Annotated in this window: 57 protein-coding genes, 1 tRNA gene and 2 pseudogenes (1 of these 60 cut by a window edge); 23 read left to right on the top strand and 37 right to left on the bottom strand. The window is 63.8% G+C overall.

Going from position 1 to position 55,345, the window contains the following annotated elements; translation table 11 throughout:
* The 8 genes in view from FN835_RS07585 to FN835_RS07550 are tightly spaced (at most 59 nt apart) and all read right to left on the bottom strand, a layout consistent with a single transcriptional unit that may run on beyond the window.
* On the bottom strand, positions 1-426 hold the 5' portion of the coding sequence (locus FN835_RS07585) for an LpxI family protein (RefSeq protein ID WP_142662615.1). The gene continues 372 nt to the left of window position 1, outside the view; the window shows 426 of its 798 coding nt (coding positions 1-426); its start codon is at positions 424-426; the stop codon falls past the left edge of the window.
* The gene (gene lpxA / locus FN835_RS07580) at positions 423-1,208 is read right to left on the bottom strand and encodes an acyl-ACP--UDP-N-acetylglucosamine O-acyltransferase (protein WP_142662614.1); all 786 of its coding nucleotides are present in this window, start codon (positions 1,206-1,208) and stop codon (positions 423-425) included. Before lpxA ends, FN835_RS07585 begins: the two co-directional genes overlap by 4 nt.
* The gene (gene fabZ, locus FN835_RS07575) at positions 1,201-1,680 is read right to left on the bottom strand and encodes a 3-hydroxyacyl-ACP dehydratase FabZ (RefSeq protein WP_246098669.1); all 480 of its coding nucleotides are present in this window, start codon (positions 1,678-1,680) and stop codon (positions 1,201-1,203) included. The genes lpxA and fabZ overlap by 8 nt, the downstream gene beginning before the upstream one ends.
* Positions 1,681-1,739: 59 nt before the next feature.
* The gene (locus FN835_RS07570) at positions 1,740-3,839 is read right to left on the bottom strand and encodes a hypothetical protein (RefSeq protein WP_142662612.1); all 2,100 of its coding nucleotides are present in this window, start codon (positions 3,837-3,839) and stop codon (positions 1,740-1,742) included.
* Positions 3,836-4,675: a DUF4159 domain-containing protein gene (locus FN835_RS21840; protein WP_342778591.1), complete on the bottom strand. Its 840-nt coding sequence runs from the start codon at positions 4,673-4,675 to the stop codon at positions 3,836-3,838. The genes FN835_RS07570 and FN835_RS21840 overlap by 4 nt, the downstream gene beginning before the upstream one ends.
* Complete coding sequence (locus FN835_RS07560) at positions 4,672-6,597, bottom strand: BatA domain-containing protein (protein WP_142662610.1); 1,926 nt, start codon at positions 6,595-6,597, stop codon at positions 4,672-4,674. The genes FN835_RS21840 and FN835_RS07560 overlap by 4 nt, the downstream gene beginning before the upstream one ends.
* Positions 6,597-7,481 (bottom strand): DUF58 domain-containing protein, encoded by an 885-nt coding sequence (locus tag FN835_RS07555; RefSeq protein WP_142662609.1) that lies wholly within the window; start codon positions 7,479-7,481, stop codon positions 6,597-6,599. The genes FN835_RS07560 and FN835_RS07555 overlap by 1 nt, the downstream gene beginning before the upstream one ends.
* Complete coding sequence (locus FN835_RS07550) at positions 7,478-8,479, bottom strand: AAA family ATPase (protein ID WP_142662608.1); 1,002 nt, start codon at positions 8,477-8,479, stop codon at positions 7,478-7,480. The genes FN835_RS07555 and FN835_RS07550 overlap by 4 nt, the downstream gene beginning before the upstream one ends.
* Positions 8,480-8,541: 62 nt before the next feature.
* Between FN835_RS07550 and FN835_RS07545 the strand changes: the two genes are divergently transcribed.
* Together FN835_RS07545 and FN835_RS07540 are read left to right on the top strand one after the other, a co-directional pair.
* Positions 8,542-9,087 carry a DUF1285 domain-containing protein gene (locus FN835_RS07545; RefSeq protein ID WP_142662607.1) on the top strand — a complete coding sequence of 182 codons (546 nt, stop codon included), beginning with the start codon at positions 8,542-8,544 and terminating at the stop codon, positions 9,085-9,087.
* A gap of 1 nt (position 9,088) precedes the next feature.
* The gene (locus FN835_RS07540; RefSeq protein ID WP_142662606.1) at positions 9,089-9,844 is read left to right on the top strand and encodes a hydroxypyruvate isomerase family protein; all 756 of its coding nucleotides are present in this window, start codon (positions 9,089-9,091) and stop codon (positions 9,842-9,844) included.
* On the opposite strand, the gene FN835_RS07535 is transcribed toward FN835_RS07540, so the two are convergent.
* The 4 genes from FN835_RS07535 to FN835_RS07520 are packed head-to-tail and all read right to left on the bottom strand — an operon-like array spanning position 9,841 to position 14,070.
* The gene (locus FN835_RS07535) at positions 9,841-12,177 is read right to left on the bottom strand and encodes an aldehyde dehydrogenase family protein (protein WP_142662605.1); all 2,337 of its coding nucleotides are present in this window, start codon (positions 12,175-12,177) and stop codon (positions 9,841-9,843) included. The two genes, FN835_RS07540 and FN835_RS07535, sit on opposite strands and share 4 nt — an antisense overlap.
* A 3-nt stretch (positions 12,178-12,180) precedes the next feature.
* Positions 12,181-13,140 (bottom strand): deoxyribose-phosphate aldolase, encoded by a 960-nt coding sequence (gene deoC / locus FN835_RS07530; RefSeq protein WP_142662604.1) that lies wholly within the window; start codon positions 13,138-13,140, stop codon positions 12,181-12,183.
* Between the two features lie 10 nt (positions 13,141-13,150).
* Positions 13,151-13,777: a DUF1523 family protein gene (locus tag FN835_RS07525; RefSeq protein WP_142662603.1), complete on the bottom strand. Its 627-nt coding sequence runs from the start codon at positions 13,775-13,777 to the stop codon at positions 13,151-13,153.
* Positions 13,778-13,788: 11 nt separating this feature from the next.
* A complete protein-coding gene (locus FN835_RS07520) occupies positions 13,789-14,070 on the bottom strand; it encodes a hypothetical protein (RefSeq protein ID WP_142662602.1) in 282 nt (93 codons plus the stop codon).
* Between the two features lie 149 nt (positions 14,071-14,219).
* Here FN835_RS07520 and FN835_RS07515 point away from each other — a divergent pair, with 149 nt between their 5' ends.
* From FN835_RS07515 to FN835_RS07500, 4 genes are all read left to right on the top strand, one after another.
* Positions 14,220-14,513 (top strand): FtsB family cell division protein, encoded by a 294-nt coding sequence (locus FN835_RS07515; RefSeq protein ID WP_142662601.1) that lies wholly within the window; start codon positions 14,220-14,222, stop codon positions 14,511-14,513.
* 148 nt (positions 14,514-14,661) lie between these two features.
* Positions 14,662-15,693 carry a pyruvate dehydrogenase (acetyl-transferring) E1 component subunit alpha gene (gene pdhA, locus FN835_RS07510; RefSeq protein ID WP_142662600.1) on the top strand — a complete coding sequence of 344 codons (1,032 nt, stop codon included), beginning with the start codon at positions 14,662-14,664 and terminating at the stop codon, positions 15,691-15,693.
* Between the two features lie 14 nt (positions 15,694-15,707).
* Entirely contained in the window at positions 15,708-17,078 is a 1,371-nt protein-coding gene (locus tag FN835_RS07505) for a pyruvate dehydrogenase complex E1 component subunit beta (RefSeq protein WP_142662599.1), read from the top strand.
* Positions 17,079-17,090: 12 nt separating this feature from the next.
* Complete coding sequence (locus FN835_RS07500; protein WP_142662598.1) at positions 17,091-18,380, top strand: pyruvate dehydrogenase complex dihydrolipoamide acetyltransferase; 1,290 nt, start codon at positions 17,091-17,093, stop codon at positions 18,378-18,380.
* Positions 18,381-18,679: 299 nt separating this feature from the next.
* Here the strand turns inward: FN835_RS07500 and FN835_RS07495 are convergent, their stop codons facing one another.
* Entirely contained in the window at positions 18,680-19,459 is a 780-nt protein-coding gene (locus tag FN835_RS07495) for a division plane positioning ATPase MipZ (RefSeq protein WP_142662597.1), read from the bottom strand.
* A gap of 280 nt (positions 19,460-19,739) precedes the next feature.
* On the opposite strand from FN835_RS07495, the gene FN835_RS07490 reads away from it, so the two are divergent.
* A complete protein-coding gene (locus tag FN835_RS07490) occupies positions 19,740-19,988 on the top strand; it encodes a hypothetical protein (RefSeq protein ID WP_142662596.1) in 249 nt (82 codons plus the stop codon).
* Entirely contained in the window at positions 19,985-20,206 is a 222-nt protein-coding gene (locus tag FN835_RS07485; protein WP_142662595.1) for a hypothetical protein, read from the top strand. Before FN835_RS07490 ends, FN835_RS07485 begins: the two co-directional genes overlap by 4 nt.
* Positions 20,207-20,372: 166 nt before the next feature.
* Here the strand turns inward: FN835_RS07485 and rpmE are convergent, their stop codons facing one another.
* From rpmE to FN835_RS07435, 10 genes and pseudogenes are all read right to left on the bottom strand, one after another.
* Positions 20,373-20,594, bottom strand: coding sequence for a 50S ribosomal protein L31 (rpmE, locus tag FN835_RS07480; protein WP_142662594.1), 222 nt, complete (start codon positions 20,592-20,594; stop codon positions 20,373-20,375).
* Positions 20,595-20,605: 11 nt separating this feature from the next.
* Positions 20,606-20,986 (bottom strand): 50S ribosomal protein L19, encoded by a 381-nt coding sequence (gene rplS, locus FN835_RS07475; protein WP_142662593.1) that lies wholly within the window; start codon positions 20,984-20,986, stop codon positions 20,606-20,608.
* A gap of 92 nt (positions 20,987-21,078) precedes the next feature.
* A pseudogene (gene trmD / locus FN835_RS07470) lies at positions 21,079-21,888 on the bottom strand (tRNA (guanosine(37)-N1)-methyltransferase TrmD); the annotation flags it as partial.
* Positions 21,885-22,214, bottom strand: coding sequence for a hypothetical protein (locus FN835_RS07465; RefSeq protein ID WP_142662591.1), 330 nt, complete (start codon positions 22,212-22,214; stop codon positions 21,885-21,887). The gene FN835_RS07465 and the pseudogene trmD, both read right to left, overlap by 4 nt.
* Positions 22,211-22,717 (bottom strand): ribosome maturation factor RimM, encoded by a 507-nt coding sequence (gene rimM / locus FN835_RS07460; RefSeq protein ID WP_142662590.1) that lies wholly within the window; start codon positions 22,715-22,717, stop codon positions 22,211-22,213. The genes FN835_RS07465 and rimM overlap by 4 nt, the downstream gene beginning before the upstream one ends.
* A 6-nt stretch (positions 22,718-22,723) precedes the next feature.
* Positions 22,724-23,098: a 30S ribosomal protein S16 gene (rpsP, locus tag FN835_RS07455; RefSeq protein ID WP_142662589.1), complete on the bottom strand. Its 375-nt coding sequence runs from the start codon at positions 23,096-23,098 to the stop codon at positions 22,724-22,726.
* 46 nt (positions 23,099-23,144) lie between these two features.
* Complete coding sequence (locus FN835_RS07450) at positions 23,145-23,441, bottom strand: chorismate mutase (RefSeq protein WP_142662588.1); 297 nt, start codon at positions 23,439-23,441, stop codon at positions 23,145-23,147.
* A 66-nt stretch (positions 23,442-23,507) separates the two neighbouring features.
* Entirely contained in the window at positions 23,508-24,047 is a 540-nt protein-coding gene (locus tag FN835_RS07445) for a GNAT family N-acetyltransferase (RefSeq protein WP_425467462.1), read from the bottom strand.
* 4 nt (positions 24,048-24,051) lie between these two features.
* A complete protein-coding gene (gene ffh, locus FN835_RS07440) occupies positions 24,052-25,548 on the bottom strand; it encodes a signal recognition particle protein (protein WP_142662587.1) in 1,497 nt (498 codons plus the stop codon).
* A 205-nt stretch (positions 25,549-25,753) separates the two neighbouring features.
* A complete protein-coding gene (locus FN835_RS07435; protein ID WP_142662586.1) occupies positions 25,754-26,341 on the bottom strand; it encodes an FMN-dependent NADH-azoreductase in 588 nt (195 codons plus the stop codon).
* Positions 26,342-26,500: 159 nt separating this feature from the next.
* Between FN835_RS07435 and FN835_RS07430 the strand changes: the two genes are divergently transcribed.
* Positions 26,501-27,073, top strand: coding sequence for a peroxidase-related enzyme (locus FN835_RS07430; RefSeq protein WP_142662585.1), 573 nt, complete (start codon positions 26,501-26,503; stop codon positions 27,071-27,073).
* Positions 27,070-27,981: a DMT family transporter gene (locus tag FN835_RS07425; RefSeq protein WP_142662584.1), complete on the top strand. Its 912-nt coding sequence runs from the start codon at positions 27,070-27,072 to the stop codon at positions 27,979-27,981. Before FN835_RS07430 ends, FN835_RS07425 begins: the two co-directional genes overlap by 4 nt.
* A gap of 105 nt (positions 27,982-28,086) precedes the next feature.
* Here the strand turns inward: FN835_RS07425 and FN835_RS07420 are convergent, their stop codons facing one another.
* The 4 genes from FN835_RS07420 to FN835_RS07405 all read right to left on the bottom strand — a co-directional run bounded on the left by FN835_RS07420 (position 28,087) and on the right by FN835_RS07405 (position 32,636).
* Complete coding sequence (locus FN835_RS07420) at positions 28,087-30,054, bottom strand: protein meaA (protein WP_142662583.1); 1,968 nt, start codon at positions 30,052-30,054, stop codon at positions 28,087-28,089.
* Positions 30,055-30,195: 141 nt separating this feature from the next.
* The gene (locus tag FN835_RS07415) at positions 30,196-31,164 is read right to left on the bottom strand and encodes a 5-oxoprolinase subunit C family protein (protein WP_142662582.1); all 969 of its coding nucleotides are present in this window, start codon (positions 31,162-31,164) and stop codon (positions 30,196-30,198) included.
* Positions 31,161-31,856: a 5-oxoprolinase subunit B family protein gene (locus tag FN835_RS07410; RefSeq protein WP_221930401.1), complete on the bottom strand. Its 696-nt coding sequence runs from the start codon at positions 31,854-31,856 to the stop codon at positions 31,161-31,163. The genes FN835_RS07415 and FN835_RS07410 overlap by 4 nt, the downstream gene beginning before the upstream one ends.
* An 18-nt stretch (positions 31,857-31,874) precedes the next feature.
* Entirely contained in the window at positions 31,875-32,636 is a 762-nt protein-coding gene (locus FN835_RS07405; protein WP_142662581.1) for a LamB/YcsF family protein, read from the bottom strand.
* A gap of 345 nt (positions 32,637-32,981) precedes the next feature.
* Here FN835_RS07405 and FN835_RS07400 point away from each other — a divergent pair, with 345 nt between their 5' ends.
* Positions 32,982-33,875, top strand: a complete 894-nt coding sequence (locus tag FN835_RS07400) for an alpha/beta hydrolase (protein WP_185958610.1) — start codon at positions 32,982-32,984, stop codon at positions 33,873-33,875.
* A 153-nt stretch (positions 33,876-34,028) separates the two neighbouring features.
* Entirely contained in the window at positions 34,029-35,318 is a 1,290-nt protein-coding gene (gene ccrA, locus FN835_RS07395; protein WP_142662579.1) for a crotonyl-CoA carboxylase/reductase, read from the top strand.
* Here the strand turns inward: ccrA and FN835_RS07390 are convergent.
* Positions 35,315-35,521, bottom strand: a complete 207-nt coding sequence (locus FN835_RS07390; RefSeq protein WP_142662578.1) for a hypothetical protein — start codon at positions 35,519-35,521, stop codon at positions 35,315-35,317. The genes ccrA and FN835_RS07390 overlap by 4 nt on opposite strands.
* Before the next feature lie 155 nt (positions 35,522-35,676).
* Here FN835_RS07390 and FN835_RS07385 point away from each other — a divergent pair, with 155 nt between their 5' ends.
* Positions 35,677-36,294: a sulfotransferase family protein gene (locus FN835_RS07385; RefSeq protein ID WP_142662577.1), complete on the top strand. Its 618-nt coding sequence runs from the start codon at positions 35,677-35,679 to the stop codon at positions 36,292-36,294.
* Here the strand turns inward: FN835_RS07385 and FN835_RS07380 are convergent.
* Positions 36,291-36,740: a type II toxin-antitoxin system RatA family toxin gene (locus FN835_RS07380; RefSeq protein ID WP_142662576.1), complete on the bottom strand. Its 450-nt coding sequence runs from the start codon at positions 36,738-36,740 to the stop codon at positions 36,291-36,293. The genes FN835_RS07385 and FN835_RS07380 overlap by 4 nt on opposite strands.
* Before the next feature lie 58 nt (positions 36,741-36,798).
* Here FN835_RS07380 and FN835_RS07375 point away from each other — a divergent pair, with 58 nt between their 5' ends.
* Together FN835_RS07375 and trbK are read left to right on the top strand one after the other, a co-directional pair.
* On the top strand, positions 36,799-36,987 hold the full coding sequence (locus FN835_RS07375; RefSeq protein WP_142662575.1) for a hypothetical protein: 189 nt from the start codon (positions 36,799-36,801) through the stop codon (positions 36,985-36,987).
* 73 nt (positions 36,988-37,060) lie between these two features.
* Positions 37,061-37,423 (top strand): entry exclusion lipoprotein TrbK, encoded by a 363-nt coding sequence (gene trbK / locus FN835_RS07370; RefSeq protein ID WP_185958609.1) that lies wholly within the window; start codon positions 37,061-37,063, stop codon positions 37,421-37,423.
* A 24-nt stretch (positions 37,424-37,447) separates the two neighbouring features.
* Here trbK and ypfJ read toward each other — a convergent pair whose 3' ends face one another.
* On the bottom strand, positions 37,448-38,296 hold the full coding sequence (gene ypfJ / locus FN835_RS07365; protein ID WP_142662573.1) for a KPN_02809 family neutral zinc metallopeptidase: 849 nt from the start codon (positions 38,294-38,296) through the stop codon (positions 37,448-37,450).
* 144 nt (positions 38,297-38,440) lie between these two features.
* Here ypfJ and FN835_RS07360 point away from each other — a divergent pair, with 144 nt between their 5' ends.
* The 4 genes from FN835_RS07360 (at position 38,441) to FN835_RS07345 (ending at position 43,551) form a co-directional block, all read left to right on the top strand.
* The gene (locus FN835_RS07360; protein ID WP_142662572.1) at positions 38,441-39,037 is read left to right on the top strand and encodes a DedA family protein; all 597 of its coding nucleotides are present in this window, start codon (positions 38,441-38,443) and stop codon (positions 39,035-39,037) included.
* A 54-nt stretch (positions 39,038-39,091) separates the two neighbouring features.
* On the top strand, positions 39,092-39,586 hold the full coding sequence (locus FN835_RS07355; protein ID WP_142662571.1) for a disulfide bond formation protein B: 495 nt from the start codon (positions 39,092-39,094) through the stop codon (positions 39,584-39,586).
* A gap of 92 nt (positions 39,587-39,678) precedes the next feature.
* On the top strand, positions 39,679-42,426 hold the full coding sequence (gene gyrA, locus FN835_RS07350) for a DNA gyrase subunit A (protein WP_185958608.1): 2,748 nt from the start codon (positions 39,679-39,681) through the stop codon (positions 42,424-42,426).
* Positions 42,427-42,477: 51 nt separating this feature from the next.
* Positions 42,478-43,551, top strand: coding sequence for an AI-2E family transporter (locus FN835_RS07345; protein WP_142662570.1), 1,074 nt, complete (start codon positions 42,478-42,480; stop codon positions 43,549-43,551).
* Here the strand turns inward: FN835_RS07345 and FN835_RS07340 are convergent.
* From FN835_RS07340 to FN835_RS07325, 4 genes are all read right to left on the bottom strand, one after another.
* Complete coding sequence (locus FN835_RS07340) at positions 43,548-43,910, bottom strand: glyoxalase superfamily protein (protein WP_142662569.1); 363 nt, start codon at positions 43,908-43,910, stop codon at positions 43,548-43,550. The two genes, FN835_RS07345 and FN835_RS07340, sit on opposite strands and share 4 nt — an antisense overlap.
* Positions 43,907-46,381: a DUF3772 domain-containing protein gene (locus FN835_RS07335; protein WP_142662568.1), complete on the bottom strand. Its 2,475-nt coding sequence runs from the start codon at positions 46,379-46,381 to the stop codon at positions 43,907-43,909. Before FN835_RS07335 ends, FN835_RS07340 begins: the two co-directional genes overlap by 4 nt.
* Positions 46,382-46,385: 4 nt before the next feature.
* Positions 46,386-47,417 carry a cysteine synthase A gene (locus tag FN835_RS07330; protein WP_142662567.1) on the bottom strand — a complete coding sequence of 344 codons (1,032 nt, stop codon included), beginning with the start codon at positions 47,415-47,417 and terminating at the stop codon, positions 46,386-46,388.
* 85 nt (positions 47,418-47,502) lie between these two features.
* Positions 47,503-48,570, bottom strand: coding sequence for an NUDIX domain-containing protein (locus tag FN835_RS07325; protein WP_142662566.1), 1,068 nt, complete (start codon positions 48,568-48,570; stop codon positions 47,503-47,505).
* A gap of 164 nt (positions 48,571-48,734) precedes the next feature.
* Here FN835_RS07325 and FN835_RS07320 point away from each other — a divergent pair.
* A tRNA-Ser gene (locus FN835_RS07320) sits at positions 48,735-48,824 on the top strand.
* Positions 48,825-48,980: 156 nt separating this feature from the next.
* Positions 48,981-49,703 (top strand): GntR family transcriptional regulator, encoded by a 723-nt coding sequence (locus FN835_RS07315; protein WP_221930400.1) that lies wholly within the window; start codon positions 48,981-48,983, stop codon positions 49,701-49,703.
* Between the two features lie 7 nt (positions 49,704-49,710).
* Here the strand turns inward: FN835_RS07315 and FN835_RS07310 are convergent, their stop codons facing one another.
* Together FN835_RS07310 and FN835_RS07305 are read right to left on the bottom strand one after the other, a co-directional pair.
* Entirely contained in the window at positions 49,711-50,454 is a 744-nt protein-coding gene (locus tag FN835_RS07310) for an SDR family oxidoreductase (protein WP_142662565.1), read from the bottom strand.
* 79 nt (positions 50,455-50,533) lie between these two features.
* Positions 50,534-51,244 carry a prephenate dehydrogenase gene (locus FN835_RS07305; RefSeq protein WP_142662564.1) on the bottom strand — a complete coding sequence of 237 codons (711 nt, stop codon included), beginning with the start codon at positions 51,242-51,244 and terminating at the stop codon, positions 50,534-50,536.
* Positions 51,245-51,503: 259 nt separating this feature from the next.
* Here FN835_RS07305 and tam point away from each other — a divergent pair, with 259 nt between their 5' ends.
* Complete coding sequence (tam, locus tag FN835_RS07300) at positions 51,504-52,274, top strand: trans-aconitate 2-methyltransferase (protein ID WP_142662563.1); 771 nt, start codon at positions 51,504-51,506, stop codon at positions 52,272-52,274.
* A gap of 61 nt (positions 52,275-52,335) precedes the next feature.
* Here tam and FN835_RS07295 read toward each other — a convergent pair whose 3' ends face one another.
* The gene (locus FN835_RS07295; RefSeq protein ID WP_142662562.1) at positions 52,336-53,481 is read right to left on the bottom strand and encodes a helix-turn-helix transcriptional regulator; all 1,146 of its coding nucleotides are present in this window, start codon (positions 53,479-53,481) and stop codon (positions 52,336-52,338) included.
* Between the two features lie 488 nt (positions 53,482-53,969).
* Here FN835_RS07295 and FN835_RS07290 point away from each other — a divergent pair.
* A pseudogene (locus FN835_RS07290) lies at positions 53,970-55,130 on the top strand (IS3 family transposase).
* Positions 55,131-55,345 lie beyond the last annotated feature (215 nt).

Below are 55,345 nucleotides of genomic sequence, written 5' to 3'. Positions count from 1 at the left end.
ATCCTTCTTGTCGCGGGCCGAGGGTTCTCCGGCCAGGACGCCTTCGCCGGGGACCAGATCGGGCAGCACCTGATCGACGGACAGGACCGACAGGCCCGCCTCCTCGAACACGTCCAGAACGGCGCGCAGGGCGGCATCGTCGCCCGACTGCATCCCCATCAGGATGCGCGGCACGATGGCCATGGTGCGCTGGTCGAAAAGGTCGGGCTCGATCCGCGGACGGCGGATCGCCCCGGCAAAGACGACCTGCGTCACGCCCTGATCGGTCAGTTCATCCAGAAACGGCACAAGGCGTTCCAGCCGAAAGGGCTGCGCGGGAACCTGCGGGTTCAGATTGTGCAGCGCATAGACAAGCGGTTCGTCCAGTGCTGCAGCGATGGCGGGGGCCAAAAGCCCCTCGCCCGCGATCAATGCGATACGGCTCATGAATGGGGTGCCAGAAAGCTGCGGTCCGAGGGACCAAGGATGAAGTCCAGAACCTCGCGCACCATGTCGGGATGTTCGGCACCGGCCATTTCGCGGGCGGTTTCGCGGAAGCTGCCTTCGCCCAGCTTGTGAAGCATGTCGCGCAGCGCGTGGATTTCGTCGCGCGACGCGCCGCGGCGGCGCAGGCCCACCACGTTCAGCCCGTCCAGCTGCCCCCGAGGGCCATGCACCATGCCAAAGGGAATCACGTCAGCCGTCACCATGGTCAGCGCGCCGATCATGGCACCGCGTCCGATGCGGACGAACTGATGCACGCCGACCAGACCGCCGATGGTCACGTCATCTTCGACCACGCAATGTCCGGCCAATGCGGCATGGTTCACGACGGTGACGCGGTTGCCCACCTGACAATCATGCGCGACATGGCTGCCCGCAAGGAACAGACCGTCATCGCCGATCCGGGTGATGCCGCCGCCGCCTTCGGTTCCGGGGTTCATCGTCACATGTTCGCGGATGCGGTTGCGCGCGCCGATGATCAGCCGGGTCTTTTCACCCTTGAACTTGCGATCCTGCGGCACCTCGCCGATCGAGGAAAACGGGAAGATCTGGGTTTCGTCCCCGATTTCGGTATCGCCCGCAATGACGACATGGGATTTAAGCACGACGCCCCGGCCCAGCTTCACATCCGGGCCGATGACGCAGAACGGCCCGATCTCGCAGCCCTCGCCGATCTTCGCGGCGGGGTCCACGACGGCCGAGGGGTGGATGATCGGATCAGCCATTTTCACCACGATTCAGCATGGCCATCACCTCGGCTTCGGCGGCAATTTCGCCGTTGACGATGGCGCGGCCTTCGAATTTCCAGACTTTTCCGCCGCCGCGCAGGGTCTTCATGTGCAGTTCCAGCACATCGCCCGGCACGACCTTGCGGCGAAAGCGGCATTTGTCGATGGCCATGAAATAGGTGCCCATCCCCTTGCCCGCCAGATCAAGGCTGGCCCCGACCAGAACGGCGGCGGACTGCGCCATCGCTTCGATGATCAGGACACCCGGCATGACGGGCTCCTGCGGAAAGTGCCCTTCGAAATGCGGTTCGTTCGAAGTGACGTTCTTGATGCCCACGCAGCTTTCCATCGGCACGATGTCGCGCACCTTGTCCACCAACAGGAAAGGATAGCGATGCGGCAGAATACGCTTGATCGTCGCAAGATCGACCTCGGTCGGCGGGATGTAACTGGTCTCGTCGGCGGCCATGCGCGGTCCTTTGGATAGTGTTTCCATTTGCCTAGCAACGAGGGGCGGGCTTGGCAAGTTCACGCACGCCGCCGCCATCCCCGCCCTTCGGCCAGCCAACCGGCCAAAGCCAGCCCCGCAACCAGCGCCAGCCATGCCCAGCCGGGCAATATCGGGCGATGCGTCACCCCCGAGGTCGAGGCCGCATCGCGCGGCGTGATGCCGATCCAGTCGCCGCCAACCCCCTGCCCATGCGCCTGCCGCCCTTCGCGGACGGTGCGGATCGCGGGGACACCATCGGACAGGTTCACGACACCGCCCTGCGTCGCCTGCGTCAGCGCGGCCAGCTTGGTGCCAGTGGCCACCGTTTCCTCGAATTCGCGCGGGGCAGCGGGACCAAGCGCCATGACGCGGGTGATGTCGCCATCCGTCATGCGGTAAAGCCCCGGTCCCGGCGCGGTCCAATTGGCGGTGAAGCGTCCCGGTTCGGCTTGGGACAGCTCCACCTGTTCCTCGGATCCGTCGGGCCGGGTGATGCGGATGGGCTTGGTCTCCTCGGCCATGGTGCGGCGCGTGATGGTGACGCTTTCGCCCGACACATCGGCGGTCAGCGCCTCTTCCTCAAGGTCCGGTTCCTGCATCGACCAATGTGCGATGCGGCGCAGCAATTCCAGCTGCGGCCCGCCGCCTTCGAAGCCGCGCCCCCACAGCCAGACCTGATCCGAGGTCAGCATCGCCACCCGCCCTTCGCCCACGCGGTCCAGCAGCAGCAGCGGCTGATCGTCGGCCCCGGTCATCACCACCTGCGCGCGCGGCGAGGGGATGACCTGCGACATGCGCAACCAGCGGCCCCAGTGATCGTCACGCCCTTCGACCGGCGCGCCGGTCAGGCCGGCGGTCACGGGATGGCGCTGCCCCGCCTCGGTCAGTTCGGGTAGGAAAGGCTGGTTATAGACGCGACCCGTCGGACGCGCGGGCAGAATGGTTCCCAAAGGCGACAGGTTCAGGCTTTCGACCGTCGACATCTCGGGTCCGGCCGAGACCAGAACCGCGCCGCCCGCTTCGACATAGCGGCGGATATTATCGTAATATTGCGGCATCAGGATGCCGCGCACCTTGTAACGGTCAAAGATGATCAGGTCGAAATCGCGGATCCGCTCCATGAACAGTTCCTGCGTCGGGAACGCGATCAGCGACATCTCATCGACGGGGACCGCATCCATCTTGTCCGGTGGCCGCAGGATCGTGAAATGCACCAGGTCTATATTCGCGTCAGATTTCAGCAGGTTGCGCCAGGTGCGTTCGCCCGCATGGGGTTCGCCCGACACCAGCAACACGCGCAGGCGGTCGCGCACGCCCTGTATCTGGATCGCGGCTGCATTGTTGCGGGTCGTCAGTTCTGGCGTCGGCGCGTCGGGGGTGTCGAACCCGATCGAGACGACGTTCTGGCCCGCATGTTTGGGCACGACCGGCAGATCCAAAGGCACGCCGGGCGGCAGGTCCAGACTGCGCGCCGCCTCTCCGTCAAGGGAAATCTGCAGGCGGGCGGGGGTCTGCGCCACCTGCGGCGGCACGGCGCCCTGATCCTCGATGCGGACGCGGATGGTCACGGGCTTGTCGATCAGGCCATAGGCCGGTGCTTCCTCGACCACCAGCCGGCGGTCCCAGTCGGTGGGCTGGCCGGTCAGCAGGACATGGACCGGCGCAGGGGCGGTCTTGGGCAGTTGCGGCAGGTCATGCGCCAGACCGTCGGTCAGCGCGATGACGCCCGCCACGCGCGTCTGCGGTTCGGCGGCCAGCGCTTTGGTCAGCGCGGTCCCGATCAACGAGCCGTCGGGATCGTCGCCCACGGTAACGCGCCGCACCTCGGTATCGGGCAAGGCGGTCAGTTGCTGCGTCAGCCCGTCGATGGCGGCATCGGTCTGCGCGCCGCGCCCCGGCAGCGACTGGCTGGCGCTGCGGTCGTCCAGCAGGATCACGATATCCGAGAGCTTGTTGCGGATACCCGATTCCAGTGCCGGACCCGCCAGCGCCAGTGCCAAGGCCAGACCGGCCAGCCCGCGCAGGCTCCAGCCGCGCAGACCGCGCCACAGCGACCAGACCGCGATCAGCAGGGCCAGGACGGCGGCGACCGCGATCAGCGGCCAAGGCAGCATGGGATCAAAGCTAAGCCCGGTCATCGGATCGCCTCCTCGTCCCGCAGGCGTTCCAGCAGGGCGGGGACATGGACCTGATCCGACTTATAATTGCCGGTCAGCACATACATGATCAGATTGACGCCGAAACGATAGGCCATCTCGCGCTGCCTTTCGCCATCCAGACCCGATCCGACGCTGAACATCGGCAGGCCGTTTTCGTCGATGGCCCATGCCTCGGCCCATGAATTGCCGCCGATGATGACCGGGGACACGCCATCATTCAGGCTGCGGAACGGCACGCCCTCGGCGGCTTCGGCCCCGGCGGGCGGGGCTTCGGCCCAGACCTCGCGCCCCTGATAGCGGCCCGGAAAATCGTCCAGCAGGTAATAGCTGCGGGTCAGCACATGGTCGGACGGGATCGGGGCCAGTGGCGGCACGTCCAGAGGCGCAGCCAGCCGTTGCAGCGCAGCAGCGCCGTCCGGCCCGCCCAGACCTGCAATATCGCCATCGCGCGTATCGAACAGGATCACCCCGCCCGAGCGCAGGAAGTGGTTCAGCCGCACGTAGGCCTGCGGCCCCGGCGAAGGCTGACTGTCCGTCACCGGCCAATAAAGAAATGTCAGCAACGACAGGTCGTCCTGATCCAGATCAATCCCGATGGGCTGGCCGGGTTCGACCGTGGTGCGGTCGATCAAGGTCTGGGACACGCCGCGCAAACCCGCCTGCGATGCGCGGTCCACCTCGGCATCGCCGGTCACGACATAGGCCAGCGCCACGTCATCCGCCGCCTGTATCAGCCGCGGATCGGGGTCTTGCGCACGCGCGGCCACGGCCCAAAGCAGCAGGGTCAGGATCGCGATCACCCTTGTGCCAATCATGCCAAGGCCCTTCCCGAGCGTCCGCGTGCCAGCCATGCGCTGCCAAGTGCGTCCAGCGCGAACAGCAGCGCCGCCAGCGCGATCAGCCAGCCGCGCAGGTCGATGCCCGGCGCCTGCGTCGCATTTTCGATCGTGGCGCCGGGCCATTCGGCCAGCGTCATCTGCCCGCCTGCGTTCAGCGCCGCGACCCGTTCGCCCGCGCGGTAAAGCCCGGCGGGCGCACCCGGCGCGGGGCCGCGCGCGAATTCGGTGGCGGCGACGGGCACGGGGTTTTGCGGCTGGGTCGCGCGGCCATAGCCGTCCAGCACCAGTTCCGGTGTCCAAAAGGTTTCCTCGGTCGCCTCGGCCTCGGGTGCCTCGCCACTGGCGCGGGCGGTGGCGACCAGCCGGTCCAGCATCTGCACGAACAGACCCGACAGTGCGAGGTTCGACCATTCCGCATTGGCCGTGGTGTGAAACAGCACCAACTGCCCCTGCCCCAGCGGCGCGCGCGTGACAAGCGGCGTGCCGTCGGTCAGCTGCGCCAGCGTCCGCCCCGCCAGTTCCGGCGAGGGTTCGGCCAGAAGCTGCGCCCGCACAGTGGCGTCCTGCGGGATCGACAGGCCCGCAAACGGCCCCTCGGGCGCAAACGGGGTGATGCCCCGCGGATCGCCCCAGCTAAGCGCGCCGCCGATGTCGCGCCCGCCCGCGCGCAGCCGCACGGGCAGCAGCGGTTCTTCGGCCAGACGTTCGGACGCGGCCATGCGCGGACCGGCAAAGCGGATCAGCAGCCCGCCCTGATCGACCCATTGCAGCAGCGCCTCGCTTTCGGACACGCCGATCTGGTCGGCCAGCACGATCACATCGGGCGAGGCTTGCAGCACATCGCCCAAGCCACCCTCGATCAGGTCGGTCGAGGGTGCAAGCGCACGGCGCAGGTAATGCGTGGGCGACAGCAGGCGCTGGCCCTCGGTCGCGCCGCCATCGCCGATCAGCGCGACCTTGCGGCGGCGCAGCCCGTCATCGGCCAGAACGACCGCGCCCGCAGCAGCCTGACCTTCGATCTCGAACCGGGTGATGCGGTTGCGCAGCTCCGAGGGCAGGTCGATGGGAATGTCACGGCTGGTCACGCCCCCCTGCGTCACGGGCTCGTCCGGGGTCAGCCGCGCCAGTTCACGCGGCGCGCCCTGCGGGTCCAGCCCCATCGCCAGAACGGCAGGCGGGATCGCGCCGGATGTCGAACGCAAGCGCAGCGAAGGCTGATCCCCGCGCACCAGTTCCAGCGACAGCCCCACGCCTTGGGGTGGTGCGACCGTCACTGTGCCACGCGACGACAGCGCGGACAGCAGCGCCGCGCGGCCCGGATGGTCCAGACCATCGCTGAGCCACAGGGTCGAAAGGGATGCCGGCGCCTCGGCCAGGGTGTCGTCAAGGTCCTGCGGATAGCGGGTTTCCCAGGCGGCGGGATGGGTCGCGCGCAGCTCGGCCGCCAATTCGCCTGCGGGCTGAAAGGCCAGCGGCCCCGCCGCCTGACCGTCGGCCACCAGCAGCGCGGCAGGCTGGCCCTGCCCCGATGCCGCATCCAGCGCGCGCAGCACCCGCGCCTGACGCTGCGGCCAGTCGGGCGCGGCAGACCAGCCGCCATCCATCACGATCAGCAACGGCCCCTGCCCCGCCTGTTCCGGCGCGGGTTTCCAGACCGGCCCGGCAAAGCCAAGGATCAGCGCCGCAATCGCCAGAACGCGCAGCAAAAGCAGCCACCACGGCGTATGCTGCGCCACCGGCTGCGGATCGCGCAGCCCCAGCAGCAGGCGCGTGCCGGGAAACTGCACCAGCTTGGGCGAAGGCGGCATGGCGCGCAGGATCAGCCAGATCACCGGCAAGGCGGCCAGTGCGGCCAGCAGCCACGGCGTCAGGAACCCGATGGGACCAAGGACCAGCATCAGCCCTCCAGAACCGACCAAAGCCACATCAACGCCTGCGATGGCGCGGCGGCGGTGTCATGCGTGCCGAAATGCCAGCCTGCGGTCATGCAGGCGCGCGACAGCATCGTGCGGCGTTCCGCCAATCGCGCCAGATAGGCCGCGCGCAGCCCCCCGGCATCGCGGGTGTCATGCGACAGCGCCCCGCTGACGGACCGGAACAGCACGGCCCCACCATAGGGAAAGCCTTCCTCATCCGGGTCCAGCAGTTGCAGCATCGCGCCCTGCACGCCCATGCCAGCGGCACGGTGCAGATAGGCCAGAACCGGTGCCGGATCGCCCAGATAATCGTCGATCAGCACGATGCGCTGGCCGGGACGCAGGGCCTCGGCGGGCGGCGCATCTTCGTCGCTGCCAAGCGCCTGCCGCGTCACCAACCCCGAGGCGATGCGGTCGGCCTGCACCCGGCCCATCCGCGCAGGTTGCCCCGCCAGGCCCACCCGCTCACCGCCCGCCAGAAGAGCGAGCGACAGGGACAGCGCCAGCAGATCGGCGCGGTCGCGCTTGGCGGGGCGGTCGGGACCGCCGGTGAAGTCCATGCCCGCCGCCGCAGAAACCCAGATCGCGGCGGATTGTGCGACCTGCGCTTCGCGGTCACGCACGAACTGGCCGTCGGACCGGGCCGAACGGCGCCAGTCGATGCTGCGCGCCGTGTCGCCTTGGGTTGCGGGGCGGTATTGCCAGAAATCCTCGCCCGCGCCCGCGCGGCGCTGGCCATGCGCGCCAGCGGTCAGGCTGGCGGCCAGACGTTCGGCCGACAGCATCAGCGCGGGCAGACCCGCCGTCGCCGCCTCGGCCCCTGCCTTGAGCTGGCCCGCGCGAAGCTGGTCGGGCTGCCCCTTCACGCGGCGGCCCGCATCCGGTCGCCCAGCAGGCGGGCGATCACGCCCTCGACCGTGTCGCCGCGGGCGCGGGCGGCAAAGCTCAGCGCCATGCGGTGGCGCAGGACGGGCGCGGCCATGGCTTCGACATCGTCCAGCGTCGGCGCATAGCGACCGTTCAGCGCCGCCCGCGCCCGCGCCACCAGCGTCAGCGCCTGCGCCGCGCGCGGCCCCGGACCCCAGACCAGCGTTTCCGCGATCCATCCCGGCGCCTCAGGCGCGCCGGGCCGGGCCGAGCGGACCAGATCAAGAATGGCGTTCAGCACCGCGTCCCCCACCGGCATCCGGCGGATCAGCGCCTGCGCGGCGATCAGGCCAGCCGCGTCAAAGACCGGATGCGCCGCGCCCTGTTCGACCCCGGTGGTCGCAAGCAGGATGGCGCGTTCCGTGTCGCGGTCGGGATAATCCACGTCGATCTGCAAAAGAAAACGGTCCAGCTGCGCCTCGGGCAGCGGATAGGTTCCTTCCTGTTCGATCGGGTTCTGCGTCGCCAGCACGTGAAAGGGACGCCCCAGCGCGCGATGTTCGCCGCCGATCGTCACTTCGGCCTCCTGCATGGCCTGCAGCAGCGCCGATTGGGTGCGCGGGCTGGCGCGGTTGATTTCATCGGCCATCAGCAATTGCGTGAAGACCGGACCGGGAATGAAGCGAAAGGCCCGTGTGCCATCGGCCAGCACGTCCAGCACCTCGGACCCCAGAATGTCGGCAGGCATCAGGTCGGGCGTGAACTGCACCCGCGCGCTTCCAAGCCCAAGCACGGTCGAAAGCGTATCGACCAGCATGGTCTTGCCAAGTCCGGGCTGACCGACCAAAAGCGCGTGACCACCCGAAAGGATTGCAGAAAGAACCTGTTCGACAACGGCATGTTGACCGACGAAACGCTGTTCCACACTGGCGCGGGCATCGGCCAGCCGTGCAGTCAACGATTGTATCTCGGTCACAAGTTTATTTTCCTCGGCCATGACAACGCCTCTTTTCTGATCTAGGACAGCATAGGATGACCATGGACAAGGCTCCACTGGTAATGGTTGGAAAGACTGACAATGCTGTGAGCGATGCGGCCGGACTGGTGGCCGCAGCCGAACGTGCCTCGAAAAAGGGCCCGGCGCCGGTGCATTTGTGGAACCCGCCCTTTTGCGGGGATCTGGACATGGAAATCCGGGCGGACGGGACGTGGTTCTATCAGGGCACGCCCATCGGCAGGCATCGCATGGTGCAGCTTTTCGCCTCGATCCTGAAGCGTGAAGGGGACGCTTATTTTCTGGTCACCCCGGTCGAAAAGGTCGGCATCCGCGTCGTGGACGCCCCCTTTGTCGCCGTCGATGCCGATATTGGCCGCGACATCACCTTTACCACCAATGTCGGCGACAGCGTGACGGCTGGCCCCGACCATACCATCGAGATGCGCGGCACAGCAGACGAGCCGCGCCCTTATATCCATGTGCGGCGTGGCCTTTGGGCGCTGATCGACCGCAAGACCTTCTATCGACTGGCCGACGCGGCTACGCCCGGAACCGATGGGCGTATGGAATTGCATTCGGGCGGGACCGTTTTTCCGCTGGAGCACTGACATGGCGCGATTCGCTGCCAACCTGACATATCTATTCACCGAACTGCCGATGCCCCAACGCTTTGCGGCAGCAAAGCGCGCGGGCTTTTCTGGGGTCGAGATCCTGTTTCCCTATGACCTGCCGGTCAAGGAGCTGACCAAGGCCGCACAAGGGGCCGGACTGGAATTCGTGCTGATGAACGCGCCGCCACCGAACTGGGCGGGCGGGCCGCGGGGCTTTGCCGCCCAACCCGGCAACGAGGCGCGATTTCGCAGCGATTTCGACCGGGCCATCCGCGTCGCGACCGCCCTTGGCGTGCGCCATGTCCATATCATGGCAGGCAAGGCCGACGGCCCCGAGGCGCGACGGACCTTTATCCAGAACCTGAAATGGGCCGCTGCCCGCGCACCCAAGACCAGTCTGGTGATCGAGCCGATCAATACGCAGGACCTGCCCGGCTATTTTCTGGACAGCTTCGATCTGGCCGCCGAAATTCTGGCCGAGGTGGGCGCGCCCAATCTGGGCCTGCAATTCGACGCCTATCAGGCGCAGATGATCCATGGCGATGCGCTTGGCTGCTGGCAGCGGTTTGCGGCGCTGACGCGGCATGTGCAGATCGCGGGATTTCCGGGCAGGCACGAACCCGGCGCGGGCGATATCGACCTGACCAAGCTTTCGCGCGCCTTGGACGATGCGGGTTATCGCGGCTGGGTGGGGGCGGAATACACCCCCCTCACCTCGACCGAGGCCGGGCTGCGCTGGCTGAAGTCGGCCTAATAGGCCGAGCTTCCCGTGCCTGCGGGCAATGCGCCGTAAGGCAGCCAGATCGTCTTGGCCCGCGTGGCGCGGCGCAGGAAATCGCGGCCTTGTGCATCGGGCGCGGCCCAGTCACGCGGCTCGGGCGACCAGACGGGGATCAGCGTTTCGCTGGCGGCGCGTTCGGTCGCGGCCAATGCTTCGCCCTGCGCGACATGCCAGACCGCGTTCACGCCATCATGGCTGGCCAATGCCTGCGCAAGCCCGTCGCGCGGGCCGGTCACGATATTGACCACGCCCCCCGGCACGTCCGAAGTCGCCAGCACCTGCGCCAAGGTCAGCGCAGCCATCGGCTTGTCCTGCGACGGCACCGCGACGACCGTATTGCCCATGGCGATCGCAGGCAGCACCAGCGACATGAAGCCCGCAAAGGGGCTGCCATTGGGCGCGATCACACCCATGACGCCATGCGGATCGTGCTGCACATGCGTCAGATGCCCCGGCTTCGCCGCCACCGTCGCGCCGTCGAACTTGTCGGCAAATCCCGCGTAGTAGAAACAGCGCCGGATCGCCGCCTCGATCTGTTCGACCGAAGCGAAACCCGCAAATTCCGACCGCCGCAGCGCCAGATTCTCGGCCAGAAAATACAGCACCTGCGCGCGGCCGTGCCCGCCAAGCCCCTGCCATTTACCCAAGGCCCCCGCCGCGGCCTCGACCGCGTTGCGGATGTCCTTTTTGCCGCCCAGCGGGATCAGTTCGTCCTGCGCGGCATAGCTTGCGCCGCCGTCCGGGCGTTTCTGCGCACCGCCGATATACAGCTTTACCGTGCGGTCGATGTTTTTATCTTCGTGCGCCGCGCCGTCGGGGCTGGCCGCGATGGCTGCGGGCAGCGGATCGCGCAGCGGCTTGGGGATCGGCGGGGAGTGATAATCCAGCATCCCCTCGCGCCCGCCTTCGCGGCCATAGCCGCTGTCACGGACACCGCCAAAGGGGGCCGCCGCAGCGAAGATATTGGCGCAGTTCACCCAGACCACGCCCGCCTTGATCTTTGCCGCCAGATCTGTCGCGACCGTGGCGCTTTCCGACCAGACCGAGGCAGCAAGGCCGTAAGCCGTGTTATTCGCCAGATCGACCGCCTCATCCGGGGTGCGGAACGTCGAAAGCGTGGCGATGGGGCCAAAGATTTCCTCGCGCATACCGGGATTGGCGGGGGCGATGTTCTTCAGATAGCCGGGCGCGATAAAGCAGCCGTCCTGCGCCTGCCCACCGACCAGTTCGGCCCCTGCCCCAGTCGCGCGGGACAGGATGCCAAGGATACGGTCCTTTTGCACCGGATCGACGATGGCGCCTATATCGGTGGACTTGTCCAGGGGCGCACCGACGCGCAGCCTGTCCATACGGGCACGCAGCAGCGATTCGAACCGCGCCGCCACGCTTTCGGCCACCAGAATGCGCGAGCCTGCGCAACAGACCTGCCCCTGATTGAACCAGATCGAATCCACCACGCCTTCGACGGCGGCATCCAGATCGGCATCGTCCATGACGACAAAGGGCGACTTGCCGCCCAATTCCAGCGTCAGCTTTTTGCCAGACCCCGCGACGGCGCGCGCGATCCCGCGCCCCACCTCGGTCGAGCCGGTGAAGGCGATCTTGTCCACCGGCGACGCCACCAGCGCGGCCCCCGTTTCGCCGTCGCCCGTCACGATGTTGATCACGCCCGCAGGCAGGCCGACATGGGCGCATATCTCGGCAAAGGCCAAGGCCGTCAGCGGGGTGTATTCGGCAGGTTTCAGCACCACCGTATTGCCGGCAGCCAGCGCGGGCGCGACCTTCCATGCCAGCATCAGCAGCGGGAAATTCCACGGGATGATCTGGCCGCAGACGCCCAGCGGCGCGTGGCCCGGAAATTCGGTCTCGGCGATCTCGGCCCAGCCTGCGTGGTGATAGAAATGGCGCACGACCAGCGGCACGTCGATGTCGCGGCTTTCGCGGATCGGCTTGCCATTATCCAGCGTCTCCAGCACCGCCAGGAAGCGTTCGCGTTTCTGGATGGTGCGGGCGATGGCATACAGAAACCGTGCCCGGTCATGGCCCGGCATCGCGCCCCAGCCCCGCTGCGCCCGACGCGCGGCACGCACGGCCTTGGCCACATCGCGGGCCGAGCCTTGGCTGACCTGCGCCAAGACCTCGCCGGTCGAGGGATCGCGGGTGGCAAAAGTCTGATCCGGCCGGGTGAAACGTCCGGCGATGAAATGCCCGAATGTGCGGCCCGCCAGCCAGTCGCGCACGGCGCTGCTGTCCTCGGGCGCGGGTCCGTATTCCATGCTTTCCATGATGTCGCTAACCTTCGGCATGTCTTACCCCGCAGCCAGGCGATGGGCGGCTGCATAGCGGCCGGTGACGTGATGCGAGATCTGGCGTTCGATATCGCCCAGCAGGGACGATGCGCCGATGCGGAACAGATCGGGGGACAGCCAGTCGCGGCCCAGTTCCTCGGCCATCAGCACCTGCCAGTTCAGCGCGTCCTTGGCGGTGCGCAATCCGCCCGCAGGCTTGAAGCCGACGATGAAGCCGGTCTGGTCGCGATAGTCGCGGATCGCGCGCAGCATCACCAGCGACACGGGCAGCGTGGCATTCACGGGCTCTTTGCCGGTCGAGGTCTTGATGAAATCCGAGCCCGCCTGCATCGCCACATGGCTGGCGCGGGCGACGTTGGTCAAGGTCTTAAGCTCTCCGGTGGCAAGGATCGACTTCATCAGCACCCTGCCGCACGCCTCGCGCATGGCGCAAAGTTCGTCGTAAAGCGCCGACCATTCGCCGCGCAGGACATGGGCGCGGGAAATCACGATGTCGATCTCATCCGCCCCCTGATCCAGCGCATAGCGGATCTCGGCCAGTCGCAGGTCCAGCGGCATCAGCCCGGCGGGAAAGCCCGTGGCGACAGATGCGACGGGCACATCGGTCCCGCGCAAGGCGTGCTTGGCGGCGGCAACCATGGTGGGATAGACGCAGACCGCGCCCGTGGTCAGGCCTTCGACCCCCAACGCATCCAGCAGCGCAGGCTCGATCGGTTGGCGGGCCTTGGCGCATAGCCGGGCCACGCGGTCAGGCGTGTCGTCGCCCGAAAGCGTGGTCAGGTCGATGCAGCGCACGGCGTTCAACAGCCACGCCGCCTGCCATTCCTTTTTCAGGCTCCGGCGGGCCGGCAGGCTTGCGGCACGACGTTCGGCTGCGGGCGTGTTCACCGCGATGCGGTCGAACCATTCCAGATGCAGCGCCGTGCCGGGATTGCGGCGTTTTGAGTCGTGATCCTTCATGCGTCCTCCCTTAGCGTCCGCGCATTCCGCGCCACCAGCGGCTTAGCCTGCCCCGCGCGGCGTCCCCCTCGGCGTCGATGCGGTCCCATGCGGGGTCAAGGCTGCGTTCGCGGAACTGGTTCCACATACGCCAGATCAGCATCAGCAGCGCGCCCAGGATCAGCAGGATGACGATGGCACCCCAGTTGAACGGGCGCACATCCGGCCCCGAGACGGGCTTGATCGAAATGGCGTTGGGATAGACGGACAGCCAGTTTACCCGCCAGCCATAGGACGTAATGCTGACCCATTCCGGCGTGGCCGAGGTCGAACGCAGATCCGCCGCCTGCGCCTGCAGATCGGCGCTGTCATATTTGAAATAAGGCGGCCAGATCCAGCCGGTATCCTCGTTGCGATAGACATAGGGTTTGCCGTTCGTGCGCACCGCGTTGATGAACTGCACATCGCGCCGCCCGGTGGAATTCTGCACCGTGCCGGTATCGTCCGCCGCATAGAAGATGGCGTTGCGCCCGATTTCGATCTGGCGGTTGAACGCCTCGGTGATCCGCACCGTCTGCTTGGAGGGCAGCGCGTAATCCAGAAACATGAAGACGGTGATGCCGAACAGCACACCCACAGCAGTCAGGAACCAGCGCATTACCGCCCCTTCTAGTTATAATTCACCAAGACGATGATCACGACGATGGCGACCACCGGCAGCACCAGCACAAGCGCAGCAAGCCTTGCCCGCAGCGATTTGCGGAACCCGACCATCGAACGCCGCACGAATTCCCGCCGTTCCGGGCTGTCGCCCGCGCGGTCGGGATGGCGGCTGTCCCATTCCTTCTCAAGCTCCTCGCGTCTTGTGCTGCGCAGATAGATGCCCAGCAGGACGTAAAAGATCAACTCGATCACGATCACCATCGCGATCAGTCGCATGAAGGCCATCATGTCGCTTGTCTTTCCGCATATCGGACCACCCTGCGCATGGAACGGGGTGGGCGGGAAACTGTCAATCGCCCATCGGGCAAGCATGGGGGGATTCCCCTGCGCCGCCCCCTGTGGCATGATCCCCCAAAATAACGGGAGAGCAGCCCGAAATGTCCGAACGACTGTCGATCAGCGCATTGGCCTTTTTCATCATCATGGCCCTGCTGGGGGCCTATTTCGCCTTTGCCGCCGTGCAGGGGCCGTCGGGCGTCCTGCGCCGCGAACAGCTTAAGGCCGATACGCGCGAACTGACCGCGCAACGCGACAAGCTGCAATCCGAAGTGGACCGGATGCGCAACCTGACCAAGCGGCTGTCGGACGACTTTCTGGACATAGACCTGCTTGACGAACGCGCCCGCGACGTGCTGGGCTATCTGCGTTCGGACGAGATTATCATCCACTGAAATACAGCTTCGCGACCTTCTGACGGCAGCGTTGCGTCCTGCTGCCCATTTCGCGTGGCTGTTGCAGATCGCAGGTTTACTTTCCCCAAAGACCCGTCCTAGAAGTAGTTTAACGCTGAACTATTCCTGCGCCCGAGGAGGAGGCCCCATGGTCAGAAAGCCCGCAGCCAAGGAAAGCACGTCCAATGTCTCCAAGGACGAGCTTCTGAAGTATTACCGCGACATGCTCTTGATCCGTCGATTCGAAGAAAAGGCCGGCCAGCTTTATGGCATGGGCCTGATCGGCGGTTTCTGCCACCTGTATATCGGACAGGAAGCTGTCGTCGTCGGCCTTGAGGCCACGGCGAAAGAAGGCGACAAGCGCATCACGTCGTATCGCGACCACGGCCACATGCTGGCCTGCGGCATGTCCGCCAATGGCGTGATGGCCGAACTGACCGGCCGCGAAGGCGGCTATTCCAAAGGCAAGGGCGGGAGCATGCACATGTTCTCGCGCGAGAAGCACTTTTATGGCGGGCACGGCATCGTGGCAGCCCAGGTGCCGCTGGGTGCGGGTCTGGCCTTCGCCGACAAATATCTGGGCAATGACAACGTCACCTTTACCTATTTCGGCGACGGCGCCTCGAACCAGGGCCAGGTCTATGAGACCTATAACATGGCCGAACTCTGGAGCCTGCCGGTCGTTTTCGTGATCGAAAACAACCAGTATGCCATGGGCACCTCGGTCAAGCGTTCCACGAAATCGACCACCTTCTTTGGTCGCGGCGAAGCGTTTGGCATTCCGGGCGAACAGGTTGACGGCATGGACGTTCTGGCCGTCAAGGCAGCGGGCGAAAAGGCCGTGGCGCATTGCCGCGCGGGCAAAGGCCCCTACATTCTTGAAGTGATGACCTATCGCTATCGCGGCCACTCGATGTCGGACCCGGCGAAATACCGCACCCGCGAAGAAGTGCAGAAGATGCGCGACGAACGCGACCCGATCGAGAACGTCCGCGAGCTGCTGCTGACCGGCAGCCACGCGACAGAAGATGACCTGAAGGCCATCGACAAGGAAATCAAGGATATCGTCAACGAATCCGCCGAATTCGCCAAGGAAAGCCCCGAGCCCGCCTTGGAAGAACTGTGGACCGATATCTATGCAGACGAGCTGCCGCAAGGCTCGGCACCTGAGAACGCCTGAGGGGGAGCGCACATATGGCAACCGAAATCCTGATGCCCGCCCTGTCTCCGACGATGGAGGAAGGCACGCTGGCCAAATGGCTGAAAAAGGAAGGTGACGCGGTCAAGGCCGGCGACATCATCGCCGAGATCGAGACCGACAAGGCCACGATGGAATTCGAGGCCGTGGATGAAGGCATCCTTGGCAAGATCCTCGTGTCCGAAGGGTCGCAGGGCGTGAAGGTCAACACCCCGATCGCCGTGCTGGTCGAAGAAGGCGAAAGCGCCGACGACGTGGCCGCGCCTGCGCCGAAAGCCGAAGCCGCGCCCGCCGAAGCCAAGGCCGAGCCTGCCCCGGCCAAAGCCGCCGAACCCGTCCGCGCGCCGCAGCCGGATGTGTCGCCCGACTGGCCCGAAGGCACCAAGATGAAGACCATGACCGTGCGGGAAGCCCTTCGCGAGGCCATGTCCGAAGAAATGGAACGCGACGAAACCGTGTTTCTGATGGGCGAGGAAGTCGGCGAATACCAGGGCGCCTACAAGATCAGCCAGGGCCTGCTGGACAAGTTCGGTCCCAAGCGCGTCGTCGATACACCCATCAGCGAAATCGGCTTTGCCGGGATCGGCACCGGCGCGGCGCTGGCAGGTCTGCGTCCGATCGTCGAATTCATGACCTTCAACTTCGCCATGCAGGCGATGGACCACATCATCAACTCGGCTGCCAAGACGCTTTACATGTCGGGTGGTCAGATGGGTGCGCCGATGGTGTTCCGTGGCCCGAACGGTGCCGCCGCCCGCGTGGGCGCGCAGCACAGCCAGGATTACGCGGCATGGTATGCAGCGATCCCCGGCCTGAAAGTCGTGATGCCCTATTCCGCAGCCGACGCAAAAGGCCTGCTGAAAACCGCCATCCGCGATGCGAACCCCGTGATCTTCCTTGAGAATGAGATCATGTATGGTCGCAGCTTCGAAGTGCCGGACCTGCCCGATTTCACCATCCCCTTCGGCAAGGCCCGCATCGCGCGCCCCGGCAAGGACGTGACTATCGTCAGCTTCGGCATCGGCATGAGCCACGCGCTGGAAGCCGCCGACAAGCTGGCCGAGGAAGGCATCGACGCCGAAGTCATCGACCTGCGCACCCTGCGTCCGCTGGATTATGACAGCATCATCGCTTCGGTGCAAAAGACCAACCGTCTGGTCACGGTCGAAGAAGGCTTCCCGGTGGGTTCGATCGGCAACCACATCTCGGCCTATGTCATGGAACACGCGTTCGACTACCTCGACGCGCCGGTGATCAACTGCACCGGCAAGGACGTGCCCATGCCCTATGCCGCGAACCTTGAAAAGCACGCGCTGATCACCCCGGCAGAAGTCGTCGCGGCGGTCAAAAAAGTCACCTATCGCTAAGGGGTTATCAAGATGCCGACAGAAATCCTGATGCCCGCCCTCTCCCCCACGATGGAGGAAGGCACGCTGGCCAAATGGCTGGTCAAAGAGGGTGATGAAGTCAAATCCGGCGACATCATCGCCGAGATCGAAACCGACAAGGCCACGATGGAATTCGAGGCCGTGGACGAAGGCAAGATCGGCAAGATCCTTGTCGCCGAAGGCACGGCAGGCGTGAAGGTGAACACTGCCATCGCCGTCCTGCTGGAAGATGGCGAAAGCGCCGACGACATCGGAGCCGCGAAAGCGGCCCCGAAGGCCGAAGCGAAAGCCGAAGCCGCGCCCGAGGTCAAAGCCGAAGCGCCAAAGGCTGCGCCTGTAAAGGCCGCCGATGGCAACCGCGTCTTCGCCTCGCCCCTTGCCCGTCGCATCGCGGCGGAAAAGGGCATCGACCTTGCCGGCGTGACGGGTTCCGGCCCCCGCGGTCGCATCGTCAAGGCAGACGTGGAAAGCGCGAAACCCGGCGCGGCCAAACCCGCAGCCGCGGCGGATGCCCCCAAAGCCGCCGCTCCGACAGCCGCAGCGCCCCCGGCTGGTCCTTCGGCGGATGCGATCAAAAAGATCTATGCCGATCGCGAGACGACCGAAGTGGCCCTGGACGGCATGCGCCGCACCATTGCCGCCCGCCTGTCCGAAGCCAAGCAGACCATCCCGCATTTCTACCTGCGCCGCTCGGCCAAGCTGGATGCGCTGATGGCCTTCCGCGCCGACCTGAACAAGCAGCTGGAAGCCCGTGGCGTCAAGCTGTCGGTCAATGACTTTATCATCAAGGCCTGCGCGCTGGCACTGCAAGAAGTGCCGGACGCCAATGCCGTCTGGGCAGGCGACCGCATCCTGAAGCTGAAGCCCTCGGATGTGGCGGTGGCCGTCGCGATCGAAGGCGGTCTGTTCACCCCGGTCCTGAAAGACGCGCAGCAGAAAACGCTGTCGGCCCTTTCGGCCGAGATGAAGGACCTGGCGACCCGCGCCAAGTCGAAGAAGCTGGCCCCGCATGAATATCAGGGCGGCAGCTTCGCCATCTCGAACCTCGGCATGTTCGGGATCGAGAACTTTGACGCGGTCATCAACCCGCCGCATGGTGCGATCCTTGCCGTCGGCGCGGGCATCCCCACCGCCGTCGTCGAAAAGGGCGAAGTGGTCATTCGCAACGTCATGTCCATGACGCTGTCGGTCGATCACCGGGTCATCGACGGCGCACTGGGTGCGCAGCTTCTCGAAAAAATCGTCGCACATCTGGAAAACCCGATGGGCATGCTGGCCTGATCCGCCACGACGCAAAACCAGAAAGGGGGCCTCTCGCGGCCCCCTTTTTCATTTCTCGGTTCCTTAATACCCCGAGGTCCGGGGCAGCGCCCCGGTCCGGCGCTATTCGCCCGGCGCGGCGGGGCCAAATAGCCCCCCAACGCCTCACGCCCACCGCCACGGATCAACATGAATAGCCATGTATGCACGGCGAACAGCCCATGCCCGCCTCCATGTTGGTGGTGCTCATTGCAGCGGGATGGGCGCATATGGGGAACAATTCGACCAGCAAAATCGCATTTGAGTGGCGATCCCAACAATCAGAAAGCGACGCTGACCCCCGGCAGGCGCAGCTCTGCGATCAGGTCGCGCAATTCCTGCCGCGCCGCGATGTTCGAGATGCTCAGTTGCTCTGTCCCGATATCCTTCAGATCCAGAAGCGTCAGCCCGCGCGGAAAAAGCTCGCGAAAGATGACCCGCTCGGAAAAGCCGGGGGCCACGCGGAACCCGATGCGCTTGGAAAGGGTGGACAACGCACCGCCCACCTTGCGCTTGTTGTGCATGGCCTGCGTGCCCAGACGGTTGCGCAGCACCAGCCAGTCGATTGGACCGGCCCCCGCCTCTCCGCGCAACTGGCGCGCGCCCCAGACCATCTCGGCGTAGATCGACGGACCAAGCACCTTTCCATCAGGCGACATCCGCGCAAGCAGGTCAAAGTCGATGAAGCTGTCGTTCATTGGCGTAATCAGCGTATCGGCCAGACTATGTGCCATCTGGCTTAGCCGGGTATGCGATCCGGGACAGTCCAGCAGGATGAAGTCGCAGCTCGCCTCCAGTTCTTCGACCGCGCGGGAAAGGGGATCGATGCCGTCGCTTTCGGGCGCAAGCACGCCCAGCAGGGGGGTTGGCAGATCCAGCCCTTCACGCTGCACGAAATGCGCGCGGTTTTCCAGATAGCGGCCAAAGCTGCGCTGGCGCACATCCAGATCCAACGCCCCTACCCGATGCCCCATCCGCGCCAGCGCCGTCGCCACATGCATTGAGGTTGTCGATTTGCCCGATCCACCCTTTTCGTTTCCGACGACAATGATATGCGCCACGAATCCCCCCGAGCAGCGGCCATTCCGAAGGCCCGAGGATAGGCCGGAGGATTCGCGATGAAAAGCGTGACCCTGCGATGATTCGGCGCGAGTGCGGCTTTCCGGGAACAACCGCGCTGTAAATTGCTGCACTGCACGAATCTCGTCAGTTCACTGAATTTGCTACAATTTTATATCACGATCATTCCGCTAGAGTTTTTCTTGCAAAAGACGATCAACTATGTCGATATATAGGTGTCAGCATAGGCTGACAGGTCATCAACTTGGAAAGGAGCCAAAGATGTCCATGCTGAACCATCTGTCGGCTTTCGCTGATCGAGCCATCCGCGCTGCCGTGCCCGCACAGGCGCGTTATGCGGTATCGCTGATCGATCGGCGCACCGGCAAGCCGCACATGATTTCGGGCATTCCGCTGGTGCTGATGACCTGCGAACCCATCACTGCCGCGCAGGATCTGATGCGCAACCGCGATCCACGACTGTGGAATACCTTCATCGAACGCACCGATGCCAAAGGAGCCAGCCAATGATCCGCTTTCCCTTCCTCGTCGCGTCGCAGGAACCTGCGCCCTCGCGCTATGCCACCATTGCCCTGTCGCGCTATCAAAGCGCCCAGGGACCGGTTCTGCGCACGCTGCGCGACGGTCGTGTCGTGATCGATACCGGTCGTGGCGCAATGACCGGACGCCCGCTGGGCTCTGCCCGCGAACCCTTCCCGATCTGGGCGCCCATCTTTGTCGGCATGTGAACCCGCAACGGGCCGATAGGATCCGGCCCCGTCCCGGCCCCTTATCCGCCGGGCCGCCTTCTCTCTCTCGTGGCATTGCGCCAGCCCACCGGCGCATTGTCAGGCCCGGAAAAGAAGAAACGCCGCCCTTTTCGGGGCGGCGTTTCCATTTGCGCTGCAGTCGGGCTTAGAAGCCCAGACCGGCGTATTTGTTCTTGAACTTCGACACACGACCACCAGCGTCCATCAGCTTGGCCGAACCGCCGGTCCATGCCGGGTGCACCGTCGGGTCGATGTCCAGCGACATCACGTCGCCTTCTTTGCCCCAGGTCGAGCGCACCGGATAGGTGGTGCCGTCGGTCATCTTGACGGTGATGAAGTGGTAGTCGGGATGCGTATCTGCTTTCATGGCGCGTCTCCTCAGGCCTTGGCTTCGGCTTTGGGCTTGTAGTTGGTGACTTCGGCGATGCGCGCCGATTTACCGCGACGATCGCGCAGGTAATACAGCTTGGCACGGCGAACGCGGCCACGACGCACGACGGTGATCGAATCGACATTGGTCGAATACAGCGGGAACACACGTTCCACGCCCTCGCCGAACGAAATCTTGCGCACGGTGAAGGACGCGCCGATGCCGCCGCCCTTGCGCGAGATGACGACGCCTTCATACATCTGCACGCGGGTGCGCGTGCCTTCGGTCACTTTGTAACCGACGCGGACGGTGTCACCGGACTTGAAATCCGGGATGTCCTTGCCGAGCGAGGCGATTTGCTCGGCTTCCAGTTGGGCGATCAGGTTCATCGCTTGGTTTCCTTTTGTTGCTCGCGGTAGTTCCGCGATTGGTCTGATGCGCCCGAGAGCTGTCGGTCCTTAGCCGGGTCCATAAGGGGTCAGCGTTTCCGCCGTTCCTCATATGCCCGCCACAGATCGGGGCGGCGTTCCTTGGTCAGCCTTTCGGCCATGTCGCGCCGCCAACTGGCAATAGCCGCGTGATTGCCGGACATAATCACGTCCGGGATCGCGCGGCCTTCCCAAAGGGCGGGCTTCGTATACTGCGGATGTTCAAGAAGACCGTCGGAAAAGGATTCCTCGGCCAGCGAATCCTGATTCCCCAGCACGCGCGGTATAAGGCGAACCGTCGCGTCGATCAAGACCTGAGCTGCAAGCTCTCCGCCCGTCAATACGTAATCGCCAATGCTGATTTCTTCGACGTTATGCGCGTCCAGCACGCGCTGGTCCACGCCTTCAAACCGACCGCAGATCAGCGTCATCCCCGGACCCAAGGCCAGTTCGCGGGCGCGAGCCTGCGTGAACGGCTTGCCGCGCGGCGACAGATAGATGATTGGAAGCGCCGCGCCCGCCTCGCGCAGCGCCGCATCCATGACATCTGCGCGGATCACCATGCCCGCACCACCGCCCGCAGGCGTGTCATCGACGTTGCGGTGCTTGCCGATGCCAAAGGGGCGCAGATCGGTGGTGCGCAGGTTCCAAAGCCCTTCGGCCAGCGCCCGGCCCGTCAGCGACAGGCCAAGGATGCCGGGAAACGCTTCGGGAAACAGCGTCACGATCTGGGCGGTCCATGCGCCCCGCACCTGCGGCTCGGCCATCAGGTCGCGCGGCTGCATGCTGGCGCGGATCGACAACCGGCCATGCGATTTCGTGCCTATAGCTTTCTGGCCGTGTGATTTGGGATGATCGCTCATGCCTTGCGCGCGCGCAGCAAGTTGGCGGCGGCAGCGACCAATGCGCCGGTAATCGCCGTGCCCACGGGTGCGGCGGCGGGCATGGTCACGGGATCAAGCTGACCACCCAGCCACCACGCGCCCATGCACAGCGCGCCGCAGATCAGGATCGCCTGCGCCATCAGGCGCGGGCTGGGCGACAGGCCCCGCCCTGCCAGCAACGGGATCGAGCCTGCCAGCATCACCGGCGCAAAGACATAGGCGTTCGGATTGTCGCTGCCGGTCATGCCCTGCATGAACGGACCGGCCAGCATCATCAGAAATCCCAGCGCAAACAGGACGATCATTCGGCTTCCTCCTCGGGCGGGTCGGCGATGATGCGTCCGGCGGACAGATCGACCGTAGGCACAAAGGCGCGGGTAAAGGGCAGCAGCAGCGTCTGTTTGCGCCCCTGCCCGAAAATTTCCAGAATATCGCCCGCGCCGTGGTCATATACTGCGCGGACCTTGCCGATCAGCACCCCGCCCGCGTCATAGACATCAAGGCCGATCAGATCGGTGTGATAGAATTCGTCATCCGGCAAGGCAGGCAGCTTGTCGCGATCCGCCCAAAGCGTCACGCCTTTCAGCGCCTCGGCATCCTCGCGCGTCTCGACGCCCGAAAGCCGGGCACCAAGGCCGCCCGTCACCGGCCGCGTCAGGCGGACGGTGAACGAGCGTTTGCCATCCTCGGACCAAAGCGGACCGTAGGACGCGATGTCATCGGGCGTCGAGGTAAAGCTTTTCAGCCGCACCTCGCCCCGGACGCCAAAGGCGCCTGCAATCGCGCCGACACAGATCCGCTCGGCCATCGGGGATTATTCCGAAGCAGCTTCTTCGGCGGGCGCGTTGGCAGCGGCTTCACGCGCAGCACGCTTCTCGGCACGCTCTTTCGCGGCTTTGCCCGGCTCGCCTTTTTTCAGGTTCTTGCGCTCGGTCTTGGCGGTGACGCCAGCGGCTTCCAGAAAACGGGCGACGCGGTCGGTCGGCTGGGCGCCTTGGCTCAGCCAGTATTGCACGCGCTCGATGTCCATTTTGATGCGGTCTTCCGAATCTTTGGCCAGCAGCGGGTTGTAGGTGCCCAGTTTTTCCAGGAAGCGGCCATCGCGCGGCATACGCGAATCCGACGCGACGATTGCGTAATGCGGACGTTTCTTGGAGCCACCACGGGCCAGACGGATCTTCATTGCCATTGTTTTCTCCTTATGAATGGCGGGGTTAGATGGGGGTCAGCCCCATCTAGGATTGGAACGTCTCGTGATGTCGGATAACTTCGGCAATCACGAAATTCAGGAATTTGCGCGCGAATTCCGGGTCCAGATCGGCCTCGCGCGCGAGGCGTTCCAGCCGCTCGATCTGCTGCGCCTCACGGGCGGGATCGGACGGAGGAAGGTCGTGTTCGGCCTTGAGACGGCCGACAGATTGGGTGTGCTTGAACCGCTCGGCCAGCGTATAGACCAGGATCGCGTCCAGACGGTCGATGCTGGCACGATGTTCTTTCAACAGGGCTGTGGCGCGGGCGGCAAAGTCAGTCATTCATATCTCCGGGCTGGGTATGCGGGGCGCATACCGGGCGAACACAGGGAATGCACAGGGCGTCACTCATGCCGAGACCTCCTCGGCGGGGTGGCGATAGACAAGGCAGGCATGGCCCAGCACCTCGCCCTCACGCTCGACCTTTGCGCCCAGCCGTTCGGCCAAGGCGCGTGAGCGGGTGTTTTCGGGCACGATCAGCGAAATCACGGGATGCAGGCGGAACAGTTCGCGCGCCGCCTTGCGGGCAGCCAGCGCCGCCTCATGGGCGATGCCCTGCCCTTCAAAACCGTTGAACACATGCCAGCCCAGTTCCGGTTCCGGCCAGCCGTCATGGTTCAGGATACCGACGCGGCCCGCAGGCTGGCGCGTCGCCTTGACCTCGATCATCCACATCCCATAGCCGCGGACGACCCAATGCCCGATGCTGGAGGTCAGCCGGTTCCATGCGTCAAAGCGCGAACAGGGACCGCCCACGAAATGCGCCCGGTCCGAGGCGTAGAAATCCACCATCGCCTCCAGATCGCCCAGACGCGGCGCGCGCAGGATCAGGCGATCGGTCTCGATCACCGGCACCGGGGCCGTCATCATGGAGGTCTGGACGCTCATGGCCTTACTTCTTCCCGAACAGGCCTGACAGGCCACCGGGCAGGTTCAACCCGCCAAGCTGGCCGCCCAGCCCCTTGGGGTCTTGCAGCATCTTGGTGGCCTCGGCCATTTTCGCCGGATCGACATCACCCATGTCGGGCAGCCCGCCACCCTTGCCGGTCATGGCGCGCATGGCTTGCTTCAACATGCCGCCCTTGCCCATCTTGCCCAGCTTCTTCATCGTGTCAGCCATCTGCTTTTGCATCTTCAGCAGGCGGTTCAGCTCGGCCACATCCATGCCCGCGCCTGCCGCGATGCGCTTTTTGCGGCTGGCTTGCAGCATGTCGGGATTGGCGCGTTCCTTCTTGGTCATCGAGTTAATCAGCGCGACCTGACGGCGCAGCACACTGTCGTCGAAACCCGCGGCCTCGGCCTGTTTGGCCATTTTGCCCATGCCGGGCATCATGCCCATGATGGACTGCATCCCGCCCATCTTCTGCATCTGTTCAAGCTGGTTCTTCAGGTCGTTCATGTTGAACAGACCTTTCTGGAAACGCTTCATCATGCGTTCGGCCTGTTCGACCTCCAGCACTTCCTGCGCCTTTTCCACAAGGGCTACGATATCGCCCATGCCCAGAATGCGGCCCGCGATGCGATGCGCGTCGAACACCTCGATCGCATCCATCTTTTCGCCCAGACCGACAAAGCGGATCGGCTTGCCGGTCACGGCCCGCATCGACAGCGCCGCACCGCCGCGCCCGTCGCCATCCATCCGCGTCAACACCACGCCCGAGACGCCGACCTTGGCGTCAAACTCGGTCGCGACGTTCACTGCGTCCTGACCCGTCAGACCATCGACGACCAGCAGCGTTTCGCGGGGATTGGCCACGTCGCGGACGGCCTGCACTTCGTCCATCAGCACCTGGTCAATATGCAGACGACCGGCAGTATCCAGCATATAGACATCATAGCCGCCAAGGCTGGCCTGCTGTTTCGCACGCCTCGCGATCTGCACGGCGTTTTCGCCCGGCACGATGGGCAGGGTATCCACGCCGATCTGCGTGCCCAGAATTGCCAGCTGCTCCATGGCCGCCGGACGGTTGGTGTCCAGCGATGCCATCAGCACGCGCTTCTTTTCGCGGTCCTTCAGACGTTTCGCCAGTTTCGCGGTGGTCGTGGTCTTCCCCGAGCCCTGCAGGCCGACCATCAGGATCGGCGCGGGCGGGTTGTCGATGCGCAGGGCGTCGGGCTCCCCCTCGCCTTGCAGGACCTTGATCAGCTCGTCATGCACGATCTTGACGACCTGCTGACCGGGCGTGACGGATTTCGTCACCGCAGCGCCTGTCGCCTTGCCGGTCACGGCCTTGACGAAACTGCGCGCCACCGGCAGCGACACGTCCGCCTCCAACAGGGCCACGCGGACTTCGCGCATCGCGGCGGTGACGTCATCCTCGGACAACGCGCCCTGCTTGGTCAGCCGGTCGAATACGCCGCCAAGACGGTCGGACAGATTTTCAAACATCGGCGGGCCTCCGCAGGTGGTTTCGGTTCGCCCCGCAAAACCGGGACATGATAAGCAGTAACGCCCCCGTGGGCGCAACGCGCTGACGGGGGGCGATCCCCGGCAGGCGGGGACCGGAAGGGCAGTCCTTCCGGGAATCCGGTGGCTGATACGCAAAAACGGCCCCCGAGTCAACGAGGGGCCGTTTGCGCATCATTCCAGCCGATCAGGCAGCGATCTGGTCCAGCGCTTCCTGTGCGCGGGCCAACCCGGCGTCACGGTCGAAAGCCAGACGGTCTGCGGGCACAAAGGTCACGTCGGTAATGCCGATAAAGCCCAGCATGTGCTGCAGGTAATCCGACGCGAAATCCAGATCCGAGCCAAAGGGCGTGCCAGCGGCGGCATAGGCGACGATCGCGCGCTTGCCGGTCAGCAGCCCCTCGGGACCGTTTTCGGTATAGCGGAAGGTGACGCCCGCGCGGGCGATCTGGTCCAGCCAGTTCTTCAGCTGCGCGGTGACGGTGAAGTTATAGACCGGCAGGCCGATGACCAGCACGTCCGCATCGCGAATTTCCTCGATATAGGCGTTCGAGGTCTCGATGATGCGGTTCTGCGCCTCGGTCGGGTTTTCCGGCGTCTGGCGAACGGCGTGGAACCATTCGGTGTCGATGGCCGGCACACCCTTGTTCAGGTCGCGATGATTGACGACCGCATCGGGGTTCGCCGCCGTCAGACGGGCCACAATCTGCGCCGTCAGCGAACGCGAGACCGAGGCCTCGCCGGTGATGGCGCTGTCGATATGCAGGATTTTCATGTCTTCATTCCGCAATTGGTTGTTTTACCGGCAGATAGGGCGTGTGTGCGGAAATTAGAATTGCACCCGGCGCATGGCTGCCGTGCAGATTTGCGCGCAATCGGCGGGCTTTCGAAATCCACCCCACTGCGCCAGACTGACAAGGCAGGAGGAGCCCCCATGACAGACCACCCCATCAGCCGTTTCCCGGTGCCGTCGCTTGATGCGCTGCCCGAAGATATTGCCCAACGCATCCGCAAGGTCGCCGAAAAATCGGGCTTCATCCCCAACGTGTTTCTGGCGCTGGCACACCGACCGGACGAATTCCGGGCCTTCTTCGCCTATCACGACGCGCTGATGGAACGCGAAGGTGGGCTGACCAAGGCCGAACGCGAAATGATCGTCGTCGCGACCTCGGGGGCGAACCAATGCCAATATTGCGTCGTGGCGCATGGCGCAATCCTGCGCATCCGGGCCAAGAACCCGCTGATCGCCGATCAGGTGGCGGTGAACTGGCGCAAGGCCGACATCTCGGCACGCGAACGCGCCATGCTGAGCTATGCCGAAAAAGTGGCACTCCGCGCGCATGAGATCGGCGAGGCCGACCACGCCGCACTGACGCAGGCGGGCTTTACGCAGGACGAGATCTGGGACATCGGCGCCATCGCCGCGTTCTTCGCCATGTCGAACCGCCTGGCCAATTCCGCGAACATGCGGGCCAATGACGAATTCTATATGCTGGGACGGCAATGAACGGGACGATCCATACAAGGATGGAGCCGCGCGACTGGGCGCTGCTCTTGCTGCTATCGCTGATCTGGGGCGGGTCGTTTTTCCTGATCGGCATCTCGGTCGCGCAGATCCCGGTGCTGACGCTGGTGGCGCTTCGCGTAGGGTTCGCTGCATTGGCGCTTTGGGCCATCTGCGCGGTTCGCGGCAGACCCGTGCCGCGCGATCCCAAGGTCTGGGGCGCGTTCTTCGTCATGGGGCTGATCAACAACGTGTTGCCCTTTTCGCTGATCGCCTATGCCCAGACCGGACTGCCCGCGGGCGTCGCCTCGATCCTGAATGCGACGACGCCGCTGTTCACGGTGCTGGTCAGCGCGGCCGTGCTGGCCGATGAACGGGCCAGCGTGATGAAACTGGCCGGCGTCGTGCTGGGGCTGGGCGGGGTCGCCCTGATGATCGGCCTTGACAAGATGGCGGGCCATGCCAATCCGCTACCGAACCAACTGGCCATGCTGGGCGCGGCCATCTGCTACGCCTTTTCAGGTGCCTACGGTCGCCGCTTCGGACGCATGGGAGTGGATCCCTTGGTGACGGCAGCAGGTATGGTCACGGCCTCGACCATCATGCTGGGTCCGGTGGCGCTGGCGATGGATGGCTGGCCGCATGGCATCGACACGACGCATTGGCTGGCCGCAGCAACGCTGGGCATCTTGTGCACCGGCGTCGCATATGTCCTTTACTTCGGCATCCTTGCGCGCGCCGGTGCCACGAACATCTCACTCGTGACGTTTCTTGTGCCCGTCTCGGCCATCCTGCTGGCATGGGCATTTCTGGATGAGACGCTTGGCCCCGCACATATCCTTGGCATGGCGGTCATCGCAGCGGGGCTATCCCTGATCGACGGCAGACTCTATGCCCGTAAGCCACGCTGACAGAACCGTCACGCCATTTGGGTATTTGAAGAACTGAGAAATCCAAGGCGCCGCGCCCATGACTTCTTAGTTCCTCAAATACCCATTACGGCAGCCACCACAGGCTCAGGCGACCGCCTCCTGGGGCGCGACCAAAGCCACAATGTCCATCATGATCCGATTGAGTTCGAAATCCTTGGGCGTATAGACGCGGGCCACGCCCATGGCGCGCAGCTTGGCCGCGTCCTCCTCGGGGATGATGCCGCCGACGACCACCGGCATATCCAGCCCCGCTGCCGACATGCGGTCCATCAGATCCTCGATCAACGGCAGATGGCTGCCCGACAGGATCGACAGACCGACGACATGCGCATTGTCTTCGGCGGCGCGGGTCACGATCTGTTCGGGCGTCAGGCGGATACCTTCATAGGTGATGTCCATTCCGCAATCACGAGCGCGGAAGGCGATCTGTTCGGCGCCGTTCGAATGACCGTCAAGGCCGGGCTTGCCCACAAGGAATTTCAGCCGCCGCCCCAGACGCGCGCTGGCGGCATCCACCGCCTCGCGGATCGGCTCCAGCCCCTCGGTCCGGTTCGAGGGGCTTTGCGACACCCCCGTCGGCCCGCGATATTCGCCATGCACCTGCCGCATTACCGCAGCCCATTCGCCGGTCGTGGCCCCGGCCTTGGCTGCCGCGATGGACGGGCCCATGACGTTGGCCCCCTTCTGCGCGGCATCGCGCAGCGCGACGAGGGCGGCCTTGACGGCCGCTTCGTCGCGGGCTTGCCGCCAGGCGGAAAGACGAGAGACCTGCTCGGCCTCGACCGCCGGATCGACGGTCATGATACCGCCGTCCCCCGCGACCAGCGGCGAAGGCTCACCCTGCTGCCAGCGGTTCACACCGACCACCACCGTCTGGCCGTCCTCGACCCGGTTCAGCCGCGCGGCATTCGATTCGACCAACCGGGATTTCATGTATTCGATGCTGGCGATCGCGCCGCCCATCTGGTCCAGTGTCGCCAGTTCGGCCCGCGCCCCCGCCTTCAGCTCATCGACCTTGGCAGCAATGGCGGGGTTGCCGTCGAACAGATCGCCATATTCCAGCAGGTCGGTTTCATAGGCCACGATCTGCTGCATCCGCAGCGACCATTGCTGGTCCCAAGGGCGCGGCAGGCCCAACGCCTCGTTCCACGCCGGAAGCTGCACGGCGCGGGCGCGGGCGTTCTTGGACAACGTGACCGCAAGCATTTCCAGCAGGATGCGATAGACGTTGTTTTCCGGTTGCTGTTCGGTCAGGCCAAGGCTGTTCACCTGAACACCATAGCGGAAGCGGCGGAATTTCTCGTCCTCGATCCCGTAACGCTCAAGGCAGATTTCGTCCCAAAGCTCGGTGAACGCGCGCATCTTGCAAAGCTCGGTGACGAAGCGGATGCCCGCATTCACGAAAAACGAGATCCGCCCGACCATCGCCGGAAAATCCTGCGCCCTGACCTTGCCCCGCAGATCGTCCAGCACCGCGATCGCGGTGGCCAGCGCATAGGCCAGTTCCTGTTCCGGCGTCGCCCCGGCTTCCTGCAAGTGATAGGAACAGACGTTCATCGGGTTCCATTTCGGCAGGTTCTGCGCCGTATAGGCCGCGACATCGGTGATCATCTTCAAGGACGGCTGCGGCGGGCAGATATAGGTGCCGCGCGACAGGTATTCCTTGATGATGTCGTTCTGCACCGTGCCCTGCAGTCGGGTGATGTCGGCCCCCTGCTCCTCGGCCACGGCGATATACAGCGCCAGCAGCCAGGGTGCCGTGGCGTTGATCGTCATCGAGGTGTTCATCTGCTCCAGCGGAATGGCGTCAAAAAGCGCCCGCATATCGCCCAGATGGCAGATCGGCACACCAACCTTGCCCACCTCGCCCCGCGCCAGGATATGGTCGCTGTCATAGCCGGTCTGGGTCGGCAGATCGAAGGCCACCGACAGGCCCGTCTGCCCTTTGGCAAGGTTGCCGCGATAAAGCGCATTGGATTTCTCGGCGGTGGAATGGCCCGCATAGGTGCGGAACAGCCACGGCTTGTCCTTGGGGGTCGCAGGTCCGGTCATCGCGCGCCTCGCAATAAAATTACGACGAGACAATGGTTATCGAAACAAAGCTGCGTCGTCAATTCGCTGCGTTGCAGAAACGCTCGTTGAAAGAAAACCAACGCGGATGCGGCCCCCCAACACCGTCGAACACCGCACCGATCAGGTTTCCGCGCGTGCGTCCCGCCCCTTCCCCGCGATCGCATGAAGATAGGCCGAAGTGCCCATGGCGATGGTGCGTGACAGGCTGATTGCCTCGGCCGGGCTGACAGGGCGAAATGCGACCGCATCACGGGGCCGCAACTGCACAAAGGAATCCAGATCGCAGTCCAGCACTGTCGCGATTTTGGGATAGCCACCCGTGGTCTGATGATCCGCCAGCAACACGGTGGCCACGCCGTCACCATTGATCTGGACCGAGCCTCGGACAATCGGCTCGGAAGGCATGTCCAGCGCGGCCTGCGGCGGAATGGCGGGCCCCGCCAGACGAACCCCCATGCGGTCCCAGGCGTCGGTCATGGACCAGTTTTCAGACAGGAAAGCGGAAATCGCTGCTGCATCGAAAAATCGCTGCTGCGGCCCCAGGACGACACGGACCTGCTGGCGGGGCCGGGCGCTGACGGGACAGGGAATGCCCCCCTCTCGCTTAGCGTGCCGGGCGGGATCGGCTATCGACAGACGCGCACCGGCCGTCAGGCGCCCACCGCCGAAACCCGATATTGCGTGGGTGGCGGCGCTGCCCAGCCACTGCTGCGACTGCAACCGCCCGGCAAAGGCAAGATAGCACCAGCTTCCCCATGGCCCCGGACGGATCGTCAGTTTTTCCCCGGCCCGCAAGGTGGCGATGCTCCATGAGCTGCGCCTTGAGCCAGCGTGTTCGACGATGAAACCGCCGCCCGCGACCGCGAAACTGACCGTGCCGGAAACGCATTCAAGTGCCAGCCCACCTAGCGACACCTCAACCCCCGGCGCATCGGCCGGGTTGCCAAGCGCGATATTGGCCGCGGCGAATGAGCGGCGATCCATCGGACCCGACGCCGGAACCCCATAGCGCATCAGCCCAGCACGCCCCCCATCCTGCACCGAGACATGCGGACCGGCAAAGCTGACCGAAAGGATCGCCTCGCTCATTTTCCGGCCTCGTATTCGGCACGGCTTATCCGGCGAAAACGCACGCGATCCCCGACATCGAACAGAAACGGCTTATGCGCATCATCCGTCAGGATCCGGGTCGAAGAGCGTCCGATATTCCACCATCCGGTGGGCATGGTCAGGGTCGAAACAAGGCATTGCGGGCCCGCGATCAGCACACTACCCGCGGCAACGTCGCGCATTGCAGCGGGCTTGCGCGGCAGCTGAAGCCGTTGCGGAACTCCGGCCAGATAGGCGTAGCCCGGCGCGAAACCATACATGAACACATCGTATTGCGCGGCAAGATGCGCCTTGATCACCGCTTCGCAAGACAGACCGATGGATTTGGCCACCGCCGCAAGGTCAGGGGCAAGCGCGTCATCGTAACACACCAGAACCTCGTGCAGGTTTGGCTTGGAAACTGCGGGCAGATCGTGGTCAAGCAACTGCCGCGCTTTGCCGACAGCCATCGCATGGTCGCAAAGCAAGGGATCAAAGCGGATCAGGATGCTGGCATAGGCGGGGATCGCCTCAAGAAAACCATCGAAGGGCGCCGCAGCCAATGCCCGATTCAGTCGCAGAACCTGCGCATGGATATCGCGATCGATCCTGTCGCCGAATTCCACCAGCACGCTATGCTCGGCCACCGGGCTGAAAACCGGAAATGAGCGTTCGGGAAATTTGGTATTCACCTGCGGGCCCGCCCTGTTTCAACGCTTCAGAAAGGGTGCCACATCAATGCCTGCGGCATCCAGTCGCGCACGGATGATCTGCGCCATTGAAACCGCGCCCGCCGTATCCCCATGCACGCAGACCGACTGCGCGGCCAAGCGGATGGGTGCGCCATCAATCACAGGCATCAATCCGGTTTCCAGAAAGCCGATCAGACGGTCGGCGGCCTCTTCGGCGCTGTGCAGAACCGCACCCGAGCGTGATCGGGGCACCAGCCGACCATTGGCCAGATAGGTCCGGTCGGCGAAAATCTCGGAAAACACCTGCAGATCAGCCGCCCGCGCCGAAAGTTCCAATTCGGTCCCCGAAATGGCCAACACCGCAAGACGGCCCGGCAAAGCCGCCACCGCAGCAACGATGGCATCGGCCACCTCGCGGTCATCGGCTGCAAGATTGCCCAGCGCACCATGCGGCTTGACATAGCGCACCGTCGTGCCTGTCAGTGCAGCAACCCCCTGCAGCGCACCCACCTGCGCGGCGACCATGCGCCCGATCTCGGCGGGCTGCATGGGGATCACCCGCCGCCCAAACCCCTCGCGATCCGCATATCCCGGATGTGCTCCAATGACGACGCCGCGTTCCACAGCTTGCCGCAGGGTGGTGAACATTGTCTGTGGATCGCTGGCATGACCGCCGCAGGCGATATTGGCCGAGGTCACAAGATCCAGCATGGCCTTGTCGTCGCCCATCGCCCACGGACCGTAGCTTTCACCCAGATCAGAGTTCAGGTCGATCTTCATTCCGCTTTTTCCGATCCTGTAATCTGGTGGAAATGTTCAGCCGCTCAGCCATTATCGCGCCGCTTTATTCGTCAATCGCAGTGATACAGCGCGCATCGCCGTTGTCCAAGAACGCCACGAAGATCGTGGAGGTGCCTATCGCCCGATGCGCGCATCCATCTGCCGTAAATTTCGGCATCTATCAGGAAGATCAGGGAAAACCTGCGCAAAGTCGGCCTTGTTTATCAGACACATCGCGCCGCAATGCCGGGCGCTCACGGGCATGTGCAGTTGCAGCATTGGTCCTGCGGCGCTGAAATGTTACCCTCGGCGCATTCAGATGACCTATTGGCAGGAGGCAAGATCATGTTGACCCGCCGCTCTGCGCTGGCCGTACTGGCAAGCAGTTTCGCAGCACCGGCATTTGCCACACCGGGAAAGACGCCGGGCCTTGTCGAACTGGCCTATTCCAGACATTCGCCCCGCAACATGCTGGATATTCACCGCCCCGATGGTCCGGGGCCGTTTCCGGCAATTCTGGACATTCACGGCGGCGGTTTCGTCACGGGCGACAAGCGTCAACTGGCCGTGCCCAAGCAGGTTCTGGCCAAGGGCATCGCCGTGGTGCGGATGAACTATCGGCTGTCGAATCAGGCGATCTGGCCCGCGCAGCAGGATGACGTGCTGGCAGCGGCCAGTTTTCTGCAAAGCCGCGGGGCCGAGCTGGGTCTGGTTCCCGGCAGGCTGGCCCTGGGTGGGCGTTCTGCGGGGGCATTCATGGCAGTTTCTGCCGCGATCAGCATGGTGCAGGCAGGCCATCCGCCAGCGGCGGTGGTCAATTTCTATGGCCCGATGGATTTCGGCAGCATGGATAAGGACATTGCCCGGCTGGGTGCCAAGATCCAGCGCCTGCCCGCCGACAGCCCGCAAAGCGTGGAATCGCTGTTGATCGGCTATGCCGTGGGCGACAGGCGCGAAGATGCGACCGCCATGGGTCCGGTCGGGCGGCTGGACCGCTTGGCGCAGGGCGTGCGCCTGCCGCCGCTGTTCAGTCGGCATGGCGCCGCGGACACCATCGTTTCGGTCCACCAGTCCGAACATCTGCGCGACGCATGGCACCGCATCGACCCCGGCACCCCCATCGATTTCGCCGTGCTGAAGGGCGAAGGCCACGGCACCGCAGGCTTTGGCAGCGACCGCGTGCTGGGAGATCTGGCCGATTTTCTCTCGCGCTGGCTGGGAATGCCCGCAGCAGGTTAGCGGCTTTTGCGGCTTGGCGTGCCGCCGCAAAATTCAAAAAGTCATAATATTGCGCAATCGCAGCATCAAACTGTTGCAATGTTGCTTTGCCGCGTTTAGCCATTGTCCAGCAGGCTAGGCGATTCTGCGCCGCAGCAAACAGGAGGCAAGCTGATGGCCCTTGACGCACCGACCCCCATCGCGCCGTATGACGCGCCCCAGAAAGACCTTTACGAGATCGGCGAAATGCCCCCGATCGGGCATGTGCCGCGCCAGATGTATGCCTGGGCCATCCGCCGCGAGCGGCACGGAGAACCCGAGCAGGCAATGCAGATCGAGGTCGTGGAAACCCCCAGCATCGACAGCAACGAAGTGCTGGTTCTGGTGATGGCGGCAGGCGTCAATTACAACGGGATATGGGCCGGGCTTGGGGTGCCGATCAGCCCCTTTGACGGGCATGGCGCGCCCTATCACATCGCGGGTTCGGATGCTTCGGGCATCGTCTGGGCAGTGGGTGACAAGGTGCGCAACTGGAAGGTCGGCGATCAGGTCGTCATCCATTGCAATCAGGACGATGGCAATGACGAAGAATGCAACGGCGGCGACCCGATGTATTCGCCGACCCAGCGCATCTGGGGCTACGAAACCCCCGATGGCAGCTTTGCGCAGTTTACACGTGTGCAGGCGCAGCAATTGATGCGCCGCCCCCAGCATCTGACGTGGGAGGAGTCGGCCTGCTACACGCTGACACTGGCCACTGCCTATCGCATGTTGTTCGGCCATGAACCGCATGAGTTGAAGCCGGGCATGAACGTGCTGGTCTGGGGTGCCTCGGGCGGGTTGGGATCCTATGCGATCCAGCTGATCAACGCGGCGGGCGGCAACGCCATCGGCGTCATCAGCGAGGAAGACAAGCGCGAATTCGTGATGAACCTTGGGGCCAAGGGCGTCATCAACCGCAAGGACTTCAAATGCTGGGGACAACTGCCCACCGTGAACACGCCCGAATACAAGGACTGGTTCAACGAGGTGCGCCGCTTTGGCAAGGCGATCTGGGAAATCACCGGCAAGGGCAACAACGTCGATATCGTCTTTGAACACCCCGGCGAAGCGACATTCCCCGTTTCCACCTTCGTGTGCAAGAAAGGCGGCATGGTCGTCATCTGCGCTGGCACAACCGGGTTCAACTGCACATTCGACGTGCGGTATATGTGGATGCACCAGAAACGCCTGCAAGGCAGCCACTTTGCGCATCTGAAACAGGCCAGCGCGGCCAATAAGCTGATGCTGGAACGCCGTCTGGACCCCTGCATGTCCGAAGTCTTTCCCTGGGCCGAGATCCCCGCCGCGCATACGAAGATGTATAAGAACCAGCACAAGCCCGGGAACATGGCGGTTCTGGTGCAAGCGCCGCGCACGGGGCTGCGCACTTTCGAAGACGCGCTTGAGGCGGGGCGGCGCTAGATCTCTTGCTGCTGCGCATTCGCATAGCGACATTTCCACTCGCGCACGCGTTCGCGCGGGTGGGTTTCGACCCAGCGGGCCAGTTCGCTTTGACCCATCAGCATACAGCTGAACAAGCCGTTCTTCGGCTCGAACAGCAGGCTGTGGTCATGGCAGACCTTGGGATCGGCGATCAGGCAGGTGACGAAAAACAGTTCGATCATCGGCTTTCCCCTTCCTGACGATCCGACTGGCATCATACACCCGCTCGGCCAGAAATTACGCCTGTTTTGTTCGCGTATGGCGAAAGCTGGCCGGTGGGCTTGCAGCCCAGACGGTGCCCCGTTAAGCCGATGCCAGACATCGCTGACGGAACAAAATGCTGATCTTTATCGAGCCGCGCCTAGTCCTGCTGTCCATCCCGAAAACCGGAACCACGGCATTGGAACAGGCACTTTCCCCTGCTGCCGAAATCGCGTTCCGCGACCGCCCCGAGATCAAGCATCTGAATCATCGGCAATTCATCAACCGCATCCGCCCGTTGCTGCTGCCTTTGGGCACGAAACGCTTTGAAAGCGTGGCGGTGATCCGCGAGCCGCTGGACTGGCTGCGCAGCTGGTATCGCTTTCGGTCGCGCGACGAATTGATCGGCCGCCCGAACAGCACCGCCCATATCAGTTTCGAACAATTCCTGCGCGACTATTTGTCTGCCGGGGAACGCCCACCTCATGCGCGGCTGGGCAAGCAGTCGGACTTTCTGATCGACAATGACGGCCACATGACCGTCGAGCATGTCTATCGCTACGAGGCGATGGACGCGCTAACCGCATTCCTGTCGAACCGGCTGGGGATCAAGATTGCGCTGAAGCGCACCAATGTCTCGCCGCAGGCCGCAACCGACCTGCCGCCCGAGACCGAGGCCGAGATGCGCAAGGCGTTGGCCCCCGAATATGCCGTCTGGGAAGCGGCGCGGCACAGCGTGCCGCAGCCCGCCTAGCCGTAAAGCGCCTTGGCACGGTCTTCGAAGGCGCGGACGATGCGGGTCATCGCCTCGCCAAAGACCACGCCGATCACCTTGCCAAGGATGGCGTTGCGGAATTCGAAATCGACAAAGAAATCGACCTTGCTGCCGCCTTCGGGCAAATCGGCAAAGGTCCAGCCGCTTTTGAGATATTTGAACGGCCCATCCAGATATTCGGTGTCGATGCGCTTTTGGTCCGGCCACAGCGTCACGCGCGACCCGAAGCGTTCGCGAAAGACCTTGAAGCTGATGACCAGATCCGCCTCGATCACCTCGCTGCCGCCGGGGGCGGGCTTGCGGGACCGAATCCGGGCGGCGCTGTTCCACGGCAGGAACTCGGGGTATCTTTCGACATCGGCCACCAGCGCATACATCTGGCTGGCGGTATAGGGCAGGATGCGGCTGTCGCTGTGCTGAGGCAAGGCGTGGTCCCGGCAGTTCTTTTCGGTTCGCGCGCAGCACTAGCAGGGGAAAGGGTAAATGAACAACCTCATCTGGCTGATCCGGGCATCGCGTTGGGCGCGAAATCCGCCAAGCGCGCGCATGGTCAAGCTGGTTCTTGCCATCATCGCAGCCGGTCTGGTCCTTGCAGGGCTGGAACATCTGGGGCTTTGGCCCGAATGGGCGGAATTGGACCGACCGCGCGGAATGCACCTGCCAAAGCCTTAAATTTGATCGAACTGTCATAAAGGGTTGATTGGATCGCCCCTGTCACACGCACATGCTGACGGAGGATCAAAAGATGCGTATCGCCCTTTTCGCCGCCCTCACCACGGCTTTGCTGGCGGGTTGCGACGCGGCCCCCATGTCGCAGGCCCAGCCGATGACCGACCAGCGGTTGGACACGGCCCGCACTGCGCTGCAAAACCCGGCACAGCGGCAATCGTTCATGGCGCAATGCCAGCGCATGGCGGGCGGCTATGCCCCGCGCGATGTCGCCAATATGGGCGTATTGATGAACGTCAGCGCCGCCGACGTGCCCGCGACCTTTTGCAATCGCATGGTCGCGGGAGTTGAGGATGGCAGGCTAAGCGCCACCGATTTCGAGGCCATGCAGCGGGGTGAAATCAACCCGGCCATCCTGTCGGTGCTGCAAAACCGCTGACGGGCCGCGAATTGGGCGGGGTGCTTACAGCCCCGCCGCCTTGAACGTGTCGCATTGCCCCATCTGGCCTGACTGATAGCCACGCATGAACCACGTCATGCGTTCTTCGGACGAGCCGTGGGTAAAGGCGTCGGGCATGGGCGCACGGCCCGCCTTTTCCATCAGCGTATCGTCGCCCACCGCTGCGGCGGCATTGATCGCCTCTTCGATGTCGCCCTGTTCGATGCTGCCGAACTGTTCGCTGGCCCCCCGCGCCCAGATGCCCGCAAAGCAATCGGCCTGCAGCTCGGTCAGGACCGAGATGCGGTTGGCCACCGTCTGGCTGGATTGCTGACGCGCCTGCATGGTCTGGCCAAGGATGCCCAGCAGGTTCTGAACATGGTGACCCACTTCATGCGCGATGACATAGGCATAGGCGAAATCGCCCCCTGCCCCCATCTGGCGCTGCATGGTGCGGAAAAAATCGGTATCCAGATAGACCTTGCGGTCATTGGGGCAATAGAACGGCCCCATGGCCGATTGCGCGCTGCCACACGCCGACGCAACCACGCCCGAGAACATCACCAGCTGCGGATCGACATATTCCACGCCGGTCTGCTGGGGCAGGATACGGGTCCAGACCTCTTCGGTATCCGCCAGCACGACGGACACGAACTGGCCGATCTGCTGTTCTTCCTGCGTCAGTTCGCGCTGTTCCGTCGAACTCGGTTCGCCCTGCATACCGCCGACAAGGGGTGAGATGTCGATGCCAAAGAAATAGCCGACAGCCAGCACCACCAGCGTGCCCACGATGCCGATGCCGCCGACGCCTGCGCCGCCCATGCCCCGCCGATCCTCGACATTGCGGCTGCCCCGCCTGCCACGCCACTCCATGAGTGCCTCCGAACTTGAACCTGAAACGATGAAACTGACTTCGGCGAAGGATGAACCCAAAAGGTAAAAGCTGCAATACTGTCGCGGGGTTGACAGATGCGTCCTGCACATTCAGCAAACGCATGTTCTTGGATGGAGTTTACGATGTTTGACTGGGTGGTATCGACGATCGACAGCTGGGGATATGCAGGCGTCTTCCTGCTGATGGTGGCCGAACACCTGTTTCCGCCCATCCCGTCCGAAGTCATCATGCCGCTGGCGGGCTTTCTGGCCGCACAGGGCAAATTGTCGCTGGGCCTGACCATCCTGATCGGCACCATCGGTTCCACCATCGGCACCACGGCATGGTATCTGATCGGCATGTGGATCGGAGAGGCGCGGCTGAAGCGTTTTGCCGCAAAGCACGGTCGGCTGCTGACCCTTTCGCCCTCGGATATCGACAACGCGCGGGGCTGGTTCGAAAAGCATGGCGGCACCGCCGTCTTTTTCGGTCGGATGCTGCCCGCGATCCGCACGCTGATTTCGGTGCCTGCCGGGCTGGCGCGGATGCCGTTCTGGAAGTTTCTGGCCTATACGGCGGCGGGCAGCGCGATCTGGACCGGCATCCTGACCTTCGCCGGCCTGATCCTGCATGAGAACTATACCCGCGTCGAAGGCTATATCGACCCGCTGTCCAAGCTGGTCGTCATCACCGTGGTGGCAGCCTATCTTTACCGCGTCATCACCTGGAAGCCGCACTAAGCTTCACGCAAACGGCACTTGCCCACACGCGAAACCGGCCCTAACGAAAGCGCCATGTCACAGACGAACCTCAGAAATCTTGGGATGTTGGCGGGCGCCGGATCAGCGGCCCTGCTGGCGGCGGCGCTGACCTTTCAACAGCTCGGCTATGCCCCGTGCGAGCTTTGCATCCTGCAACGCTGGCCGCATCTGGTGGCCGCGATCATCGGCGGGCTGATCGCCGTTCTGGGCTGGAAACGCTGGCTGGCGCTTCTGGGGATGCTGGCCGCCATGGCGGCCTGCGGCATCGCGATCTATCACGCGGGCGTCGAATTGCAGCTTTGGCAGGGCCCGCAGCATTGCTCGGGCGGCGTGGGCGGGCTTGCCACCATGTCGACGCAGGATTTGATGGCCGCGCTGGAAAAGGCCCCCGTCGTGCGCTGCGATGCGGTTGCATGGAGCTTTCTGGGTATTTCCATGGCCGGATGGAACGCTGTCTGCTCGGCCGGGTTGACCGGGATCTGGGCCGCCTGTCTGCGCGGACGCAAACGTCTGGGCGGTCTGGCCTGATCGGGGCTTTTCGGGCCGTTACGCGACCGTCAAGATTGCACCTTCGGCTGGTATGGGATAGACCGCTATCAACAAAATGTTGAGGCGACCCTTTGGCTGACACACCAGAAAACGATGATGGCGAGACCCCGGAAAACGGCGCGACCGAACGCGCCGTGATGGCCCATGACGGCCCGGTGATCAACATCGCGGACGAGATGCGCTCGTCCTATCTCGACTATGCCATGTCGGTCATCGTCAGCCGGGCGATCCCCGACCTGCGCGACGGTCTGAAGCCGGTTCACCGCCGCATACTGTTTGCGATGAACGAGACGGGCAACACCCATGACAAACCCTATCGCAAGTCGGCCCGTCCGGTCGGCGACGTGATGGGTAAATACCACCCGCATGGCGATGCCGCGATCTATGACGCGCTGGTGCGGATGGCGCAGGACTTTTCGATGTCCCTGCCGCTGCTGGACGGTCAGGGCAACTTCGGGTCCATGGACGGCGACAGCGCCGCGGCCATGCGCTATACCGAAGTGCGGATGGACAAGCCCTCGGCCTATCTGTTGATGGACATCGACAAGGATACAGTCGAATTTCAGGACAACTATGACGGCAAGGACCGCGAACCCACGGTTCTGCCCGCCCGTTTCCCCAACATGCTGGTCAATGGCGCAGGCGGCATCGCCGTCGGCATGGCGACCAATATCCCGCCCCATAACCTGGGCGAGGTTGTGGACGCCACGCTGGCGCTGATCGAAAATCCCGACCTGCCGACCGAACGCCTGATGGAAATCGTGCCCGGCCCGGACTTTCCGACCGGCGGCATCATCCTTGGCCGTTCGGGCGTACGCAAAGCCTATCTTGAAGGGCGCGGCAGCGTCATCATCCGCGCCAAGACCCGGATCGAGGAAGGCCGCAACGGTCGGCAACTGATCGTGCTGGACGAAATCCCCTATCAGGTGAACAAGGCCAACCTGATCGAAAAGATCGCGGAACTGGCCAAGGAAAAGCGGATCGAGGGCATCGCCCACGTTCAGGACGAATCCGACCGCATCGGCGTTCGTGTCGTGGTCGAACTGAAACGCGACGCCACGGCCGAAGTGGTGCTGAACCAACTGTTCCGCTTTACCCCCATGCAGACCAGCTTTGGCTGCAACATGCTGGCGCTGAACGGCGGACGCCCTGAACAACTGGCGCTGCGCGACTTCCTGACCCATTTCCTGACCTTCCGCGAGGAAGTCGTCGCCCGCCGCACCGCGTTCGAGCTGCGCAAGGCCCGCGAACGCGCCCATGTGCTGTGCGGTCTGGCCGTGGCCGTGTCGAATGTCGATGAGGTGGTGGCGACCATCCGCAGTTCGGCCGACGCAGCCGAGGCCCGCGAACGCCTGATGTCGCGCCGCTGGCCTGCGCATGAAATCGTCGAATACCTGAAGCTGATCGACGATCCGCTGCATCCGGTGAATGACGACGGCACCTATAACCTGTCCGAAACACAGGCCCGCGCCATTCTGGACCTGCGCCTGCAGCGCCTGACGCAACTTGGCGTGCAGGAAGTCACGGACGAGCTGAAAAAGCTGGCCGATTCGATCCGCGAATTCCTTGCGATCCTGGCATCGCGCGAACGGATCATGGGCATCATCTCGGACGAGTTGCGCGAAGTGCGCGAGCTGTTCGCCGTTCCCCGCCGCACCGAGATCGTCGATTGGGCCGGCGACATGGATGACGAGGATCTGATCGAACGCGAGGATATGGTCGTCACCATCACCTCGGGCGGCTATATCAAGCGCACGGCGCTGGCCGAATTCCGGTCGCAGCGCCGGGGCGGCAAGGGTCTGTCCAGCATGGCGACCAAGGAAGACGATCTGGTCACCACGCTGTTCGTCGCCAATACACATACCGAATTGCTGTTCTTCACCACCGACGGCATGGTCTATCGCCTGAAAACGTGGCGCCTGCCGTTGGGGGGCCGCACCGCCAAGGGCAAGGCGATCGTCAATATCCTGCCGATCCAGCAAGGGGTTTCCATCGCTGCGCTGCTGCCGATGGATGCGCCGGAAAAGGATTGGGACGACTATCAGGTGATCTTCTCGACCTCCGAGGGCGATGTGCGCCGCAATGCGCTGTCGGACTTCACCAACATCAAGTCGAACGGCAAGATCGCGATGAAGCTGCCCGAAGGGGTGGAACTGGTCGGCGTGCGTCTGGCGACGGAAAACGACGACGTGATGCTGTTTACCGCATCGGGCCGCGCCATCCGCTTCCAGACCACCGATGTCCGGGTGTTCAAGGGTCGCGATTCGACCGGCGTGCGCGGTATTCGTCTGGTCAATGACGGCGACCGCGTGGTCAGCATGTCCGTCATCCGCCATTTTGAGGCCGATCCCGCCGAACGCGCCGCCTATCTGAAGATGCGCCGCGCTGTCGAAGGCGCGCTGGATGACGGGGCCGAAGCGGATGAGGACGAGGAAAACGTGGCGGAAGCCGCGATCACCCAGGCCCGTTACGCCGAAATGTCAGCGGCCGAGGATCTGATCCTGACCATCACCGCACGCGGCTCGGGCAAGATCAGCTCCAGCTTCGATTATCCGCTGCGCGGGCGCGGCGGTCAGGGCGTCACCGCCATGGACAAGGCGATGCGCGGCGGGCCGCTGGTCGCCAGCTTCCCGGTGGAACGCGACGACCAGATCATGCTGGCCACATCGACCGGGCAGTCGATCCGCGTGCCTGTCGATGGAATCAGCTTCCGTTCGCGTTCTGCCGGTGGCGTGCGCGTCTTCAATACGGCGGCTGGCGAAGTCGTGGTTTCGGTTGCCCGCATCGCCGAGAGCGGCGAGGATGACGCCGAAGAATGACCCTTGGCCGGGGTGTTTCGCCCCGGCTGCCCAATCATGAGGGGATCGGCGTTGAAGGCTAGGGACTCGCAGCTAAGCGAGCGTTTGCAAACCGGATTTCTGGGCGTCATCGCCTTTGCGCTGATCCTGTTCCTGCTGGTTCAGGCCAAGTTCCTGCTGATCTGTCTGGCCTTTGCGATCATCATCTTTTCGCTGACCTCGGACGCGATTTCGGCCTTTGCGCGGCTGAAAGTGCCCAATTGGCTGGCAACGACGCTGGCACTGATCGCGATTGCCGTGGGCCTGTTATGGGCAGCGACGACCGTGGTGGCACAGGTGAACGAGGTGGTGACCATCTCGATCCAGTATTCCGACCGGGCGCAGGCCGTCTTGTCGGCGCTTAGCGAACGCTGGGGGCCAAAGGCGCAGGAATCCATCGCGACCTTCCTTGGCAGCGTCGATATGGCCGGCTGGCTGCGATCGGCTGCGGGGCAGGCCTCGAATCTGATTTCCGGCTCGGTGCTGATCGTCATCTTCGTGGGGTTCATGTTCGGTGAACGCATCTGGTTCCCGGTCAAGATCGAGCGTCTGACAGGCAACCCCGCCCGCGCTGCCGAAGTCACGGCGATCATCCATTCCATCATGCACCGGGTGAACCGCTATCTGGTCGTCAAGGCCGCGATCAACGCGGTGACGGCGGCGCTGATCTGGCTGGTGTTCCGCTTTGCCGGGCTGGAGCTTGCGGGCGCGATTGCCACGCTGACATTCATCCTGAAATTCATCCCCACCATCGGCTCGATCATCGCGACGGTCATCACGGTCGCGGTGGTGCTGGCCCAGACCGGAACGCTTAGCATGACGCTGGGCGTCGGCGGCGCCGTGGCGGCTGTGCATTTCATCATCGGGAATTTCTTCGAACCCGCCCTGCTGGGTCAGACGCTGCGGCTGTCGTCGTTCGGGATCGTGCTGGCGCTGGCGTTCTGGGGTGCGATCTGGGGATTGGCGGGCACGTTTCTGGCCGTTCCGATCATGGTCGCGGTGATGATCGTCTGTTCGCATGTCAGCTGGCTTCGCCCCGTCGCCGTGCTGATTTCGCAAGAAGGGCTGCCCGAGGCCGAGGCGCGTGGCGTGCGTCTGCGCGCCTAGTCCTGCTGGCAAAAGCGGATGCGATTGCCAAACGGGTCGATCACCTCAACCTGACGGCCCCAGGGCAGATCCTCTAGCCCCGGTCGGTTGTTGGGATAATCCCGCGCCAGCAATTCGGCATGGAATTCAGCCGCGCCCTGCATCGGCACGAACACGGTCGAACCGGGCGTGGCATCGCCGTGATGTTCCGACAGATGCAGTTTCAGCCCTGCCCGCTCGACCTCCATGTAAAGCGGCGCGGTGGGGTGAAACCGATGCTGGAACCCGACTGTGAAGCCAAGAAACCCGCAATAGAAATCGCGCGCCTTGGCTTCGTCGAAGCTGCGCAGGATCGGAATGGCGCGGTGAAACGCGATCATGTCCGGTCGGGCTGTCCTGATGGGCTGCCCTCGGCGCCGTCATTGCTTTCGGCTTCCTGAGGCGGCAGCTTTTGCGGATCGTCGGGCTTTCCCGTCGCGGCCGTCTCGATCTCGACCGGCTCGATCACCGGATCCTCCTTCATGTAGACATCCATCGCGCCCCGCGTGCTGGCGGGCAGGATGATGCCCGCATCGGCGAAACGCTCCAGTATCTGGTGATAGATTTCGGAAGTGACGCCCAAGCCGCCGTTGATGTCCGAAATGATCGCCCGCAATTCGTAGCTTTGCCCGTTGGTGCCCACGCTGCGCAGAAATACCGAAGGCGGCGGCGTCACCATGACGGTCGGCTGATCCTCGGCGATTTCCTTCAGTATCTTGGTGACAAGGCGGTGATCCGAGCCGTTGACCACGGAAATCGGCACGATGATGCGGCCCTGCAGGCTGGTGCGGGTCCAGTTCGTCACCGGCTGCGTGATCAGATTCGAGTTCGGGACGATGACCTGTGTGCGGTCGAAGGTCTGGATCTGCGTCGCGCGCACGGCCATCTTTTTCACGATGCCCTGCTGACCGCCGACCTCGATCCAGTCGCCGACCGCGATGGGGCGTTCGACCAGCAGGATGATGCCCGACACAAAGTTCGACACGACCTGCTGCATCCCGAAACCGATACCGACCGACAGCGCACCAGCGACAAAGGCCAGCGAGGTCAGGTTGATCCCCGCCGCGGTGATCGCCAGCAGCGCCGCCAGCGCCACGCCGATATATCCGATCATCGAGGTGACGGCGGTTTGCCCCCCGGTATCCAACTTGGTCTTGGGCAGGATGGTGCTGCGGAACGCGCCCTGAATAAAGCCTGTCAGCGAATAACCCAGTGCGAAGACGATCACGAATGTCAGAATGCCCATCGGCGACAGCCGGACGCCGCCAAAGCTGAAGCCCTGCTGGGTGCGGCTCCATGCCTCGACCAGATCGCTGGGGCGTGCGCCCCAGATCAGCGCGAATAGCGGCAGCGACAGGATGATCAGCGCAAAGCCGATCAGCACCGGCATCAGCGCGTCACGGGCCGACTGGTCGCCGCCCTTGGCCATGGCGTAAAGATCGGCGATAAAATCCTGCAGGATGATCAGCAACCCGACCAGCGACAGCGTCATGATCGACGACCACAGCATCGCGTTCGCGCCGTTCACATACCCCGCCGCCGCCAGCAAGGGCGAGATGATCGCGATGATGCGCCCCATCACGCCAAGGAACGCCACGACGCGGACGCGGTAATCGGGTGCCTCGACATCCTCGGACGGGCGCAGCTTGCGCAGGATGTTGCAAAGCTGGAACAGGAAGAACGCACCCAGCAGGATCATCACCATATGCCAGACGCCCGCCGACGACTCGGTCAGGCGCTGGGGCACGGTTTCGCTGTCTGTCTGGCTATGGAACCCCGCCAACGGCAGGACCGAGCGCGAGAACAGCTGATGCAGCGCCATCGCCAGCGCCAGCATCGCGGCGCGGAACGCGGCCTGCTTGCGCTGATCGTCGGCCAGGGGCAGCGGCATCGACACGGTGGCCTCGGGTTCGGGGAACAGCCGCCGCGCCAGCCAGATGCCGCCGAATAGCGACAGGCTGGCCGCAGGCATCGACAGCAGCAAGGGCCTGCCCCATGCGCCGAACAGGTTCGTTGCGATCAGCGCCCCGGTCGCCAGCAACACGCCGATAAAAGGAATGGCGATCTGCCCCAGCGACACGCCAAAGATCACCGCCGCGCGTGACCGTTCGCTGGCCCGCGTCGAAAGGCGCGTGGGCAGCGAATCCACCCAGCGCCGTCCGCGCGACAACAAAAGCAGCGCCGCCAGCAGGAAACCTGCGGTAACCAGCATCCGGCTGGTGACATCGGGCCCAGAGCCGAAATCGCTCCACCTTGTTCGCACCTCATTGGCGACCTTGGTGAACAGATCCGCCGCCTCGGTGATGGCGGGGGGCCAGTTCGCGGGGTTCAGTGGCGTGGGCGTCTGCCGGACCAGCGCATAGGTCTGGCGCTGGCGGACCGTCTGATCAAGCTGTTGGACGATGCCGTCGGCCCGCCCGAACGCCTCGACCGCCTGACGGCCCGGAGCCTGCAATTCGGAAAGCTGGTCGTTCAGTTGCTTGCGGCGCGTGGCGATGTCCTCGGCCTCGGTCTGGCCTTCCGCCGGGGCCGGACCAAGCGCCCCGATCTGATCCTTCAATGTGCCGATCCGCGTCGAATTGGTGCCTTCGGCCGCCTTGAAGCGGTCGCGCCATTTCACCATCTCGTCGCGGATCGACTGCAACCGGGCATCGTTGGCCTGATCGGATTGCAGGATCTGTTCGGCCTGACCGGCCACCTTCTCCCATGCGGTGTAATCCGGTGCCTGTGGTTCCTGCGCCATGGCGGGGGCGCTGATGACCAAAGACAGGGTAACGAATAGCGCCGCAAGAAGCGCGATCAGGCGTTGCATCAAATCAGTCCTCGAAAACTTCCGGCAGTTCGGCGGGCTTGCGCACCATCCATTCCGGCACGGGCAGGCTTTTGGCGCGCAGGAAGTCAGGGTTGAAAAGCTTGGTCTGGTAGCGCGTGCCGTAATCGCACAGCACGGTCACGATGGTATGGCCCGGCCCCATGTCACGGGCCATGCGGATCGCACCTGCAATGTTGATCCCGGACGAGCCGCCAAGGCAAAGCCCTTCATGCTCCAGCAGGTCAAAGATCACTGGCAGCGCCTCGGCATCCGGGATGCGATAGTTGAAATCGGGGGTGAAGCCTTCAAGGTTCGCAGTGATGCGCCCCTGCCCGATCCCCTCGGTGATGGACGAGCCGGGGGATTCGAACACGCCTTCGGTATAGAAACTGTAAAGCGCCGCACCTTCGGGGTCGGCCAGACCGATCTTGACGCCCTTGGGCTGCAGGGCCATCGCAACGCCCGCCAGCGTGCCGCCCGAACCGACCGCGCAGATGAAGCCATCGACCTTGCCGCCGGTCTGTTCCCAGATTTCGGGGCCGGTGGTTTCGACATGGGCCTGACGGTTGGCGGTATTGTCGAACTGGTTGGCCCAGATCGCGCCGTTCGGCTCGGTCCTGGCCAATTGCTCGGCAAGGCGGCCCGAATAGCGGACATAATTGTTGGGGTTCTTATAGGGCGCGGCGGGAACCTCGACCAATTCAGCGCCCGCAAGGCGCAGCATGTCCTTTTTTTCCTGGCTTTGGGTTTCCGGGATCACGATGACCGACCGAAAGCCCATCGACGCGCCGACCAGCGCAAGGCCGATGCCGGTATTGCCCGCCGTTCCCTCGACGATGGTGCCGCCGGGCTTCAGCTCGCCCCGCGCCACGGCGTCCTTGATGATGTAAAGCGCCGCCCGATCCTTGACAGACTGGCCGGGGTTCATGAACTCGGCCTTGCCGAGAATCTCGCAGCCGGTTTCCTCGGACGCCTGACGCAGACGGATCAGGGGGGTATTGCCGATGGCAGAGGCAAGGTCGGGGCAGATGCGCATGGCGTGGCCTTTCGCGTAATGATCACCTTGGTTTACACATGCGTGCCGGATGGCGGCAACCCCGACCGGGTACGTCTTTCCCCGATCAAACGGCCCCGGAGGACGCGAGTTCCGAGGAAATCCGCTTGGCGGCAAGTTCCAGCCACATCGCCAGCATCAGCAAGGGGCCGTTGCGCAGCTCGCCCGACATGGCCATGCGGGTCAGTTCGGCGCGCGGGATCAGGTGGCTGCGGATGTCTTCATCCTCGGTGTCCAGACCGCCGAAACCCGCCGCCTCGTCGGGCAGATCAGCGATGCCGACATACAGATACAGGTATTCCGACATCGCGCCGGGGCTGGGATAGCTGTGCGGGCCGGGAACAAGGCGTGAGATATGCAGCCCGGTTTCCTCGATCGCCTCGCGGCGGGCGGCATTCTCGGGCGCCTCGCCCGCATCGACGCGGCCTGCCACCGTCTCATACAGCCACGGTTGCAGATCGCCACGCGCGGCGGGGCCAGCGCGGAACTGGTCGATCAGCATCACGCGGTCGCGCACCGGATCCCAGGGCAGCACGACCGTTGCATCGCCCGAAACGAACACGGCCCGCAGCATGTCGGGCGACCAGTCGCCGCGGTGACGCCGTTGGCGCAAGGTCAGCGATTCGATCGAGAAATAGTTGGCATAAGGTTCGGTCCGCGACACCATCTGCCAGCGATCCTCGCCCACGGGGCCGATCAGCGGCAGCGTATCGCTTTCCGCCGCCGCGCGCTGGCGCGATGCGACCCAGCCCGCGATCATCGGCAGACGGTGGCGGATCTGGGCCACTGAGCGGTCGGGCGGCAAAGCCAGCAGCCAATCGGCAATCGCACCGGCAAGCTGGGGCTGCCACGCGCTGTCATCCGTGCCGATGCCGATGCCCAGCACCTCGTGCCCCTCGATCATCACGGGGTTCAGGCCGAAAATCTCGGCATAACGTTGCAGGGCGTGGGTCCAGCCGGTCTGCCATGCGGGTAACGCCCCCGGACCGGACAGAAATACCGGGAATGCATCGGGCGCGATGCCCGCAAGAGCACCGCCAAGCAACTGGCCCGACAAAGGCGCGGTGGCCACGGCATCGGGGGAAAGGCGCAGGCGCAGCGCTGGTTCGGCCAGCGGCCCGATCAGCAGCGGCATGTCGCGCCCCGCGATGTCATGGGAAGGGCGCGGTTATTTTCGTATTGAAAAGGCATCACTCACCGAAAGTTGGAAACGGGTATAAAGATTTGTGGTTTTTTCGCCCGAAGCCTCTTGCGCTTCAACCCCGGCCCGCGTAAATCCCCGCCACCACCCAAAAGCGCGGAGAGGTGCCGGAGTGGTCGAACGGGGCGGTCTCGAAAACCGTTGAGCCTGCAAGGGTTCCGTGGGTTCGAATCCCACCCTCTCCGCCACTTGGCTTTTCCATGCAAACCCTTTGTCTGATTGGCCCTTGTCAGGGCAACTGCGTCTGTCCGCATATGGACCGGGTTTGCAACCTGAATGTGAAACCCTGACGGTTTGATGCCCCGCTCACGCATTCTTGCAAGGCTTGCGGGCAAGGGTGCGGCGTGGATAGATCGGGGCTGACGACCCAGCCGCCGGAATTGCCCATGCGCCCCGCCCCATCTTCAGCCCCACCGAGCGAGATCGCCGAGCGTATCTGGCTGGCCATCGCCGAGCGTCGCCTGCGCCCCGGCGCGCGCCTGAAGGAAGAGGAACTGGCCGAGATTTTTGCCGTCAGCCGTGCCCGCGTCCGTCAGGCGCTGGCCCTGCTGGAACGCGACGGGCTGGTCCGGCTGCAACCCAATCGCGGTGCTTTCGTCCCCGCCCCCGACGTAAACGAGGCGGCGGATGTGTTGTTTGCCCGCCGCATCATCGAACGCCGCATCATCGAACGGCTGTCGGTCGCCATCACGCCCAAAGGCATTGCCCGCCTGCGCGCCCATGTCCTGCACGAACGCGAGGCCAAGGCGCGAGGCGATCTTTCGGACACCATCCGCCTGTCGGGCCGCTTTCACCTGCTGCTGGCCGAATTGCTGCAATCGGATTTTCTGCAGGCCATGCTGGGTGAGCTGATCTCGCGCAGTTCGCTGATCACCGCGATCTATCGCGACAGTGCGCAGGCCGATTGCGGGCCGGACGAACATGAACAGATCATCGCAGCACTGGAACGCCGCGACGCCGATGCGGCGGTCGCGGCGATGTCGCACCATCTGGACCATATCGAGGCCGGACTGGTCCTTGACGCGGATCGCAAGGTTCAGGACGAACTTCGCGACATTCTGGGCTAGGCGGGCGCTATTTCACCGCCGAATTGCCGCCATCAGCGAACAAAGCCGAACCGGTGACGAAACTTGCCATCGGGCTGGCCAGAAACAACGCGGCTGCGGCGATCTCATCGGGCTGGGCGATACGCTTCATGGCGTGCAGCCCCGCCGCCCATTCCTTTTGCGCCGTATCGCCCGCAAGGTCGGTATCGGTGCCGCCCGGCAGCAAGGCATTGGCGCGGATGCCCTGCGCGCCGTAATCCGCCGCGATGCCCTTGACCAGCCCCATCAGCCCGGCCTTGGACGCGCCATAGGCCGCCATGCCCGGTATGCCTGCGCTGGTGCCGACAAAGCTTGAGACAAAGATCAATGCCCCGCCGCCCTGCCCCAGCATCGCGGGGATCTGGCTGCGCGCACCCAGATAGGCGGCGGTCAGGTTGACGGTGATGACCTGCTGCCAGTCCTGCGGCTGTATCTGGGCCAATGGCATCAGCGGCCCGACCGTCCCCGCATTGTTCACCGCGATGTCCAGACGCCCGAAGTTTTGCAACGCGGCATCGACCAACGCCGCGTGGGTCTGCGCATCGGCCACATCGCCCGTGATGACCTGCACGCGCGCCCCTGCCGCGCGAATATCCTGCGCCACCCTTTCAAGCCTTTCGCCGCGCCGTGCGTTCAGCACCAGCGCCGCGCCTTCGCTTGCGAAACGCAGCGCGATGGCCCGCCCGATCCCGGCCGAGGCCCCGGTGACAATGGCAACCTTGTCCTGCAACATATCCCGCTCTCCTTTAGCTGCGATGCAGCCGGGATATGCGGTGGGGCCGGACCGGCCACCCCGTTTCTTGCGACCAAACTCAGCGAGCAAGCGCCTGCATCAGCCGCACGCGCAACCCTTCGATATGCGGATTGCGGCGGGTGATGGCATCGACCACATCGGGGGCGTCGTGCAGGACCATCGCCACTGCCTCGGTCAGCAGGTCATAGCTGCGCGTGCGGATCCGGGGCTGTTCGCCCAGCGAATGGATGGCGCGCGCCAGCAGATGCGTCAGCCCCTGCGTCATCGCAGCCTGCCTGTCATGTTCCTCGGGCGTGGTTACGACGATGCGCAGACCGGCGCGACGCAGCCAAGCCGCCAGCCGCCGCCAGCCATCACCGCGCACCGGGCACAGCACCACCTGCAAGCCAGCCAGCCCCGCGACCGCGCTTTGCGGGCCGAACATCGGATGTGTGGCAATGACATCGACCCCGGCGGGCAGCAGGTCTGCCATAAGCCGCGCCGGTTCCTCTTTGACCGAACACACGTCAATAACGGTCTGGCCGGGGCGCAGATGCGGCGCGATCTGGCGCAGACAATCGGCCAGGCCCTGCACCGGCACGGCAAGGATGACGTATTGCCCACCGATTCCCGCCACTGGGACGGTGCCGTGACCCGCGTTCGTTGCCGCAAGCTGCGCACCCATATCGGGATCATGCACCTGAATGCGGCAATAAGGCGTCAACAGGCCCGCCAAAAGCTGCCCGAATGCGCCGAAGCCGACAATGGTGACAAGGGGTTTTTCCAACATGATCCTGGTCCGATGGGTAAGGGGACGGCCAGGGTTGTGATGCTTGCCATGTCATCCCGCTGGCCAGAAAGGCAGCGGTCAACAACGTCGGACCCGCTACCTAAGGCAGCGGATAATACGAAGTCGAGGCAAGGCTGATCGCAAACGTCATGCCTGCGCCTTACGCTGCGGGTGGGTCGTTTGTCAATCCGCGCGGGCTTGTCCCCGACCTTGACCATCGGGCAATATCGCGGCGCATCAATTCCAAAAGGAACGCCCGATGACCACCGCCTGGAGCGCCGCGCAATATCTGAAATTCGCGGGCGAACGCACCCGCCCCGCGCTGGACCTGCTGAACCGCGTGCCGCTGGATGCACCGGGCAAGGTCATGGATCTGGGCTGCGGGCCAGGCAATTCCACCGCCCTGCTGGTCGAGCGTTTCGGGAACGCACATATCACCGGGCTGGATTCGGATGCAGACATGATCGCCACCGCCCGCAAGGCGCTGCCCGATTGCCATTTCCAACTGGAAACGATCGAGGAATGGCAGCCCGATCAGCCGGTCGATCTGATCTATGCCAATGCCTCGTTGCAATGGATACCGGATCACACGACGCTGATGCCGCGACTGGTTTCGCTGCTGGCTCCGGGTGGCGTGCTTGCCGTGCAGATGCCCGACAATCTGGACGAGCCGCCGCATCAAAGGCTGGCCGAACTGGGCCGCGATCCGCGCTGGTCGGACAAGCTGGAAACCGCGCGCGGCGCGCGGCATACGCCGCTGTCCCCCGCTCAGATGCACGCGCTGCTGCGCCCGCTATGCACCGGCGTCGATATTTGGCGCACGACCTATTACCATGAAATGGCCGACATCAATGGCGTCGTCGAATGGTTCAAGGGCGCAGCGCTTCGCCCCTATCTTGCCGCGCTGTCAGCGGAAGAGCAGACGGAATTTCTTGACGAATATCGCAGGGCGCTGGCCCCATCCTATCCCGATCTGGGCGCGGGCGTGCTGCTTCCATTTCCCCGAATGTTTCTGATCGCCCGGCGCTGAAAGCACATCCGCAAATGGCTTACGTGTCGCAGCGACCTGTATCGGACGGGTCGGGCTGCCCCTATCGGTGCAGGTCGCGCTTTATTGCGATAACCTCGCGGATTATTCCGCCGCGATCACGGACGTCCATTTTTTGCAGCACCGCACGGATCTGGTTGCGGACAGTATGCAGACTTGCCTGACGTGTATCCGCAATCTCGGATGTCGAATGCCCTTCGGCGATTAATATCGCGATGGCGGATTCGGCCGCAGACAGTCGAAATCGGTCGTTCAGAATACGAACTGGCGTTCGCGTGACATCCTGTCGCGATATTACAAAGGTAAGTTGCCGTTCTGGCCAGCCTGCGCCCCGAAACACACCCGGAAAAACAGACGATGCGCAATTCGCCATTTCCCCGACCAATGCCCTGATGGTCCAGGCTCCTTTCTGATGCGTTCCGAAGAATAGCGATCCTTTTTCAGAAGACCTGCCCGCAAGACTTTCAGCCCAGTATTGCGCCTTGGGATCAGCAAAGCGAAGTCGTCCAAGATGGTCTATATGCAAAAGCCCCACAAGCACATCACCCAGATAAGGCGTCGCGCAAACCACCGTCAAATTCTGATCGCAGATAACCATTTCACCTTGGGGTTCCGCCTTTAGGTCCGGGTCTGCCGCAAGGTGGTGCAGGTTTAACTCTGCAATCACTTCGCTGACATGAAAGGCGTGGCTGATATGGGGCTCCAGATAATTCAGCAGTGCCTGCGCCTGATCGTTGATCACCTCGCGCCTGTGACGCCGCACGTTGACACCTATCACAAGCGAGCGCCCCTTATACGGGCGCGTCCGGAACGCTACACCGCCTGCCAGATCATCCTGATGCCGCATCCAGTCATTATAGAATTCGGTCCGCTCAAGCGCATCATCCGAAATCGACACAAGCGACTGCTGAGCCAAGCCGGGCGGAATATTTGCCAGAAACGGTGTGAAAGGATTTATTGCGTGGTAATAGTCAGCGAATATCTTTAGCCCAGCCGGATCGATACCTGCCCCGGTGGTGACATACATAACACGACGCCTGTTCGTATCCGCACCGAAAAGTGACGCTCCGACACCGGGCAAGGCATTTTCCAAAGCAAGGACAAATCCATGCCATTGCGCGGGATCAAGCGCGGCACAGTGCAGGGACGCGATCAGGTGGGGCACATGCCGGCTTATGATATTGTCCATTCAGCCCCCATTCTTATGTTGCGGGCGCTATTGCAGCTTAGTTTCGCACGGCATTTCTTCAATAACATTCTGGAGAAAGGAGAAAGAAAGCAGCCGCCGCCGGAATCTGCGTTCGCGTGCGAAGCCGATTGCGAACTGACATCGGAATTTCGCGCGCGCTGATGCAACCACTTGGCGTGCCCTGAACCGTGTCCTCAGTTTCGCGATGTCCGACGAATGCAGCGCGAGATTCAGAAAGGGGCCTCGGTCTGCCCTGCCCACCCTGCACGACAGACCGAGGCGGAAGCGCGGCATCGCTGATGCGTTTCCATGAGCGGATGGGGGGATCGTCACCGCGCCCAACACGGTATCGTCATGCTGACAGTCAGCAGGGGTTCGCGCAAGTTGTATCTCTGGACCGCGGTCATCAGGACAAGCGCAGTGACCTGCCCCCCGGAACGTCCCACGGTTTGATGTAGAGTTTGCTTCACCACGCAGGAGCAGACGACATGAGGAAAAGCCGCTTCACCGAGGCGCAGATTATCGGAATGATCAAGGAACAGGAAGCCGGAATGGCGACGGCGGAGGTCTGTCGTCGCCATGGGCTCAGCCCGGCGACGTTCTACAAGCTCAAGGCCAAGTATGGCGGCATGGACGTGTCCGATGCCCAAAGGCTAAAGGCTCTGGAGGACGAGAACGGCAAGCTGAATCGCCTGCTGGCGGATGCGATGCTCGACAATGTCGTACTGAAGGATCTTCTGGGAAAGCCCTGACGACACCGAAGGTGCGGCGGGAGGCGGTGCTGAGGGCAATGCGGGATCACGACATCTCGCAACGCCGGGCCTGCGTCCTGATCGGTGTCGATCCGAAAACGGTGCGGCGAGAGCGGCCGCCCGACAATCCGGAGATCCGCAAAGCTATGCAGGAGATTGCCGCGCTGCGCCGCCGGTTCGGCTATCGGCGGATCGGTCTGATGCTGGAGCGCAGGGGCATGCTGATGAACCCGAAGAAGCTGTATCGGCTCTATCGTGAGGAAGGGTTATCGGTGCGGCGCAGGCGCGGCCGCAAACGGGCCCGTGGCACACGCACGCTGATGCCCATGGCCCTCATGCCGAACCAGCGCTGGTCGCTGGACTTCGTTGCCGACACGTTCGGGGCATCACGCAAGTTCCGCATCCTGGCGGTAATCGAAGACTGCTGCCGAGAGAACCTGTGCCTGATCGCCGACACCAGTATCTCGGGCGCAAGGGTTGTGCGCGAGCTGGATGCGCTGGTGCGGATCTACGGCAAGCCCACCTGCATCGTCAGCGACAACGGGACCGAGTTCACCAGCCGCGCCATCCTGAAGTGGGCAGACCAGAACAACGTCGCCTGGCACTACATCGATCCCGGCAAGCCCCAGCAGAACGCGTTCATCGAAAAGCTTCAACGGCAGCCTGCGCCATGAGCTGCTGAACGAGGAGATCTTCGACACTTTGGATGATGCCCGCCGCAAGATCGCCCTTTGGCGCTACGACTACAACGCCGTCAGGCCGCACTCCTCGCTCGGCGCCCTGACGCGGCTCGAGGCGCGCCGGACGCTTGCGCTACCTGCTGGCTCCGCGCCCGGCGCGCTTGCCATGAACGATCAGGCTGAATACCAATCTCAAACCAGCAGACTCTCGTTATGAGCGAGGGATCCACGGGGGGCAGGTCACGATCTTGCGGCGGGCGGTCACCGGATGGAATTGGTCTGTGAGTTGGCGGCGATTCTGTCGCTGTCGGAGGATGCCGGGATGAATTCGCTCGCTCATGGTCCGGACATGACAAAGCCCCCGCTTTTGGCGAGGGTTGGATCCAAGTCGGTTTCGTTGGTTGCGGGAGCAGGATTTGAACCTGCGACCTT

Source organism: Paracoccus laeviglucosivorans (assembly GCF_900182695.1).
Lineage (GTDB): Bacteria > Pseudomonadota > Alphaproteobacteria > Rhodobacterales > Rhodobacteraceae > Paracoccus > Paracoccus laeviglucosivorans.
This window is presented reverse-complemented; position numbering and strand designations above follow the sequence as displayed.

What these genes read in the sequence shown, in the direction of transcription:
- FN835_RS07545 (WP_142662607.1), top strand. Translation starts at nt 8,542, where the DNA reads ATGGTTGGAAAGACTGACAATGCTGTGAGCGATGCGGCCGGACTGGTG.
- tam (WP_142662563.1), top strand. Translation starts at nt 51,504, where the DNA reads ATGACCACCGCCTGGAGCGCCGCGCAATATCTGAAATTCGCGGGCGAA.
- FN835_RS07355 (WP_142662571.1), top strand. Translation starts at nt 39,092, where the DNA reads ATGTCACAGACGAACCTCAGAAATCTTGGGATGTTGGCGGGCGCCGGA.
- FN835_RS07485 (WP_142662595.1), top strand. Translation starts at nt 19,985, where the DNA reads ATGATCCGCTTTCCCTTCCTCGTCGCGTCGCAGGAACCTGCGCCCTCG.
- FN835_RS07405 (WP_142662581.1), bottom strand. Translation starts at nt 32,636, where the DNA reads ATGAAGATCGACCTGAACTCTGATCTGGGTGAAAGCTACGGTCCGTGG.
- FN835_RS07445 (WP_425467462.1), bottom strand. Translation starts at nt 24,047, where the DNA reads ATGAGCGTCCAGACCTCCATGATGACGGCCCCGGTGCCGGTGATCGAG.
- FN835_RS07295 (WP_142662562.1), bottom strand. Translation starts at nt 53,481, where the DNA reads ATGGACAATATCATAAGCCGGCATGTGCCCCACCTGATCGCGTCCCTG.
- FN835_RS07415 (WP_142662582.1), bottom strand. Translation starts at nt 31,164, where the DNA reads ATGAGCGAGGCGATCCTTTCGGTCAGCTTTGCCGGTCCGCATGTCTCG.
- FN835_RS07310 (WP_142662565.1), bottom strand. Translation starts at nt 50,454, where the DNA reads ATGTTGCAGGACAAGGTTGCCATTGTCACCGGGGCCTCGGCCGGGATC.
- rplS (WP_142662593.1), bottom strand. Translation starts at nt 20,986, where the DNA reads ATGAACCTGATCGCCCAACTGGAAGCCGAGCAAATCGCCTCGCTCGGC.
- FN835_RS07540 (WP_142662606.1), top strand. Translation starts at nt 9,089, where the DNA reads ATGGCGCGATTCGCTGCCAACCTGACATATCTATTCACCGAACTGCCG.
- FN835_RS07570 (WP_142662612.1), bottom strand. Translation starts at nt 3,839, where the DNA reads ATGACCGGGCTTAGCTTTGATCCCATGCTGCCTTGGCCGCTGATCGCG.
- ffh (WP_142662587.1), bottom strand. Translation starts at nt 25,548, where the DNA reads ATGTTTGAAAATCTGTCCGACCGTCTTGGCGGCGTATTCGACCGGCTG.
- FN835_RS07400 (WP_185958610.1), top strand. Translation starts at nt 32,982, where the DNA reads ATGTTGACCCGCCGCTCTGCGCTGGCCGTACTGGCAAGCAGTTTCGCA.
- rpsP (WP_142662589.1), bottom strand. Translation starts at nt 23,098, where the DNA reads ATGGCAATGAAGATCCGTCTGGCCCGTGGTGGCTCCAAGAAACGTCCG.
- FN835_RS07505 (WP_142662599.1), top strand. Translation starts at nt 15,708, where the DNA reads ATGGCAACCGAAATCCTGATGCCCGCCCTGTCTCCGACGATGGAGGAA.
- FN835_RS07425 (WP_142662584.1), top strand. Translation starts at nt 27,070, where the DNA reads ATGAACGGGACGATCCATACAAGGATGGAGCCGCGCGACTGGGCGCTG.
- FN835_RS07515 (WP_142662601.1), top strand. Translation starts at nt 14,220, where the DNA reads ATGTCCGAACGACTGTCGATCAGCGCATTGGCCTTTTTCATCATCATG.
- rimM (WP_142662590.1), bottom strand. Translation starts at nt 22,717, where the DNA reads ATGGCCGAGCGGATCTGTGTCGGCGCGATTGCAGGCGCCTTTGGCGTC.
- rpmE (WP_142662594.1), bottom strand. Translation starts at nt 20,594, where the DNA reads ATGAAAGCAGATACGCATCCCGACTACCACTTCATCACCGTCAAGATG.
- FN835_RS07390 (WP_142662578.1), bottom strand. Translation starts at nt 35,521, where the DNA reads ATGATCGAACTGTTTTTCGTCACCTGCCTGATCGCCGATCCCAAGGTC.
- FN835_RS07450 (WP_142662588.1), bottom strand. Translation starts at nt 23,441, where the DNA reads ATGACTGACTTTGCCGCCCGCGCCACAGCCCTGTTGAAAGAACATCGT.
- FN835_RS07360 (WP_142662572.1), top strand. Translation starts at nt 38,441, where the DNA reads ATGTTTGACTGGGTGGTATCGACGATCGACAGCTGGGGATATGCAGGC.
- FN835_RS07525 (WP_142662603.1), bottom strand. Translation starts at nt 13,777, where the DNA reads ATGCGCTGGTTCCTGACTGCTGTGGGTGTGCTGTTCGGCATCACCGTC.
- ccrA (WP_142662579.1), top strand. Translation starts at nt 34,029, where the DNA reads ATGGCCCTTGACGCACCGACCCCCATCGCGCCGTATGACGCGCCCCAG.
- fabZ (WP_246098669.1), bottom strand. Translation starts at nt 1,680, where the DNA reads ATGGCCGCCGACGAGACCAGTTACATCCCGCCGACCGAGGTCGATCTT.
- pdhA (WP_142662600.1), top strand. Translation starts at nt 14,662, where the DNA reads ATGGTCAGAAAGCCCGCAGCCAAGGAAAGCACGTCCAATGTCTCCAAG.
- FN835_RS07500 (WP_142662598.1), top strand. Translation starts at nt 17,091, where the DNA reads ATGCCGACAGAAATCCTGATGCCCGCCCTCTCCCCCACGATGGAGGAA.
- FN835_RS07465 (WP_142662591.1), bottom strand. Translation starts at nt 22,214, where the DNA reads ATGATCGTCCTGTTTGCGCTGGGATTTCTGATGATGCTGGCCGGTCCG.
- FN835_RS07335 (WP_142662568.1), bottom strand. Translation starts at nt 46,381, where the DNA reads ATGCAACGCCTGATCGCGCTTCTTGCGGCGCTATTCGTTACCCTGTCT.
- FN835_RS07520 (WP_142662602.1), bottom strand. Translation starts at nt 14,070, where the DNA reads ATGATGGCCTTCATGCGACTGATCGCGATGGTGATCGTGATCGAGTTG.
- FN835_RS07330 (WP_142662567.1), bottom strand. Translation starts at nt 47,417, where the DNA reads ATGCGCATCTGCCCCGACCTTGCCTCTGCCATCGGCAATACCCCCCTG.
- FN835_RS07535 (WP_142662605.1), bottom strand. Translation starts at nt 12,177, where the DNA reads ATGCCGAAGGTTAGCGACATCATGGAAAGCATGGAATACGGACCCGCG.
- FN835_RS07305 (WP_142662564.1), bottom strand. Translation starts at nt 51,244, where the DNA reads ATGTTGGAAAAACCCCTTGTCACCATTGTCGGCTTCGGCGCATTCGGG.
- FN835_RS07560 (WP_142662610.1), bottom strand. Translation starts at nt 6,597, where the DNA reads ATGCTGGTCCTTGGTCCCATCGGGTTCCTGACGCCGTGGCTGCTGGCC.
- FN835_RS07430 (WP_142662585.1), top strand. Translation starts at nt 26,501, where the DNA reads ATGACAGACCACCCCATCAGCCGTTTCCCGGTGCCGTCGCTTGATGCG.
- FN835_RS07375 (WP_142662575.1), top strand. Translation starts at nt 36,799, where the DNA reads ATGAACAACCTCATCTGGCTGATCCGGGCATCGCGTTGGGCGCGAAAT.
- FN835_RS07385 (WP_142662577.1), top strand. Translation starts at nt 35,677, where the DNA reads ATGCTGATCTTTATCGAGCCGCGCCTAGTCCTGCTGTCCATCCCGAAA.
- lpxA (WP_142662614.1), bottom strand. Translation starts at nt 1,208, where the DNA reads ATGGCTGATCCGATCATCCACCCCTCGGCCGTCGTGGACCCCGCCGCG.
- FN835_RS07550 (WP_142662608.1), bottom strand. Translation starts at nt 8,479, where the DNA reads ATGGCCGAGGAAAATAAACTTGTGACCGAGATACAATCGTTGACTGCA.
- FN835_RS07325 (WP_142662566.1), bottom strand. Translation starts at nt 48,570, where the DNA reads ATGCCGCTGCTGATCGGGCCGCTGGCCGAACCAGCGCTGCGCCTGCGC.
- ypfJ (WP_142662573.1), bottom strand. Translation starts at nt 38,296, where the DNA reads ATGGAGTGGCGTGGCAGGCGGGGCAGCCGCAATGTCGAGGATCGGCGG.
- FN835_RS07490 (WP_142662596.1), top strand. Translation starts at nt 19,740, where the DNA reads ATGTCCATGCTGAACCATCTGTCGGCTTTCGCTGATCGAGCCATCCGC.
- trbK (WP_185958609.1), top strand. Translation starts at nt 37,061, where the DNA reads ATGCGTATCGCCCTTTTCGCCGCCCTCACCACGGCTTTGCTGGCGGGT.
- deoC (WP_142662604.1), bottom strand. Translation starts at nt 13,140, where the DNA reads ATGAAGGATCACGACTCAAAACGCCGCAATCCCGGCACGGCGCTGCAT.
- FN835_RS07420 (WP_142662583.1), bottom strand. Translation starts at nt 30,054, where the DNA reads ATGACCGGACCTGCGACCCCCAAGGACAAGCCGTGGCTGTTCCGCACC.
- FN835_RS07340 (WP_142662569.1), bottom strand. Translation starts at nt 43,910, where the DNA reads ATGATCGCGTTTCACCGCGCCATTCCGATCCTGCGCAGCTTCGACGAA.
- FN835_RS07435 (WP_142662586.1), bottom strand. Translation starts at nt 26,341, where the DNA reads ATGAAAATCCTGCATATCGACAGCGCCATCACCGGCGAGGCCTCGGTC.
- FN835_RS21840 (WP_342778591.1), bottom strand. Translation starts at nt 4,675, where the DNA reads ATGATTGGCACAAGGGTGATCGCGATCCTGACCCTGCTGCTTTGGGCC.